We start from the raw sequence: 57671 nt of genomic DNA on the forward strand, positions 1-57671 counted from the left end.
TCGACCGACCGAAGACCGACCGACAGTTAAGGACGAACGTGCTCATTGCCGGGTTCCCCGCCGGGGCCTGGGGGACCAACTGCTACCTGGTCGCCCCTGCCGCAGGCGAGGAGTGCGTGATCATCGACCCGGGCCACCAGGCGGCCCAGGGCGTCGAGGAAGCACTGAAGAAGCATCGGCTCAAGCCCGTCGCCGTCGTCCTCACCCACGGCCACCTCGACCACGTCGCCTCGGTCGTCCCCGTGTGCGGCGCCCATGACGTCCCGGCCTGGATCCACCCCGCCGACCGCTACATGATGAGCGACCCGGAGAAGGCCCTCGGCCGCTCCATCGGGCAGCAGCTCATGGGCGAGCTGACCATCGGCGAACCGGACGACGTCAAGGAGCTGACCGACGGCAGCACGCTCGACCTCGCGGGGCTCGAGTTCACCGTCGCGCACGCGCCCGGCCATACCAAGGGGTCGGTGACCTTCCGGATGCCCGAGACCTCCGAGATCCCGTCGGTGTTCTTCTCGGGCGACCTGTTGTTCGCCGGCTCCATCGGACGCACCGACCTGCCCGGCGGTGACCACGCCGAGATGCTCCAGTCGCTGGCACGGGTGTGCCTGCCCCTGGAGGACTCCACCGTGGTGCTGTCCGGCCACGGCCACCAGACGACCATCGGCCACGAGCGCGCCACCAACCCGTACCTGCGGGAAGTGGCCGCCGGCCTTGGAGCCGGGAACCCGGCTCCGCGACGAGGAATGTGACGAGAGTTTCCGTGAGCACCTTCAAGGCCCCCCGGGGCACCTACGACCTGATCCCGCCGGTCTCGGCGGTCTACCTGGCCGTCCGCGAGGCCATCTCCGCGCCGCTCAAGCGGGCCGGCTACGGCTACGTCGAGACCCCCGGCTTCGAGCAGGTCGAGCTGTTCTCCCGCGGCGTCGGCGAGTCCACCGACATCGTGACCAAGGAGATGTACACCCTCACCCAGCGCAGCGAGGGCAGCGAGCGCCTCGCCCTGCGCCCCGAGGGCACCGCCTCCGTGCTGCGCGCCGCCCTGGAGGCCAACCTCCACAAGGCCGGCAACCTCCCCGTCAAGCTCTGGTACTCCGGCTCGTACTACCGCTACGAGCGCCCGCAGAAGGGCCGCTACCGCCACTTCTCGCAGGTCGGTGCCGAGGCCATCGGCGCCGAGGACCCGGTGCTGGACGCCGAGCTGATCATCCTGGCCGTCGACGCCTACAAGTCGCTGGGCCTGAAGAACTTCCGCCTGCTGCTGAACTCGCTGGGCGACAAGGAGTGCCGCCCCGCCTACCGGGCCGCCCTGCAGGACTTCCTGCGCGGCCTGGACCTGGACGACGACACCCGCCGGCGCGTCGAGATCAACCCCCTGCGGGTCCTCGACGACAAGCGCGCGGACGTCCAGAAGCAGCTCGTCGGCGCCCCCATGCTCCGCGACCACCTGTGCGAGGGGTGCAAGGAGTACCACGAGCAGGTGCGCGAGCTGCTGACCGCCGCCGGTGTCGCCTTCGAGGACGACGAGAAGCTCGTGCGCGGCCTGGACTACTACACCCGCACCACCTTCGAGTTCGTCCACGACGGCCTCGGCTCGCAGTCCGCGGTCGGCGGCGGCGGCCGCTACGACGGCCTGTCCGAGATGATCGGCGGCCCCGCGCTGCCGTCCGTCGGCTGGGCGCTCGGCGTGGACCGCACGGTACTGGCGCTGGAGGCGGAGGGCGTCGAGCTCGAACTGCCCGCCGCCACCCAGGTCTTCGCCGTGCCGCTCGGCGACGAGGCCCGCCGCGTGCTGTTCGGCCTGGTGACCGAGCTGCGCCGGGCGGGCGTCGCGACGGACTTCGCCTTCGGCGGAAAGGGCCTGAAGAACGCCATGAAGTCGGCCAACCGTTCCGGCGCGCGTTTCGCCCTCGTGGCGGGCGAGCGGGACCTGGCCGAGGGCGTGGTGCAGCTCAAGGACCTGGAGAGCGGCGAACAGAAGGCCGTTCCGCTCGACACCGTGGTGAGTGAAGTCCTTTCGGCCCAAGGCTGATTCACAGGCTACTGGTGCAGAATGGGCGACTACGGCCTAGTGATGGGATCGACAGCGCTATGACGACTTCGGCACTCGAACGCGACACGGATGGCGTGGAGCGGGACGGGCCCGCCCGGGGTGCGGTGGGCGGCAGCCGTGCGTTCGCCTGGCTGCTGGTGATCACCGGTGCCGCGGGGCTGCTGGCCTCGTGGGTCATCACGATCGACAAGTTCAAGATCCTCGAGGCCAAGGTCGACGGGAAGACGTTCACCCCCGGGTGCAGCCTCAACCCCATCGTCTCCTGCGGCAACATCATGGAGAGCGCCCAGGCCAAGGCCTTCGGGTTCCCCAACCCGATGCTGGGCCTGGTCGCCTACGGTGTGATCATCGCGGTCGGCATGGGCCTGCTCGCCGGTGCCCGCTACCGCCGCTGGTACTGGCTGGGCATGGAGGCCGGCTGCCTCTTCGGCGTCGGCTTCGTGACCTGGCTGCAGTACCAGTCGCTGTACGTGATCGGCTCGCTGTGCCTGTGGTGCTGCCTGGCCTGGGTCGCCACGATCGTCATGTTCTGGTACGTGACCGTGCAGAACCTCCGCCACGGCTTCATCCCCGCGCCCGAGGGTCTCAAGCGGGGCCTGCTGGAGTTCCACTGGGTGGTGCCGGTGCTGTGGATCGGCGTCATCGGCATGCTGATCCTCACCAAGTGGTGGTGGTTCTGGACCGGCGGCACGGCCTGACCGCCCGCACCGCCTGCCCGGCTTGATCAACGCCGCCGGACCTTCGGGTCCGGCGGCGTTGTCAGTGGAGTGGCATAGGGTTTCGAGCGTGGAGCCCGACCTGTTCACCGCGGCCGCAGAGGACCGCCAGGAGAAGGACCCGGCGGCCAGTCCGCTGGCCGTCCGCATGCGCCCCCGCACCCTCGACGAGGTGGTGGGGCAGGCGCATCTGCTCAAGTTGGGCAGCCCGCTGCGCCGCCTGGTGGGGGAGGGAAGCGGCGGCCCCGCCGGGCCCTCCTCGGTGATCCTGTGGGGCCCGCCCGGCATCGGCAAGACCACGCTGGCCTACGTGGTCAGCCAGGCCACCAACAAGCGCTTCGTGGAGCTGTCCGCCATCACCGCCGGGGTCAAGGAGGTGCGGGCCGTCATCGACGGCGCCCGCCGCGCCTCCGGTGGATACGGAAAGGAGACCGTCCTCTTCCTGGACGAGATCCACCGCTTCAGCAAGGCCCAGCAGGACTCCCTGCTGCCCGCCGTGGAGAACCGCTGGGTCACCCTGGTCGCGGCCACCACCGAGAACCCCTACTTCTCGATCATCTCGCCGCTGCTCTCGCGGTCCCTGCTGCTGACCCTGCAGGCCCTGACCGACGACGACCTGCGCGGCCTGATCCACCGCGCCCTCACCGACGAGCGCGGCCTCGGCGGCGCGGTGACCCTCCACGAGGACGCCGAGGCGCACCTGCTGCGCATCGCGGGAGGCGACGCGCGGCGCGCGCTGACGGCGCTGGAGGCGGGGGCGGGCTCCGCCATCGCCAAGGGCGAGGCCGAGATCACCCTGGAGACGCTGGAGGGCGCGGTCGACCGGGCGGCGGTGAAGTACGACCGCGACGGCGACCAGCACTACGACGTCGCCAGCGCGCTCATCAAGTCCATCCGCGGCTCGGACGTGGACGCGACGCTGCACTACCTGGCCCGGATGATCGAGGCGGGGGAGGACCCGCGCTTCATCGCCCGCCGGCTGATGATCTCGGCGAGCGAGGACATCGGGCTGGCGGATCCCACGGCCCTGCAGACGGCGGTGGCCGGGGCGCAGGCGGTGGCGCTGATCGGCTTCCCGGAGGCCCGGATCACGCTGAGCCAGGTGGCCGTGGCGCTCGCCCTGGCGCCGAAGTCGAACGCCGCCTACCTGGCCATCGACGCGGCGCTGGCGGACGTGCGCGCGGGCCTGGCCGGGCCCGTCCCCGCCCACCTGCGCGACAGCCACTACAAGGGCGCCCAGAAGCTGGGCCACGGCCAGGGCTACGTCTATCCCCACGACGTCCCCGGCGGCATCGCCGCGCAGCAGTACGCCCCGGACTCCGTCCACGGCAAGCGGTACTACGAACCGACCCGCTACGGCGCCGAGGCGCGCTACGCGGACGTGGTGGAGCGGGTGCGGGAGAGGCTGCGCGGCGAGCAGCCGGGCAAGGACACCGCGGGCGGCTAGTCCGCCGCCTCGAAGAGCCGGTGCATCTCCGCGCGCAGGCCCACGATGTCCCGTACCGGGCGGGGGAACTCGAACCGGGCGTCGAAGGAGCGGTCCGCGGCCGTGCCGCCGCCCAGGCGCCGGGTGAAGCGCACGCGCAGGCCGAAGCGGTCGAGCGCCAGCGGCACCGCCCGCTCGAAGGCCTCCGGGCCCTCCTCGCGGCCGCCCAGCAGCGAGGCGAGGCCGCGCACCTGGTCGCCGTGGCCGGAATGCAGGTGCTGCAGCAGCTCCGCCTCGTGGGCGACGAGGGGGTCGGCGGCGGCCCGGGCGAACTCCTCCGGCTCCACGTCCTCCGCGCCCCACAGGTCGTCGACGCCCACCTCGCCCAGCTCCAGGCGCAGCAGCATCCGTCCCGGTTCGGCGATCCCGGGGACGCAGGTGAGCCAGCCCGACAGCCGGGCGCGGCCACGGATGCGGTGGGGGACGGAGACGGGCGCCACATCGGTGAGCTCGAGCACCGCCGCCAGCTCGTCGTCCTGGGCGTGGGTGGCGGCCCGTACGGCCGGGGAATCGGCGGGCATGACGAGGAAGACCTCCCCGTCCGGGCCGACCGTGCGCACCTCGGGGATGAGATGGTCGGGGAAGGCGGTGGGAGCCCCCGGAATCAGCAGTACGGCGGAGCATGTACTCTGTACGAGAGTTCGTGTGCGCTCGGCTGCTGACGGCATCCGTGCGATTTCAAGTCCGCTGGGACGCGGCTGACCACGATCTGATCGGACCTCCGTCACGTCGACGCCCTCGAGAGCGTCGGATCCCTTTCGGGATCCTTTCGTGCTGTCCGTGATGTGACTGGTGTTCCCCGGGCGAGACATGCGATCTCCTTGAGTAAGGTAAGCCTAACCTAACTTACAACGGAGGTCTGGAGAACGTGCCTAACCAGTCGCGTCCCAAGGTCAAGAAGTCCCGTGCGCTCGGCATCGCGCTGACGCCGAAGGCCGTCAAGTACTTCGAGGCCCGCCCCTACCCGCCGGGCGAGCACGGCCGTGGCCGCAAGCAGAACTCGGACTACAAGGTCCGTCTGCTCGAGAAGCAGCGTCTGCGCGCCCAGTACGACATCAGCGAGCGCCAGATGGCCCGCGCCTACGACCGCGCCAAGAAGGCCGAGGGCAAGACGGGCGAGGCGCTGGTCGTCGAGCTCGAGCGTCGCCTCGACGCCCTGGTCCTGCGTTCGGGCATCGCCCGCACCATCTACCAGGCCCGCCAGATGGTCGTCCACGGCCACATCGAGGTCAACGGTGGCAAGGTCGACAAGCCGTCCTTCCGCGTTCGCCCGAACGACGTCGTGATGGTCCGCGAGCGCAGCCGCGCCAAGGCCCTCTTCGAGACGGCCCGCGCCGGTGGCTTCGCCGCCGAGGGCGAGACCCCGCGCTACCTCCAGGTCAACCTGGGTGCGCTGGCCTTCCGCCTGGACCGCGAGCCGAACCGCAAGGAGATCCCGGTCATCTGCGACGAGCAGCTGGTCGTCGAGTACTACGCCCGCTAAGCCGGACGTCGCACTCTCCTGCGCACAGCCCGCCGTCTCGCCTGCCCCCGTGGCCGGCGAGCCGGCGGGCTCGCGCGTTTCCGGGCCCGCGCGTCCGTACATCCGTGCCGTGCATCCGGGCCCGTACGGACCGGTAATGCGGTACGGGCGGACAGGCCCGGCGCGATAAGGTCGATACCCGACGTTCAAGCGAAACTACAGCTAGGGAGCGGTGCAGCGTGTCCGGTGGAGAGGTGGCCGGGATCCTCGTGGCCGTCTTCTGGGCGATCCTGGTGTCCTTCATCGCCCTGGTGCTGGTACGGCTCGCGCAGACCCTGAAGGCGGCCACCAAGCTGGTCGCCGAGGTCTCCGAGCAGGCCGTGCCGCTGCTGGCCGACGCCTCCGCGACCGTCCGCTCCGCGAACACCCAGCTCGCCCGCGTCGACTCGATCACCGCCGACGTCCAGGAAGTCACGGCGAACGCCTCCGCGCTCTCCTCGACCGTCTCCTCCGCCTTCGGCGGGCCCCTCGTCAAGGTCGCCGCGTTCGGCTACGGCGTGCGGCGCGCGCTGGGCCGCAAGGCGGAGCCGGTGCGCGAGAGCACCGTCTTCACGGGCCGGACCGTCGGCAAGGACCTGCCGTCCGCCCGGCTCGGCGGCCGCCGCATCCGTGGGAAGGGCTGACCCCAGAAATGTTCCGCCGCACGTTCTGGTTCACCACCGGTGTAGCAGCCGGTGTCTGGGCCACCACCAAGGTCAACCGGAAGCTCGCCAAGCTCACCCCGGAGAGCCTGGCCCTGCAGGCGGCCGACCGCGCGGTCATCGCCGGCCGCAAGGTCAAGCTCTTCGCGCTGGACGTCCGCGACGGCATGGCGCACCGGGAAGAGGCGCTCAAGGACGCGCTCGGCCTCAGTGCCGCGCCGCCCGGGCCCGAGCCCCGCGCCCTGCCCGAGCAGCGCCGCCTGGTCGCTCTCGAACAGCACCACACCCACCACCCGTTCACCCGGAAAGAGGACCACTGATGGAGTCGGCTGAAATCCGCAGGCGCTGGCTGCGCTTCTTCGAGGAGCGTGGGCACACCGTCGTGCCGTCGGCGTCGCTCATCGCGGACGACCCGACGCTGCTGCTGGTCCCCGCGGGCATGGTCCCCTTCAAGCCCTACTTCCTCGGCGAGGTCAAGCCGCCCTTCCCGCGCGCCACCAGCGTGCAGAAGTGCGTCCGCACCCCGGACATCGAGGAGGTCGGCAAGACCACCCGCCACGGCACGTTCTTCCAGATGTGCGGCAACTTCTCCTTCGGCGACTACTTCAAGGAAGGCGCCATCAAGTACGCCTGGGAGTTGCTGACGACTCCCGTGGCGGACGGCGGCTACGGCCTGGAGCCGGAGAAGCTCTGGATCACCGTCTACCTCGACGACGACGAGGCCGAGCGCATCTGGCGCGACGTGATCGGCGTGCCCGCCCAGCGCATCCAGCGCCTGGGCAAGAAGGAGAACTACTGGTCCATGGGCGTCCCCGGCCCCTGCGGACCGTGCTCCGAGATCAACTACGACCGCGGCCCCGAGTTCGGCATCGAGGGCGGCCCGGCCGTCAACGACGAGCGCTACGTGGAGATCTGGAACCTGGTCTTCATGCAGTACGAGCGCGGCGCCGGCGAGGGCAAGGAAGACTTCCCGATCCTCGGCGACCTGCCCAGCCAGAACATCGACACCGGTCTCGGCCTCGAGCGCCTGGCGATGATCCTGCAGGGCGTGCAGAACATGTACGAGACCGACACCCTGCGCGTCGTGATCGACAAGGCCACCGAGCTGACCGGCGTCCGCTACGGCGCCGCCCAGAACAGCGACGTCGCGCTGCGCGTGGTCGCCGACCACATGCGCACGTCCACCATGCTCATCGGCGACGGCGTCACCCCCGGCAACGAGGGCCGCGGCTACGTCCTGCGCCGCATCATGCGCCGTGCCATCCGCAACATGCGCCTGCTGGGCGCCACCGGCCCGGTCGTCGCCGAGCTGCTCGACGTCGTCATCCGCACGATGGGTCAGCAGTACCCCGAGCTGCTGACGGACCGTCAGCGCATCGAGACCGTGGCCCTCGCCGAGGAGGCCGCCTTCCTCAAGGCCCTCAAGGGCGGCACCAACATCCTCGACACCGCCGTCACCGAGACCAAGGCCGCCGGCGGCACGGTCCTCGCCGGCGACAAGGCGTTCCTGCTCCACGACACCTGGGGCTTCCCCATCGACCTCACCCTCGAGATGGCCGCCGAGCAGGGGCTGTCCGTGGACGAGGACGGCTTCCGCCGTCTGATGAAGGAGCAGCGCGAGCGCGCCAAGGCCGACGCCAAGGCCAAGAAGACCGGCCACGCCGACCTGTCCGCCTACCGCGAGGTCGCCGACACCTCCGGCGCCACCGACTTCACCGGCTACACCCTCACCGAGGGCGAGTCGACGGTCGTCGGCCTGCTCGTCGACGGCGTGCCGTCGCCGGCCGCCTCCGAGGGCGACGAGGTCGAGGTCGTCCTCGACCGCACCCCGTTCTACGCCGAGGGCGGCGGCCAGCTCGCCGACCAGGGCCGGATCAAGCTCGACACCGGTGCCGTCATCGAGGTCCGCGACGTGCAGAAGCCGGTCCCCGGCGTGCACGTCCACAAGGGCGTCGTGCAGGTCGGCGAGGTGACCGTGGGCGCCTCCGCCTTCGCCACGATCGACGTCCGGCGCCGCCGGGCCATCGCCCGCGCCCACAGCGCCACCCACCTCACCCACCAGGCGCTGCGCGACGCCCTGGGCCCGACGGCCGCCCAGGCCGGCTCGGAGAACTCGCCCGGCCGCTTCCGCTTCGACTTCGGCTCGCCGGCCGCCGTGCCGGGCTCGGTCCTCACCGACGTCGAGCAGCGGATCAACGAGGTCCTCTCCCACGAGCTCGAGGTCCAGGCCGAGGTCATGAGCCTGGAGGAGGCCAAGAAGGCCGGCGCCATCGCCGAGTTCGGCGAGAAGTACGGCGAGCGCGTGCGCGTCGTGACCATCGGCGACTTCTCCAAGGAGCTGTGCGGCGGCACGCACGTCGCCAACACCGCCCAGCTGGGTCTGGTGAAGCTGCTCGGCGAGTCCTCGATCGGCTCCGGCGTGCGCCGCGTCGAGGCCCTCGTCGGCGCCGACGCCTACAACTTCCTGGCCAAGGAGCACACGGTCGTCGCCCAGCTCACCGAGCTGGTCAAGGGCCGTCCGGAGGAGCTCCCGGAGAAGATCTCCGGGATGCTCGCCAAGCTCAAGGACGCCGAGAAGGAGATCGAGCGCTACCGCGCCGAGAAGGTGCTGCAGGCCGCGGCCGGCCTCGCCGAGGGCGCCAGGGACGTCCACGGCATCGCCCTGGCCATCGGCCGGGTGCCGGACGGCACCGGCGCCGACGACCTGCGCAAGCTCGTCCTGGACGTCCGCGGGCGCATCCAGGGCGGCCGTGCCGCCGTGGTCGCCCTGTTCACCGTGGTGAACGGCCGTCCGCTGACCGTCATCGCCACCAACGAGGCCGCCCGTGAGCGCGGGCTCAAGGCCGGTGACCTGGTCCGCACCGCCGCCAAGACCCTCGGCGGCGGTGGCGGCGGCAAGCCGGACGTCGCCCAGGGCGGCGGGCAGAACGCCGATGCCCTCGACGAGGCCATGGCCGCCGTCGAGCGCCTCGTGGCCGAGGCGGCCTGAGCACCGTGCGACGAGGCAGGCGTATTGCCGTGGACGTCGGGGACGCCCGGATCGGGGTCGCGTCGTGCGACCCCGACGGGATCCTCGCCACCCCGGTGGAGACCGTTCCCGGACGTGACATCCCGCAGGCCCACAAGCGGCTCGCGGCGATCGTCGCGGAGTACGAGCCGGTCGAGGTCGTCGTGGGCCTGCCCCGCTCCCTCAAGGGGGGAGAGGGGCCGGCCGCGGCCAAGGTGCGGACGTTCGCCCGGGAGATGGCCCGGCGGATCGCGCCGGTGCCGGTGCGGCTCGTCGACGAGCGCATGACGACCGTCACGGCCGCGCAGGGCCTGCGCGCCTCCGGGGTCAGCTCCAAGAAGGGCCGTTCCGTGGTCGACCAGGCGGCCGCCGTGGTCATCCTGCAGAACGCCCTGGAGATCGAGAAGGTCTCCGGGCGCCCGCCGGGCGAGGCCGTCGAAGTGGTCATCTGATCGCAATACGGTAACGTTCCGCGCGACATGGCAGCTGTTCGAATGTCTGCCGGGCAGGACCAGACGTCGGACTTTCGCGCTTCACCTGGCGCACTGGCTGCCGCTGTGCGGCTCTAGGGGATAGATGACTGAGTACGGCCGGGGTTCCGGCTCCCAACCGTGGCATCCCGAGGACCCTCTGTACGGGGACCAGGGATACGGCGGGCAGCAGTACGCGCAGCACCAGCCGCAGTCTCAGCCCTCCTACGACCAGCCCCATCCCGGTCAGCAGCAGTACGGCTGGGACCCCTCGCAGAACGCGGGGGGCCCCGGTCCGTACCCCGCCGCGGGCCCCGGCGACCCGTACGCCGGGCACGGCGGGACGTACGGGGGCGGCGGCCAGCCGGGCTACTACGAGTACGACACGGGCAACACCGCCTACCCGCACCAGCAGCAGGCCCCGTACTCCGGGGACCAGCACACGGGTCAGCACCCCGTGCAGCAGCACACGGGACAGCACCCGATCCAGCAGCAGACCGGGCAGCACCCCATCCAGCAGCACACGGGCCAGCACCCCGTCCAGCAGCACACGGGGCAGCACCCCGTCCAGCAGCACACGGGGCAGCATCCGGTCCAGCAGCACACGGGGCAGCACCCCGTGCAGCAGCACACGGGGCAGCATCCGGTCCAGGAGCACACCGGGCAGCACCCCGTGCAGCAGCAGACCGGGCAGCACCCCATCCAGCAGGCCCAGGTGCAGGCGGAGACGTCGGCGGAGGCGGTCGAGGAGAAGATCTCCCTCTTCGACGACCCGCTGCCGCCCGCCCCCGCCCGGGACGAGGACGAGGACGACGACCCCGAGCCGCGCGAGGAGTCCCGCCGCGGCCGGGGCGGCCGCGGCAAGGGCAAGGGCAAGGAGAAGAAGCCCAAGCGCCGCAGCGGCACCGCCTGCCTGCTGGTCGCCGTCGTGCTCGTCGGTGGCGTGGGCGGCGGCGGTTACCTCGCCTACGACTACTGGCAGACCCACTTCGGCTCCGCGCCCGACTACGAGGGCGAGGGCTCCGGCCAGGTGCAGGTCGAGATCCCCAAGGGCTCGTCCCTGACCCAGATGGGGCAGATCCTGGAGAAGGCCGGCGTCGTCAAGAGCGTCGGCGCGTTCACCGAGGCCGCGGCCAAGAAGTCCATCCAGCCGGGCACGTACACCCTGCGCAAGGAGATGTCGGGCGCGGCGGCCGTCGCGATGATGACCGACGCCGGCAACTTCCTCACCCTCCGCGAGGGCATCCGGGCAGCCGACGTCTACGCCGCGATCGACAAGAAGCTCGGCGTCAGCCCCGGCACCACCAAGGGCGCCGCCAAGAGCCAGGCCAAGAACCTCGGGCTGCCCGACTGGGCCACGGCCGACGCCAACGTCAAGGACCCGCTGGAGGGCTTCCTCTTCCCGTCGCAGTACACGGCGGGCAAGGGCACCAAGCCCGAGGACATCCTGCGGCAGATGGTCGCCCGGGCGAAGAAGAACTACGAGGAGCAGGACGTCGTCGGCAAGGCGCAGGCCCTGGGCCTGAAGTCCCCGCTGCAGGTCGTCACCCTCGCCAGCCTCGTGCAGGTCGAGGGCAAGTACAAGCACGACTTCGACAAGATCTCCCGGGTGGTCTACAACCGGCTCAAGCCGGACAACAAGGAGACCTACGGGCTGCTCGACTTCGACTCCACGGTCAACTACGCCAAGAGCCAGAGCACCCTGAACACCGGCGCGGTCAGCGACCTGCGCAAGTTCAAGGACCCGTACAACACGTACAACATCAAGGGCCTGCCGCCCGGCCCGATCAGCAACCCCGGCATGGAGGCCCTGAAGTCGGCCCTCGAGCCCGCGCCCGGTCCCTGGTACTACTTCGTCTCGATCAACGAGAACGAGACGCTGTTCGCCGTGACGAACGAAGAGCACAACAAGAACCGGCAGCGGTACGAGCAGGAGAACAAGAAGAAGGCCGGACAGTGACCGTACGTCACCGGGCCGCGGTGCTCGGCTCGCCGATCGCCCACTCCCTCTCGCCCGTGCTGCACCGGGCCGCCTACGCGGACCTGGGCCTGACGGAGTGGACGTACGACCGCCACGAGGTCGGCGAGGCGGCCCTGCCGGCCTTCCTCGACGGCCTCGACGCCACCTGGGCCGGTCTCTCCCTCACCATGCCGCTCAAGCGCGCGGTGATCCCGCTGCTGGACGAGGTCAGTGCCACCGCCCGCTCGGTGGAGGCCGTCAACACCGTCGTGCTGACCGAGGACGGCCGCCGCCTCGGCGACAACACCGACATCCCCGGCATCGAGGCCGCGCTGCGCGAGCGCGGCGTGGAGAAGACGGAATCCGCCGCCGTCCTCGGCGCCGGGGCCACCGCCTCCTCCGCCCTGGCCGCCCTGGCGCGCGTCTGCACCGGGGAGGTCACCGCGTACGTGCGCAGCCCCGAGAGGGCCGCCGAAATGCTCCAGTGGGGTGAGCGGCTCGGCGTGTCCGTCCGCACCGCCGACTGGTCGCGGGCCGCCGAGGCGCTCACCGCGCCCCTGGTGATCGCCACCACCCCGGCCGGTGCCACGGACGCCCTCGCCGGCGCGGTCCCGGACCACCCCGGCACGCTCTTCGACGTGCTGTACGAGCCGTGGCCGACCCCCCTGGCCGCCGCCTGGTCGGGGCGCGGCGGCACGGTCCTGGGCGGCCTGGACCTCCTGGTCCACCAGGCGGTGCTCCAGGTCGAGCGGATGACCGGCCGCACCCCCGCCCCGCTGGCCGCCATGCGCGCGGCGGGCGAGGCGGCCCTGGCCGCGCGCACGCGCTGACCGCTGCCCACTCCTCGGTCCGGCCGGTCCACAACCTGGACCGGCCGCCGGACAGGCCCCCGCGGCGTGGGAGGATCGGAGCGAGCATTTCGCAAGGCCATGGCTACTGAGGAGCACCGTTGAGCAGGTTGCGCTGGCTGACCGCGGGGGAGTCGCACGGCCCCGCACTCGTGGCGACGCTGGAGGGTCTTCCCGCCGGCGTGCCGATCACCACGGAGATGGTGGCGGACCACTTGGCCAGGCGGCGCCTCGGCTATGGGCGCGGTGCCCGCATGAAGTTCGAGCGCGACGAGGTCACCTTCCTCGGCGGCGTGCGGCACGGCCTGACGATGGGCTCCCCGGTCGCGGTCATGGTGGGCAACACCGAGTGGCCCAAGTGGGAGAAGGTCATGGCGGCCGACCCGGTCGACCCCGCCGAGCTGGCCGAGCTGGCCCGCAACGCCCCGCTCACCCGCCCCCGTCCCGGTCACGCGGACCTGGCGGGCATGCAGAAGTACGGTTTCGACGAGGCCCGCCCGGTCCTCGAGCGCGCCTCCGCCCGGGAGACCGCCGCCCGCGTCGCCCTCGGCGCCGTGGCCCGCTCCTTCGTCAAGGAGACGGCCGGCATCGAGATCGTCTCGCACGTCGTCGAGCTGGCCGCCGCCAAGGCCCCGTACGGCGTGTACCCCAAGCCCTCCGACGTCGAGCGGCTCGACGCCGACCCGGTGCGCTGCCTGGACGCGGATGCCAGCAAGGCGATGGTCGCCGAGATCGACCAGGCCCACAAGGACGGCGACACCCTCGGCGGCGTCGTCGAGGTGCTGGCGTACGGCGTGCCGGTCGGCCTGGGCTCCCACGTGCACTGGGACCGCCGCCTGGACGCCCGCCTGGCCGCCGCCCTGATGGGCATTCAGGCCATCAAGGGCGTCGAGGTCGGCGACGGCTTCGACCTCGCCCGGGTGCCCGGCTCCAAGGCGCACGACGAGATCGTGGCCACCGAGGACGGCATCCGCCGCACCTCCGGCCGCTCCGGCGGCACCGAGGGCGGCCTGACGACCGGTGAGCTGCTGCGCGTACGGGCCGCGATGAAGCCGATCGCGACCGTGCCCCGCGCGCTGGCGACGGTGGACGTCGCCACCGGCGAGGTCGCGCAGGCCCACCACCAGCGCTCCGACGTCTGCGCCGTCCCCGCGGCCGGCATCGTCGCGGAGGCGATGGTGGCGCTGGTGCTCGCCGACGCCGTGGTGGAGAAGTTCGGCGGCGACAGCGTCGCCGAGACCCGCCGCAACGTCCACAGCTACCTCGAGAACCTGGCCATCAAGTGACGTCGCCCGCCAAGCCCGCGGTCGTCCTGGTGGGGCCGCCCGGCGCGGGCAAGTCCACCGTCGGGGCCCTGCTCGCCGAGCGGCTGGGCACCGGCTACCGCGACACCGACGCCGACATCGAGCGCGTGGCCGGCAAGCCCATCCCGGAGATCTTCATCGACGAGGGCGAGCCGCACTTCCGCGCGCTGGAGCGGCGGGCCGTGGCCGCCGCCGTGGCCGAGCACCCCGGTGTGCTCGCCCTCGGCGGCGGCGCCGTCATGGACCCGGACACCCGGGCCCTGCTGGCGGGCCTGCCGGTGGTCTTCCTCGACGTCGACCTGGCCGACGCCGTCCGCCGGGTGGGCCTGGACGCCCCGCGCCCGCTGCTCGCCGTCAACCCCCGCAAGCGGTGGCGCGAGCTGATGGAGGCGCGCCGCCCGCTCTACACCGAGGTCGCCCGCGCCGTCGTCGGCACCGGCGGCCGCACCCCGGCCCAGGTAGCCGACGCCGTGATGGAGGCGCTGAGCCTGCCCCGGGCCCACACACCGGACACCACGCAGTGAGGAACGCATGACCGACGCCCCCACCCGCATCCAGGTCGCCGGCAGCGCGGGCAGCGCGCCGTACGAGGTCCTGGTCGGCCACCGGCTGCTGGGCGAGCTGCCCGGCCTCATCGGCCCCCAGGCCAAGCGGGTCGCCGTGCTGCACCCGGAGGCGCTCGCCGAGACCGGCGAGGCGATCCGCGAGGACCTGGCCGCCCAGGGCTACGAGGCCATCGCGATCCAGCTCCCGAACGCCGAGGAGTCCAAGACCGTCGAGGTCGCCGCCTACTGCTGGAAGGCCCTCGGGCAGACCAACTTCACCCGCACCGACGTGATCGTCGGCGTGGGCGGCGGGGCCACCACCGACGTGGCCGGCTTCGTGGCCGCCACCTGGCTGCGCGGGGTGCGCTGGATCGCCGTGCCCACCACCGTGCTGGGCATGGTCGACGCGGCCGTCGGCGGCAAGACCGGCATCAACACCGCCGAGGGCAAGAACCTCGTCGGCGCCTTCCACCCGCCGGCCGGCGTGCTGTGTGACCTGGCCGCGCTGGAGTCGCTGCCGGTCCACGACTACGTCAGCGGGCTCGCCGAGATCATCAAGGCCGGCTTCATCGCCGACCCGGCCATCCTCGAGCTCATCGAGGCCGACCCCGAGGCCGCCCGTACGCCCGCCGGCCCGCACACCGCCGAGCTGATCGAGCGCTCGATCCGGGTCAAGGCGGAGGTCGTCTCCTCCGACCTCAAGGAGTCCGGCCTGCGCGAGATCCTCAACTACGGGCACACCCTCGCCCACGCCATCGAGAAGAACGAGCGCTACAACTGGCGGCACGGCGCGGCCGTGGCCGTCGGCATGGTCTTCGCGGCCGAGCTCGGCCGGATCGCCGGGCGCCTGGACGACGCCACGGCCGACCGGCACCGCACGGTCCTCGAGTCCGTGGGGCTGCCCGTCACCTACCGCGGTGACCAGTGGCCGAAGCTGCTGGAGACCATGAAGGTCGACAAGAAGACCCGCGGCGACCGGCTGCGCTTCATCGTCCTGGACGGGCTGGCCAGGCCGACCGTGCTGGAGGGCCCGGACCCGGCGATGCTGCTGGCCGCACACGCCGAGATCGCGGCGTGAGCGGCGTGAGCGGCGTGGGCGCCCGCAAGGTGCTGGTGCTGAACGGCCCCAACCTGGGGCGGCTCGGCTCCCGCGAGCCCGACGTGTACGGCTCGACGTCCTACAAGGGGCTGGTGGAGGCCTGCACGACGCTGGGCGGCGAGCTCGGCCTCGACGTCGAGGTCCGCGAGACCAACGACGAGGGCGAGCTGGTCCGCTGGCTGCACGAGGCCGCCGACGGCGCGCTGCCCGTGGTCATCAACCCCGGCGCCTTCACGCACTACTCGTACGCCATGCGGGACGCGGCCGCGCAGCGCACCGCGCCGCTGATCGAGGTGCACATCTCCAACCCGTACGCCCGGGAGGAGTTCCGCCACACCTCCGTCATCGCGGCGGTCGCCAGCGGCACCGTGGCGGGCTTCGGCATCGGTTCCTACCGGCTCGCGCTGCGCGCGCTGGCGGAGGAACTGGCGGGCTGACGGCCCGTCGGGCACTTCGCGTCACCCCCGGCCGTTGAGCGGTGCGACGGCCGGGGAGGGCGGTCTCCGGTACTCTCCCGTCTGGCCCAGCGCCCTTCACCACGCGACCGCACGAGACGGAGTGCCACCGGATGCAGTACCCCGTGGGACCGCCGCTGCCCCCGGCCCACCCCCCGATGCCGGCCGTTCCCCCGCCGGGGAACGAGGCCACCGGACACGTTCCCCCGGCCCCCGCGGCGGCCGACGCCTCCACCGCCGCCGTCGCGGTGCTCCTCATCGGCCCCGCCGGCGCCGGCAAGACCACCGTGGCCCGGCACTGGGCGGACACCCGCCGGGTGCCCACGGCCCACATCAGCCTGGACGACGTGCGCGAATGGGTGCGCTCCGGCTTCGCGGACCCGCAGTCCGGCTGGAACGACCACTCCGAGGCGCAGTACCGCCTCGCCCGGCGCACCTGCGGCTTCGCCGCCCGCAACTTCCTCGCCAACGGCATCTCCTGCATCCTCGACGACGCCGTCTTCCCCGACCGGCCCGTCGTGGGCCTGGGCGGCTGGAAGCGGCACGTGGGCCCCGGCCTGCTGCCCGTGGTGCTGCTGCCGGGCCTGGAGGTGGTCCTCGAACGCAACGCCGAACGCAGCGGGAACCGCCGGCTCAGCGACGAGGAGGTCGCCCGGATCCACGGCCGGATGGCCGGCTGGTACGGCTCGGGGCTGCCCATCATCGACAACACCCACCAGGACGTCGCCACCACGGCCCGGCTCCTCGACGAGGTCGTCGCCCGCGCCCTCACCGCCTGGTAGCACCCCGCCGCCGGCAGCCCCGGTCGGAGTCCCCCGGAAGGCCGGAAAGCGCCGCCGAACGTACGCTCGGAAGCATGTCCGAGGTGTACGCGGCACGGCGCTCCAGGCTGCGCGAGCGGTGCGAGGCGGTCGGCAGCGAGGCCGCCCTGGTCTCCGGCGAGGCCAACGTGCGCTACCTGGCGGGCGGCGCCCCGGCCGGTGCCGTACTCCTCCTGGGTCCGGGCGCCGACGTGCTCGTGTGCGGTGTCGATCCCTTCGCGGACGTCACCGGCGCCGGCCGGCCCGCCGACGACCTGGGCGTCCTCGTGCTGCCGAGCCCGGAGGGGGATCCTGCCGTCGCGGCCGCGGAGCGGGCCGTCGAGGCCGGGGCGCGCTCGCTGGCCCTGGAGGAGCACCACCTGACCGTGGCCCGGCACCGGGCGGTGCGTTCGGTGGCGCCCCGCGCGCGCCTGGAGGACCTGGGCACGGCCGTCGAGCAGCAGCGGATCGTCAAGGACGACGAGGAGATCTCGCACCTGCGGATCGCCGCCGAGATCGCCGACCAGGCGCTGGGGGAGCTGCTGGAGTCGATACTCGTCGGGCGCACCGAGCGGCACCTGGCGCTGGAGCTGGAGCGCCGGCTGATCGACCACGGCGCGGACGCGGCGGCCTTTCCCACCTCGGTGGGTGCCGGGCCGAACTCGGGGCGCGCCGGTCACGTGCCGACCGACCGCCGGGTGGAGGAGGGTGATTTCCTCAGCGTCTGCCTGGGCGCGGACTATCGTGGATACCGGAGCGAAATCGCTCGTACGTTTGTGATCGGATCCTCCCCGGCGGACTGGCAGATCGAGCTGTACGAGCAGGTGTTCGCAGCCCAGCGGGCGGGCCGGGAGGCCCTGGCGCCCGGCGCGGCGTACCGTGACGTGGACCGTGCGGCACGGGTCGTGCTGGAGGCCGCGGGCCACGGCGAGCGGGTCGGACCCCGCATCGGCCACGGCGTGGGGCTCGAAAACGACGAGGACCCTCGGCTGGCACCGTCGGCAATGGGTAAACTGGACGCTTGCGTGCCGGTCACCGTAGATCCGGGAGTCCACCTCCCGGGGCGGGGCGGCGTCCGGATCGATGACACGCTCGTCGTCCGCCCCGAGGCGGACGGCGGACCCGAGCTACTCACCATTACGACCAAAGAGCTGCTCGCGCTCTAGCCGGGCGCATCGCACTTTCTGGTTCCACCAGCCCAGGAGATACCGCAACCGTGGCATCCACGAACGACCTCAAGAACGGCATGGTGCTCAAGCTCGAAGGCGGCCAGCTCTGGTCCGTCGTCGAGTTCCAGCACGTCAAGCCCGGTAAGGGCCCCGCCTTCGTCCGTACGAAGCTGAAGAACGTGCTCTCCGGCAAGGTGGTCGACAAGACCTTCAACGCCGGCGTGAAGGTCGAGACGGCCACCGTTGACAAGCGGACGATGCAGTTCTCGTACATGGACGGCGAGTACTTCGTCTTCATGGACATGGACACGTACGACCAGCTGCACGTCGACCGCAAGGCCGTCGGCGACGCCGCCAACTTCCTGCTCGAGGGCTTCGAGGCCACCGTCGCGAAGCACGGCGAAGAGGTGCTCTACGTCGAGCTGCCGGCCGCGGTCGAGCTCGTCATCGAGCACACCGACCCGGGTGTCCAGGGCGACCGCTCCACCGGCGGCACCAAGCCCGCGAAGCTCGAGACCGGCTACGAGATCCAGGTCCCGCTCTTCATCACCACGGGTGAGAAGATCAAGGTCGACACGCGCACCGGCGATTACCTCGGCCGGGTGAACAGCTAACCGTGTCCGCCCGCAGCAAGGCACGTAAGCGCGCCTTCCAGATCCTCTTCGAGGCCGACCAGCGCGGTTCCACCGTGCAGAACGTCCTCGCGGACTGGATCCGGCTTGCCCGGTCCGACGACCGTCAGCCGTCGGTCAATCCGTACACGATGCAGCTCGTCGAGGGTTACGCGCAGCACGTCGCGCGGATCGACGAGCTGATCGCCACCTACGCGGTCGACTGGGACCTGGACCGGATGCCCGCCGCGGACCGGAACATCGTCCGGCTCGGTGCGTACGAGCTGATCTGGGAGGACGAGACCCCGGACGCGGTGGCGATCGACGAGGCGGTGCAGCTCGCCAAGGAGTTCTCCACCGACGACTCGCCCGCCTTTGTCAACGGCCTGCTGGGTCGTTTCAAGGAGCTCAAGCCGAGCATTCGGCGCTCATAACGCAACAACCGCCGTGGGGCGGGAAACCCGGCCGGGTTTCCCGCCCCACGGCGGTTTGTTATCGGCAAAAGAAGGCCGCCCTGCGGCCGCTACGCGTCCTCGTGCTGCACGGCACGACGCGCGTCGGCGTCCAGGACGCCCCAGCTGATCAGCTGCTCGGTGAGCACCGAGGGCGACTGGTCGTAGATCACGGCGAGGGTGCGCAGGTCGTCCTGGCGGATCGAGAGGACCTTGCCGTTGTAGTCGCCGCGCTGGCTCTGGATGGTCGCGGCGTAGCGCTGGAGCGGGCCCGCCTTCTCGGCCGGGACGTGGGCGAGACGCTCCAGGTCCAGGACCAGCTTCGGCGGGGGCTCGGCGGCGCCGCCGGGCGTGGTGCCGGGCAGCAGCTCCTGCACGGGCACACCGTAGAAGTCGGCCAGCTCGGCAAGGCGCTGCACGGTCACGGCACGGTCGCCGCGCTCGTACGAACCCACTACGACGGCCTTCCAGCGCCCCTGGGACTTCTCCTCGACGCCATGAAGGGAGAGGCCCTGCTGGGTGCGGATGGCGCGGAGCTTGGCCCCGAGCTGTTTGGCGTATTCGCTGGACATAAAGCTCCCCGGACGCTGTATCGACGTGCGACGGCGTCTTCTGCGACTGCCGCGTGTCTGGTAACTCACTGTGAGGTTACGCAGCGTAATCTCGGTTCGTCAAGCCGAATGCCGCCCGCTCTGGGCCGTCAGGGGGTGATGGCAAGAGGCGCCCGGCGGTGCTGGTACGGTGAAACATGTAAATCCGACGTCCTTTAAAGTCCGTCCCGTGAGGCGGAGAAGGAGGTCCGTTTCGTATGGACGCAATTCCTGCTGCGCGTCCCGTGCTGGAAGCACCGGACATCGCCCGGGTCCTGACCCGGATCGCTCATGAGATCGTCGAGCGCGCCAAGGGCGCCGACGACGTCGTACTCCTCGGCATCCCCACGCGTGGCGTCTTCCTCGCCCGCCGGCTGGCGGCCAAGCTCGAGGAGATCACCGGCGGCAAGATGCCGGTCGGCTCCCTCGACATCACCATGTACCGCGACGATCTGCGGCTGCGCCCGGCCCGTGCCCTCGCGCGCACCGAGATCCCCGGCGAGGGCATCGACGGCAAGCTCGTCATCCTCGTCGACGACGTGCTCTTCTCCGGCCGCACCATCCGCGCCGCCCTCGACGCCATGAACGACCTCGGCCGGCCGCGCGCCGTCCAGCTGGCCGTCCTCGTCGACCGCGGCCACCGTGAACTTCCCATCCGTGCCGACTACGTCGGCAAGAACCTCCCCACGTCGTTGCGGGAGACGGTCAAGGTCCACCTGACCGAGGAGGACGGCCGCGACAGCGTGCTCCTCGGCGCGGGCGCGACCGCCCCGGCCGACGGGCAGTAGTCCCCCGTCACGGACCCGGTGATCCCGGGGCCGTGCCGCGGCATGCCCGTCCGTACCCCCGCATACCTCCTCAACCACGGAGCAACCGGATGCAGCGCCATCTCATCTCGGCCGCCGACCTCACCCGCGACGACGCCGTCCTGATCCTCGACACCGCCGAGGAAATGGCCCGGGTCGCCGACCGGCCCATCAAGAAGCTGCCGACCCTGCGCGGCCGCACCGTCGTCAACCTCTTCTTCGAGGACTCGACGCGGACCCGCATCTCGTTCGAGGCCGCCGCCAAGCGGCTCTCCGCCGACGTCATCAACTTCTCCGCCAAGGGCTCCTCGGTCTCCAAGGGCGAGTCGCTCAAGGACACCGCCCTGACCCTGGAGGCCATGGGCGCGGACGCGGTCGTCATCCGCCACCACGCCTCCGGCGCCCCCTACCGGCTGGCGAACTCCGGCTGGATCGACGGCGCCGTCGTCAACGCCGGCGACGGCACCCACGAGCACCCCACCCAGGCCCTGCTGGACGCCTTCACCATGCGCCGCCGCCTGGTCGGCCGGGACGCCGGGCTCGGCAAGGACCTGTCCGGGCGCCGCATCACGATCGTCGGCGACGTGCTGCACAGCCGCGTCGCCCGCTCCAACGTGCTCCTGCTGCACACCCTCGGCGCCGAGGTCACGCTGGTCGCGCCGCCCACGCTGGTGCCGGTGGGCGTCGAGAGCTGGCCCTGCGAGGTCTCCTACGACCTCGACGCGGTGCTGCCGAAGTCCGACGCCGTGATGATGCTGCGGGTGCAGCGCGAGCGGATGAACGCCGCGTTCTTCCCGACCGAGCGCGAGTACGCGCGCCGCTACGGCCTCGACGGCGACCGCATGGCGAAGATGCCGGAGCACGCCGTCGTGATGCACCCCGGCCCGATGAACCGCGGCATGGAGATCACCGCCGAGGTCGCCGACTCCGCGCGCTGCACGGCCGTCGAGCAGGTCGCCAACGGCGTCTCGACCCGCATGGCCGTCCTGTACCTGCTGCTCGGCGGCTCCGAGCCGGCCGTCACGAACAACGCCACCGCCCGCACCGAGGAGAACAAGTAACCATGACGAAGATCCTGATCCGTGGTGCGAAGGTCCTCGGCGGCGAGCCGCAGGACGTGCTCATCGACGGCGAGACCATCGCCGAGGTCGGCACCGGCCTGAGCGCCGAGGGCGCCCAGGTGATCGAGGCCGACGGCAAGATCCTGCTGCCCGGCCTGGTCGACCTCCACACCCACCTGCGCGAGCCCGGCCGCGAGGACTCCGAGACCGTCCTGACCGGCACCCGCGCCGCCGCGAGCGGCGGCTACACCGCCGTCTTCGCCATGGCCAACACCTTCCCCGTCGCCGACACCGCCGGCGTCGTCGAGCAGGTCTGGCGCCTGGGCAAGGAGTCGGGCTACTGCGACGTGCAGCCCATCGGCGCCGTCACGGTCGGACTCGAGGGCAAGCAGCTCGCCGAGCTCGGCGCCATGCACGACTCCGCCGCCGGCGTCACCGTCTTCTCCGACGACGGCAAGTGCGTCGACGACGCGGTGATCATGCGCCGTGCGCTGGAGTACGTGAAGGCCTTCGGCGGCGTCGTCGCCCAGCACGCCCAGGAGCCCCGGCTCACCGAGGGCGCCCAGATGAACGAGGGCGTCGTCTCCGCCGAGCTCGGCCTGGGCGGCTGGCCGGCCGTCGCCGAGGAGTCGGTCATCGCCCGCGACGTCCTCCTCGCCGAGCACGTCGGCTCCCGGGTGCACATCTGCCACCTGTCCACGGCCGGCTCCGTCGAGATCGTCCGCTGGGCCAAGTCGCGCGGCATCGACGTCACCGCCGAGGTCACCCCGCACCACCTGCTCCTGACCGACGAGCTCGTCCGCTCGTACAACCCGGTCTACAAGGTCAACCCGCCGCTGCGCACCGAGCGCGACGTGATGGCGCTGCGCGAGGCCCTGGCCGACGGCACGATCGACATCGTGGCCACCGACCACGCCCCGCACCCGCACGAGGACAAGGACTGCGAGTGGGCCGCGGCCGCCATGGGCATGGTGGGCCTGGAGACCGCGCTGTCGGTCGTCCAGGACACGATGGTCGAGACCGGGCTGCTGGACTGGGCCGGCGTCGCCGAGCGCATGTCGTTCAAGCCCGCCCGCATCGGCAGCCTCTCCGGTCACGGCCGCCCCATCGCCGCCGGGGAGCCCGCCAACCTCACCCTCGTCGATTCCGCTTACCGTGGTGTCGTGGACCCCGCGGGCTTCGCCTCCCGCAGCCGCAACACCCCCTACGAGGGTCGTGAGCTGCCGGGTCGCGTCACCCACACCTTCCTGCGGGGCCGGGCGACGGTCGTGGACGGGAATCTCGCGTGACATCTGCACTCATCAATCTGGCGGCCGAGCGGAAGTCCGCCGACGTCACCGACTGGGCCGCGCGCCTCGGCTGGGTCGTCGGCCTGCTGCTCTTCATCGCGCTGGTGTACTGGCTGATGCGCGAGGGCTGGAAGTGGCGCGGCACGCTCCAGGGCGGCCTGCCCGAGCTGCCCGCCGCCCCGGCCGAGCCGGGCGAGCCCACCCTCACGATGAGCGGCCGCTACCACGGCTCCACCACCGCCGGCGAGTGGCTCGACCGCATCGTCGCGCACGGCCTGGGCACCCGCAGCCGGGCCGAGCTCACCCTGACGGAGCAGGGCCTGGCCGTCACCCGGCCCGGCGCCCAGGACTTCTTCGTCCCGGCCGCCGCGCTGCGCGGCGCCCGGCTCGACAAGGGCATCGCGGGCAAGGTCCTCGCCGAGGGCGGCCTGCTCGTGATCACCTGGCAGCACGGCGACACCACGATCGACTCCGGCTTCCGCTCCGACCGGGCGGCCGAGCACACGGCGTGGGTGGAGGCCCTCCAGGCCCTCGCCCCCTCGCACAACCAGCACAGCACCGACATGGAAGGCGCACGATGACGACCTCCCCCAGGGGGACCGGCAAGCTCCCCGCCGTACTTGTCCTGGAGGACGGACGTACGTTCCGCGGCCGCGCCTACGGGGCCGTGGGGTCGACCTTCGGCGAGGCCGTGTTCTCCACCGGCATGACCGGCTACCAGGAGACCCTCACCGACCCCTCGTACCACCGCCAGGTCGTCGTCATGACGGCCCCGCACGTCGGCAACACCGGCGTCAACGACGAGGACCCCGAGTCCGGCCGCATCTGGGTCGCCGGGTACGTCGTCCGCGACCCCGCCCGCGTCCCGTCCAACTGGCGCTCGCGCCGCTCCCTGGACGACGAGCTGGCCCGCCAGGGCGTCGTCGGCATCAGCGGCATCGACACCCGCGCGCTCACCCGCCACCTGCGCGAGCGCGGCGCGATGCGCGTCGGCATCTTCTCCGGCAACGCGCTGCCCGACGAGGGTGTCATGCTCGCCGAGGTCCGCCAGGCCCCCGAGATGAAGGGCGCCGACCTCTCCGCCGAGGTCGCCACCAAGGAGACGTACGTCGTCCCCGCGATCGGCGAGAAGAAGTTCACCGTCGCCGCGGTCGACCTGGGCATCAAGGGCATGACCCCGCACCGGATGGCCGAGCGCGGCATCGAGGTGCACGTCCTGCCCGCGACCGCCACCGCCGAGGACGTCTACGCCGTGAACCCCGACGGCGTGTTCTTCTCCAACGGCCCCGGCGACCCGGCCACCGCCGACCACCCGGTCTCCGTGATGCGCGAGGTCCTCTCCCGGAAGACCCCCCTGTTCGGCATCTGCTTCGGCAACCAGATCCTCGGCCGCGCCCTCGGCTTCGGCACCTACAAGCTGAAGTACGGCCACCGGGGCATCAACCAGCCCGTGCAGGACCGTACGACCGGCAAGGTCGAGGTCACCGCCCACAACCACGGCTTCGCCGTCGACGCCCCGCTCGACAAGGCGACCGACACGCCCTACGGCCGGGTCGAGGTCTCCCACGTCTGTCTCAACGACAACGTGGTCGAAGGCCTCCAGCTGCTCGACCAGCCGGCATTCAGCGTCCAGTACCACCCCGAGGCAGCCGCAGGACCGCACGACGCCGCGTACCTGTTCGACCGCTTCGTCTCCCTGATGGAGGGCCAGCGTGCCTAAGCGCACCGACATCCAGTCCGTTCTGGTCATCGGCTCCGGCCCGATCGTCATCGGCCAGGCCGCGGAGTTCGACTACTCCGGCACCCAGGCCTGCCGGGTGCTGAAGGCCGAGGGCCTGCGGGTCATCCTCGTCAACTCCAACCCGGCCACGATCATGACCGACCCGGAGATCGCCGACGCCACGTACGTCGAGCCGATCACCCCGGAGTTCGTCGAGAAGATCATCGCCAAGGAGCGCCCCGACGCGCTCCTGCCCACCCTCGGCGGCCAGACCGCGCTCAACACCGCGATCTCGATGCACGAGAACGGCGTCCTGGAGAAGTACGGCGTCGAGCTGATCGGCGCCAACGTCGAGGCCATCCACAAGGGCGAGGACCGCGACCTGTTCAAGGGCGTCGTCGAGGCCGTCAACGCCAAGATCGGGCACGGCGAGTCCGCCCGCTCGGTCATCTGCCACACCATGGACGAGGTCCTCGCGGGCGTCGAGACGCTCGGCGGCTACCCCGTCGTCGTCCGCCCCTCCTTCACCATGGGCGGCGCCGGCTCCGGCTTCGCCCACGACGAGGAGGAGCTGCGCCGCATCGCCGGCCAGGGCCTCACGCTCTCCCCGACCACCGAGGTGCTCCTGGAGGAGTCCATCCTCGGCTGGAAGGAGTACGAGCTGGAGCTGATGCGCGACCGGAACGACAACGTCGTGGTCGTCTGCTCCATCGAGAACTTCGACCCGATGGGCGTGCACACCGGTGACTCCATCACCGTCGCCCCGGCGATGACGCTCACCGACCGCGAGTACCAGATCCTGCGCGACGTCGGCATCGCGATCATCCGCGAGGTCGGCGTCGACACCGGCGGCTGCAACATCCAGTTCGCGGTCAACCCCGAGGACGGCCGGGTCATCGTCATCGAGATGAACCCGCGCGTCTCGCGCTCCTCGGCGCTCGCGTCCAAGGCCACCGGCTTCCCGATCGCCAAGATCGCCGCCCGCCTGGCCGTCGGCTACACGCTGGACGAGATCCCCAACGACATCACCGAGAAGACCCCGGCGTCCTTCGAGCCCACGCTCGACTACGTCGTGGTCAAGGCGCCCCGCTTCGCGTTCGAGAAGTTCCCGGCCGCCGACGCCACCCTCACCACGACCATGAAGTCGGTCGGCGAGGCCATGGCCATCGGCCGCAACTTCACCGAGGCCCTGCAGAAGGCGCTGCGCTCGCTGGAGAAGAAGGGCTCGCAGTTCGACTTCGTCTCCGAGCCCGGCGACAAGGCGGAGCTGCTGGAGAAGGCGGTCCGCCCCACCGACGGCCGGATCAACACCGTCATGGCCGCCATCCGCGCCGGCGCCACCCCGGAGGAGGTCTTCGACGCGACGAAGATCGACCCCTGGTTCGTCGACCAGCTCTTCCTGATCAAGGAGATCGCCGACGAGCTGGCCGCCGCCGACAAGCTCCAGCCCGAGCTGCTGGCCGAGGCCAAGCGCCACGGCTTCTCCGACGCCCAGATCGGCGCGATCCGCGGCCTGCGCGAGGACGTCGTCCGCGAGGTCCGCCAGGCCCTCGGCGTCCGCCCGGTCTACAAGACGGTCGACACCTGCGCCGCCGAGTTCGCCGCGAAGACGCCGTACTTCTACTCCTCCTACGACGAGGAGTCCGAGGTCGCGCCGCGCGAGAAGCCCGCCGTGATCATCCTGGGCTCGGGCCCGAACCGCATCGGCCAGGGCATCGAGTTCGACTACTCCTGCGTCCACGCCTCGTTCGCGCTCAGCGACGCCGGCTACGAGACCGTGATGGTCAACTGCAACCCCGAGACCGTCTCCACCGACTACGACACCTCCGACCGGCTCTACTTCGAGCCGCTCACCCTGGAGGACGTCCTGGAGATCGTCCACGCCGAGATGCAGGCCGGCCCCGTCGCGGGCGTCATCGTCCAGCTCGGCGGCCAGACGCCGCTGGGCCTGGCCCAGGCGCTCAAGGACAACGGCGTGCCGATCGTCGGCACCTCGCCCGAGGCCATCGACCTCGCCGAGGAGCGCGGCGCCTTCGGCCGCGTGCTCACCGAGGCGGGCCTGCCCGCGCCCAAGTACGGCACGGCCTACTCCTTCGAGGAGGCCAAGGGCATCGCCGCCGGCATCGGCTACCCGGTCATGGTCCGCCCGTCCTACGTGCTCGGCGGCCGCGGCATGGAGATCGTCTACGACGAGCCCTCGCTGGCCGGCTACCTCGAGCGGCACGCGGGCCTGATCTCCGAGCACCCGGTGCTCATCGACCGCTTCCTCGACGACGCGATCGAGATCGACGTCGACGCGCTCTACGACGGTCAGGAGCTCTACCTCGGCGGCGTCATGGAGCACATCGAGGAGGCCGGCATCCACTCCGGCGACTCCGCCTGCGCGCTGCCCCCGATCACCCTCGGCGGCTTCGACATCAAGCGGCTGCGGGCCTCCACCGAGGCCATCGCCAAGGGCGTCGGCGTGCGCGGCCTGATCAACATCCAGTTCGCGATGGCCGGCGACATCCTCTACGTGCTCGAGGCCAACCCGCGCGCCTCCCGCACGGTCCCCTTCACCTCGAAGGCGACCGCCGTGCCGCTGGCGAAGGCCGCCGCCCGCATCTCCCTGGGCGCCACCATCGCCGACCTGCGCGAGGAGGGCATGCTGCCGAAGACCGGCGACGGCGGCACCCTGCCGCTGGACGCGCCGATCTCCGTCAAGGAGGCCGTCATGCCGTGGTCGCGCTTCCGCGACGCCTCCGGCCGCGGCGTGGACACCGTCCTCGGCCCGGAGATGCGCTCCACCGGCGAGGTCATGGGCATCGACAAGGTCTTCGGCACGGCCTACGCCAAGTCGCAGGCCGGCGCGTACGGCGCCCTGCCCACCAAGGGCCGCGCGTTCGTCTCCGTCGCCAACCGCGACAAGCGGTCGATGATCTTCCCGGCCCGTGAGCTGGTCGCCCACGGCTTCGAGCTGCTCGCCACCTCCGGCACCGCCGAGGTGCTGCGCCGCAACGGCATCAACGCCACCGTCGTGCGCAAGCAGAGCGAGGGCGAGGGGCCGAACGGCGAGAAGACCATCGTCCAGCTCATCCACGACGGCCAGGTCGACCTGATCGTCAACACCCCCTACGGCACCGGCGGCCGCCTCGACGGCTACGAGATCCGCACCGCCGCCGTCGCCCGGGCGGTCCCCTGCCTGACCACGGTCCAGGCGCTCGCCGCCGCCGTCCAGGGCATCGAGGCGCTGAGCCGGGGCGAGGTCGGCGTCAGCTCCCTGCAGGAGCACGCCGAACGGCTCACCGCCGCCCGGTCCTGATCCCTCCCGCCCACCCGCCCCCGGCCGTCGCCGGGGGCCGGTGGGCGGCTCTCGGAATCCCCCCTCGCCCGTGGAAGGCCCGCCACCACCATGTACTCCCTCTTCTTCCGACTGATCTTCCAGCGGATGGACCCCGAGCGGGCCCACCACCTCGCCTTCGCCTGGATCCGCGCCGCCGCCCGCGTCCCCGTCCTGCGCACGTTCGTCGCGGCGGTCCTCGCCCCCCGGCACAAGGAGCTGCGCACCGAGGCCCTGGGCCTGCGCATGCACGGCCCCTTCGGCCTCGCGGCCGGCTTCGACAAGAACGCCTCGGCCATCGACGGCATGAGCATGCTCGGGTTCGACCACGTCGAGATCGGCACCGTCACCGCGCAGCCGCAGCCCGGCAACCCCAAGAAGCGCCTCTTCCGCCTCGTCGCGGACCGCGCGCTCGTCAACCGCATGGGCTTCAACAACGACGGCTCGGCGGCCGTCGCGGAGCGCCTGGCGGCCCGCAAGGCCGCCTTCCGCACGACCGTCGGCGTCAACATCGGCAAGACCAAGATCGTGCCGGAAGAGGAGGCCGTCGCCGACTACGTCGCCTCCACCGAGCGCCTCGCCGTCCACGCCGACTACCTCGTCGTCAACGTCTCCTCGCCCAACACGCCCGGCCTGCGCAACCTGCAGGCCACCGAGGCGCTGCGCCCGCTGCTCACCGCCGTCCGCGAGGCCGCGGACCGCACGGTCACCGACCGCCGCGTGCCGCTGCTGGTGAAGATCGCCCCGGACCTGGCCGACGAGGACGTCGACGCCGTCGCCGACCTCGCCGTCGAGCTGGGCCTGGACGGCATCATCGCCACCAACACCACGATCGCCCGCGACGGACTGGGTCTGAAGACCCCGAAGCGCACCGTCGAGGCCATCGGCGCCGGCGGCCTGTCCGGCGCCCCCCTCAAGGCGCGCTCGCTGGAGGTCCTGAGCCGCCTGTACGCCCGTGTGGGCGACCGGATCACCCTGGTCGGTGTCGGGGGCGTGGAGAGCGCCGACGACGCCTGGGAGCGCATCCTGGCGGGCGCCACGCTCGTCCAGGGCTACAGCGCCTTCATCTACGAGGGCCCCTTCTGGTGCCGGAAGATCCACAACGGCCTGGCCGAGCGCCTGGCCGCCAGCCCCTACGCCACCCTCGCCGAGGCCGTCGGCGCAGAGACCCGGAAGAAGGCCGCCGCATGACGACCCCCGAACCCTTCGGCTCCCGCCTGCGCCGCGCCATGGACGAGCGCGGTCCGCTGTGCGTCGGCATCGACCCGCACGCCTCGCTGCTCGCCGACTGGGGCCTGTCCGACGACATCGCGGGCCTGGAGCGCTTCACGTACACCGTCGTGGAGGCCCTGGCCGACCGGGTGGCCGTCCTCAAGCCGCAGTCGGCCTTCTTCGAGCGCTTCGGCTCGCGCGGCGTCGCCGTCCTGGAGCGGGCCGTGGCCGACTCCCGCGCCGCCGGCGCGCTCGTGCTGATGGACGCCAAGCGCGGCGACATCGGCTCGACCATGGCCGCGTACGCCGCGACCTACCTGGACCCCGCCTCGCCGCTGTTCTCCGACGCGGTCACCGTCAGCCCGTACCTGGGCTACGGCTCGCTGCGCCCGGCGCTGGACCTGGCGCGCGAGAGCGGCACCGGCGTCTTCGTCCTCGCGCTCACCTCCAACCCGGAGGGCGCCGAGGTGCAGCACGCGGTGCGCGCGGACGGCTCGAGCGTCGCGGCCACGATGCTGGACCACCTGCGGGCCGAGAACGCGGGTGCCGAGCCCATGGGCTCGTACGGCGCGGTCGTCGGGGCGACGCTGAGTGACTCCCTGGCCGCGGCGGGTGCCGATCTGGCCATCAACGGCCCGCTGCTCGCCCCCGGCATCGGAGCACAGGGCGCCACCGCCGCCGACCTGCCCAAGGTCTTCGGCGCGGCCGTGCGGGACGTTGTCCCGAATGTGAGCCGCGGAGTGCTCCGGCACGGCCCGGATACGGCCGCTCTGCGCGAGAGTGCGGCGCGTTTCGCCGCCGAGGTGCGCGAAGCGGTGGCCGGCTAGCGCGTCCCACGCCGGAGGCAGCGGCGAGTTAACGCCAAACACCAAGGAAAATTGTCGGTCATTATGTCCGGAAAAGTCCCGGTCGATCGAGGCTGACCAGGACTTTTCGCTTGTTCTCGCTGACTGGAGCGGGATCGGCCGCTAGTCTCCGACGAGAGCGAACGTGCAAGCGCGTTGCTCGTTGCTCCGCAGGTGTGGGCCGACTAGGTTCCTCACCGGTCCGTATCCGACAGTTCGACATCCGAGGTGACGTAGGCGTGGCTCTTCCGCCCCTTACCCCTGAACAGCGCGCAGCCGCGCTCGAAAAGGCCGCCGCGGCTCGCCGGGCCCGCGCCGAGGTCAAGAATCGACTCAAGCACTCCGGCGCCTCGCTGCACGAGGTCATCAAGCAGGGCCAGGAGGACGACGTCATCGGCAAGATGAAGGTCAGCGCCCTCCTGGAGAGCCTGCCCGGCGTGGGCAAGGTCCGCGCCAAGCAGATCATGGAACGGCTCGGGATCTCCGAGAGCCGCCGTGTCCGCGGCCTCGGCTCGAACCAGATCGCCTCCCTGGAGCGCGAGTTCGGCGGCAAGGCCGCCTGACAACGACCCGACGGCCACCCCTGACGGCGGCCCGAAGGCCACCCGGCGGCGGGCCCGGCGTTCCCAGGCACTCCCGGGAACCGGGATAATCGCTGCATGAGTACTGCAGTCTCCCGGGGGACGTCCCCCGTCCCTCCGGCCGGACAACCGCGGCTGACCGTGCTCTCCGGCCCCTCCGGGGTCGGTAAGAGCACGGTCGTCGCCCACATGCGCAAGGCCCACCCCGAGGTGTGGCTCTCGGTCTCCGCCACCACTCGCAAGCCGCGACCCGGTGAGCGGGAGGGGGTCCAGTACTTCTTCGTCGACGACGAGGAGTTCGACAAGCTCGTCGCCAACGGCGAGCTGCTGGAGTGGGCCGAGTTCGCGGGCAACCGCTACGGCACCCCGCGCAAGGCCGTGCTCGACCGCCTGGAGGCGGGCGAGCCGGTCCTGCTGGAGATCGACCTCCAGGGCGCCCGGCAGGTCCGCGAGACCATGCCGGAGGCCCAGCTGGTCTTCCTCGCGCCGCCGAGCTGGGACGAGCTGGTCCGCCGGCTCACCGGCCGGGGGACCGAGTCGCCCGAGGTCATCGAGCGCCGGCTGACGGTCGCCAAGGTCGAGCTGGCGGCGGAGTCGGAGTTCGACACCACGCTGGTCAACACCTCGGTCGAGGACGTAGCACGCGAGCTGCTAGCCTTGCTGAGCTGAACATCTTTCTTCACCCCCCTTCGGAAGGCAGAGAGTGTCCTCTTCCATCACCGCGCCCGAGGGCATCATCAACCCGCCGATTGATGAGCTGCTCGAGGCGACCGACTCGAAGTACAGCCTGGTGATCTACGCCGCCAAGCGCGCGCGTCAGATCAACGCGTACTACTCGCAGCTCGGCGAGGGCCTGCTGGAGTACGTCGGCCCGCTGGTGGACACCCACGTCCACGAGAAGCCGCTCTCCATCGCGCTCCGCGAGATCAACGCGGGTCTGCTGACCTCCGAGGCCGTCGAGGCCCCGGCGCAGTAAGCGCAGTTTTTCGGCATTTCTTCGGAATGTGCGCCACCACGGGCCCGGCAGCGCCCCTGCCGGGCCTTTGGTGTGTCATAGACCCGTACACACGTACGTGTGCACGGGGATCGTGGGGAGAAGCGAGAGCGATGGACAAGCCCAAGGTCGTCCTGGGAGTCAGCGGCGGCATCGCCGCCTACAAGGCGTGCGAGCTGCTGCGCAGGCTCACCGAGTCGGGACACGACGTACGGGTCGTGCCGACCGAGTCGGCCCTGCACTTCGTCGGCGAGGCGACCTGGTCCGCGCTCTCCGGCCACCCCGCCGTCACCCAGGTGTGGGAGACCGTCCACGAGGTGCCGCACGTGCGGATCGGCCAGCAGGCCGACCTGGTCGTGGTGGCCCCCGCCACCGCCGACATGCTGGCCAAGGCCGCCCACGGCCTGGCCGACGACCTGCTCACGAACACCCTCCTGACCGCCCGCTGCCCGGTGGTCTTCGCCCCGGCCATGCACACCGAGATGTGGGAGAACGCGGCCACCCAGGAGAACGTGGCGACGCTGCGCCGCCGCGGCGCGGTCGTCCTCGAGCCCGCCGTCGGCCGGCTGACCGGCGTCGACACCGGCAAGGGCCGCTTCCCCGAGCCGGGCGAGATCTTCGAGGTCTGCCGCCGGGTGCTGGCCCGCGGCGCCCGGGAGCCCGACCTCGCGGGCCGGCACGTGGTCATCAGCGCCGGCGGCACGCGCGAGCCCCTGGACCCGGTCCGGTACCTGGGCAACCGCTCCTCGGGCAAGCAGGGGTACGCCCTGGCCCGTACCGCCGTGGCCCGCGGGGCCAGGGTGACGCTCGTCGCCGCCAACAGCGAGCTGCCCGACCCCGCCGGCGTGGACGTGGTCCACGTGGGGACGGCCGTTCAACTGCGGGAAGCCGTGATCAAGGCGGCGGCGGACGCGGACGCCGTGGTGATGGCCGCGGCCGTGGCCGACTTCCGGCCCGCCCGGTACGCCGAGGGCAAGATCAAGAAGCGGGACGGCGAGGAGCCCGAGCCGGTCGCGCTCGTGCGCAACCCGGACGTCCTCGCGGAGCTCTCCGCCGACCGCGCCCGCCCCGGCCAGATCGTCGTGGGCTTCGCCGCCGAGACCGACGACGTCCTCGCCAACGGCCGCGCCAAACTCGCCCGCAAGGGCTGTGACCTGCTGGTCGTCAATGAGGTGGGGGAGCGCAGGACGTTCGGTTCCGAGGAGAACGAGGCGGTCGTCCTGGCCCCCGACGGCACCGAGACCCCGGTCCCGCACGGCCCCAAGGAGGCCCTCGCGGACACGGTCTGGGACCTGGTCTCCCCGCGTCTGGCCTGACCCGCGAGGCGGGTGTGGTTCGCCGTGCTCTCGTGACGGGAGTCACAGGGCGTGCCCCATGTCATGTGGGGCGGGATGTTCGAAGCCCGAGAACGCCGGATAAACTGGCATCGGATCCGAGTCGAGCGCAGCTCTCGGCCGGATCCGTCAAATGATCAGCCAGCAGCCGCTGCAACCCCAGGGAGCGATGTGTCCCGCCGCCTGTTCACCTCGGAGTCCGTCACCGAGGGTCACCCCGACAAGATCGCTGACCAGATCAGCGACTCCATTCTCGACGCCCTCCTCAAGGAGGACCCGACGTCCCGCGTCGCCGTCGAGACCCTGATCACCACCGGCCTGGTGCACGTGGCCGGCGAGGTGACCACCAAGGCGTACGCGCCGATCGCCTCTCTCGTGCGCAACAAGATCCTCGAGATCGGCTACGACTCGTCGAAGAAGGGCTTCGACGGCGCTTCCTGCGGCGTCTCGGTCTCCATCGGCGCGCAGTCCCCGGACATCGCGCAGGGTGTCGACACCGCGTACGAGTCGCGCGTCGAGGGCGATGAGGACGAGCTCGACAAGCAGGGCGCGGGCGACCAGGGCCTGATGTTCGGCTACGCCTGCGACGAGACCCCGAACCTGATGCCGCTGCCGATCGAGCTCGCGCACCGGCTCTCGCGCCGCCTGTCGGAGGTCCGCAAGAACGGGACCATCCCCTACCTGCGCCCCGACGGCAAGACCCAGGTCACCATCGAGTACGACGGCAACAAGGCCGTGCGCCTGGACACCGTCGTCGTCTCCTCCCAGCACGCGTCGGACATCGACCTGGACTCGCTGCTGGCACCCGACATCCGCGAGTTCGTCGTCGAGCACGTCCTCAAGGAGCTCGTCGAGGACGGCATCAAGCTGGACACCGACGGCTACCGCCTCCTGGTGAACCCGACCGGCCGCTTCGAGATCGGCGGCCCGATGGGCGACGCCGGCCTCACCGGCCGCAAGATCATCATCGACACCTACGGCGGCATGGCCCGCCACGGCGGCGGCGCCTTCTCCGGCAAGGACCCGTCCAAGGTCGACCGCTCGGCCGCCTACGCCATGCGCTGGGTCGCCAAGAACGTCGTCGCCGCGGGCCTGGCCGCCCGCTGCGAGGTCCAGGTCGCCTACGCGATCGGCAAGGCCGAGCCGGTGGGCCTGTTCGTCGAGACCTTCGGCACCAACACGGTCGACACCGAGAAGATCGAGAACGCCATCGCCGAGGTCTTCGACCTCCGCCCGGCCGCGATCATCCGCGACCTCGACCTGCTCCGCCCGATCTACGCCCAGACCGCGGCCTACGGCCACTTCGGCCGTGAGCTCCCCGACTTCACCTGGGAGCGCACCGACCGCGTCGAGGCCCTGAAGAAGGCCGCGGGCCTGTAGGCCCGGCCGGCCCGGCCTGTCGAAGGCGCCCCCGCTTCCGAGCGGGGGCGCCTTTCGTTGTCAGTGCCCTCTGATAGGACTGGAGCCGTGAGCAGCGAGAACGGGCGGTCGGAGCGGGAGGCTCCCGAGGTGGAGCAGCTCGCGCTCATCCGGGAGAGCGTGCGCAAGGCCAAGGTGCCGCGGGCCAAGCCGAGGACGTGGCGGGGGGCCGCGCTGGCGGCCGAGCTGCCGGTGGCGCGGGTGCTGGTCGACAAGGGGCCGGTGCACCTGGACCGGCTGTGGGACTACGCCGTGCCCGCCGAGCTGGACGCCGACGCCCGGCCGGGGACGCGGGTGCGGGTGCGGTTCGGGGCCGGTGCGCGCAATGTGCGCGGGGGGCGGCGCGAGGGGGGCGGGCTGCTCGACGGGTTCATCGTGGAGCGGGTCGCCGAGTCCGACTACCAGGGGCCCCTGGCCGCCCTCGCCCAGGTGCTCTCGCCCGAGCCGGTGCTGAGCCCCGCGCTGCTGGGGCTGTGCCGGTCCGTCGCCGACCGCTACGCCGGCTCGCTCGCCGACGTGCTGCAGCTGGCGGTGCCGCCCCGGCACGCCCGGATCGAGGCCGAGCCCTCGCCCGCGCCGCTGCCGCCGCCCGCCGCGCCGGAGCCGGGCACCTGGGCGCGGTATCCGGCCGGGCCCGCCTATCTGGACGCCGTCGCCCGGGGCGACTGCCCGCGTGCGGTGTGGACCGCGCTCCCCGGGCCGCACTGGGCGGACGAGCTGGCCCGGGCGGCCGCCGCCGCGCTGGCCTCGGGGCGCGGCGCGCTCGTCGTCGTGCCGGACGGCCGGACCGCGGCCCGTGTCGACGCGGCGCTGAGTGCGCTGCTCGGTGCGGGGCGCCATGTGCTGCTGACCGCCGACACCGGCCCCGAGGAGCGGTACCGCCGCTGGCTGGCGGTCAGCCGGGGCGCCGTACGGGCGGTGGTGGGCACCCGGGCCGCGATGTTCGCGCCCGTACGGGACCTGGGGCTCGCCGCCATCTGGGACGACGGCGACTCCAGCCACAGCGAGCCGCACGCCCCGCAGCCGCACGCCCGCGAGGTGCTGCTCTCACGGGCCGCGCACGAGAAGGCGGCGTTCCTGCTGGGCGGCTTCGGCTGCACCGTGGAGGCGGCGCAGCTGGTCGACACCGGCTGGGCCCTTCCGCTGGCCGCCGACCGGGAGCGGCTGAGGGCGCTCGCGCCCCGGGTGCGCACGGTGGGGGAGGCCGACGAGGCGCGGGACGCGGCCGCGCGCGCCGCCCGGCTGCCCACGGTCGCCTGGGAGGCCGCCCGCGAGGGCCTCAAGCACGGGCCGGTGCTGGTGCAGGTCCCGCGCCGGGGCTACGTACCGCGCCTGGCCTGCGAGCGGTGCCGCGAGCCCGCGCGCTGCGTCCACTGCGCGGGGCCGCTGGAGGCGCGGGGCGAGGGCGGGGCGCTGCACTGCGGCTGGTGCGGGCAGGAGGCCCGCGACTGGCACTGCGGCGAGTGCGGAGGCTTCCGGCTGCGCGCCCAGGTGGTGGGGGCCCGGCGTACGGCCGAGGAGCTGGGGCGGGCGTTCCCGGCCGTGCCGGTACGGATCTCTGGTCGCGATCACGTCCTGGACACCGTGCCCGGCCGGCCCGCGCTGGTCGTCTCCACGCCCGGTGCCGAGCCGGTCGCCGAGGGCGGCTACGCGGCCGCCCTGCTGCTGGACGGCTGGGCCCTGCTGGGCCGCCCCGACCTGCGGGCGGGGGAGGAGGCGCTGCGCCGCTGGCTGGGGGCGGCGGCGCTGGTGCGGGGCGCGGAGGCGGGCGGCACGGTGGTGGTCGTGGCCGATCCGACGCTGCGGCCCGTTCAGGCGCTGGTCCGCTGGGATCCCGCCGGGCACGCGGTGCGCGAGCTGGCCGACCGGGCCGAGCTGGGCTTTCCGCCGGTCTCCCGGATGGCGGCCGTCGCCGGGCCGCCGTCCGCCGTCGCGGAGCTGATCGGGATGGCGGACCTGCCGGACGGGGCCGAGGTGCTCGGCCCCGTGCCCCTTCCGGAGCCCCTGCCGGGCCGGCCGCGGCGGGCGGGGGATGTGCCGTCGGGGGAGCGGTGGGAGCGTGCGCTGATCCGGGTGCGCCCGGGCCAGGGCGCGGCGCTCGCCGCCGCCCTCAAGGCCGCCCAGGCGATACGGCTCGCCCGCCGCGACGGGGAGCCGGTGCGGCTGCGGGTGGACCCGCCGGACATCGGGTGACGGGCGCCCTCGGGGTGAGCGCAGGGCCGCCGCGCCGTGGTGGTCGCCCGGTCGGCGACCCCAGGAGCGGAGGCGGAGCCGCCTCAGCCGTTGCGGGGGCCCGGGAACGCGGAGGCCGTGCGCGGCTCCTCGCGGTGGGCGCCCGGCTGGCCGGGGACCGTGCGGGCCGCCGGGACGACCGGCACCGCCGCCGGCTCGGCGGTGCGGACCGCCGACTCCGTGGCCTCGGCCGTGCCCTGCGTGCCCGCACGCCGCGCCCCGTAGCGGCGGTGCACCGCCTGCTTGGTGACGCCGAGCGCCGAACCCACCGCATCCCACGAGAAGCCCAGCGAGCGGTCGAAGTCCACCGCCGCGGTGACCAGCGTCTCGACGCTGTCCCGCAGCTCCTGCGCCAGCCGGACCGTCGGCGCGGGCGCGCGTCCGTAGACGACGAAGCCCGCCGACGGGCCGGTGCGGCGCGGGCGGTAGACATTGCCCAGCTGAGCGGTGAGGGTACGCAGTGCGTCCACCTGACGGCGGACCCTCTCGATGTCCCGGACCAGAAGATGCAGGCTGGCCCGTGCCTGGGCGTCGTGGGTTGCGTGGTCGGGCATGAACAAGCCTCTCGGACCGGCGGTGAAGGGGACGGGAAGGGACGTAAGTTGACGGGTAGTTGACAACCAACGCAAGGGAAGCGGGCCGCTGTTGCGGCCCTGTTCGGTCAATCTCTCTTGACCCAACGCGCCACGGGCCGCTGGGTCACGGTATGGGGGCGTACATCCGCCGGAATGGGGCGCGCGTCAGCCCGCACGCCCCCTGAGGGCGAGACCCCTCTAGACTTGGCCGTTGCCCCGCGAGAGAGGTTGTTCGCCACCCATGAGGCTCGTCTTCGCCGGTACCCCCGAGGTCGCCGTACCCGCCCTCGACGCCCTGATCGCCTCGGACCGCCACGAGGTCGTCGCCGTCGTCACCCGGCCCGACGCGCCCGCCGGGCGCGGCCGCCGACTGGTCGCCAGCCCCGTCGCCGAGCGCGCCGAAGAGGCGGGGATCGAGGTGCTCAAGCCCGCCAGGCCGCGCGACGAGGACTTCCTCGCCCGGCTCCGCGAGATCGCCCCCGACTGCTGCCCGGTCGTCGCCTACGGCGCCCTGCTGCCCAAGGCCGCGCTGGAGATCCCCGCCCACGGCTGGGTGAACCTGCACTTCTCGCTGCTGCCCGCCTGGCGCGGTGCCGCGCCCGTGCAGCACGCGATCCTGGCCGGTGACGAGGTCACCGGCGCCTCCACGTTCCAGATCGAGGAGGGCCTGGACTCCGGGCCCGTCTACGGCGTGCTGACCGAGCAGGTGCGCCCCACCGACACCAGCGGCGACCTGCTCACGCGGCTCGCCTTCGCCGGCTCCGGGCTGCTCGCCGCCACCATGGACGGCATCGAGGACGGCACCCTCAAGGCCGTGCCGCAGCCCGCCGAGGGCGTCTCGCTCGCCCCGAAGATCAGCGTCGAGGACGCCCGCGTCGACTGGGCCGCCCCGGCCCTGCGCGTCGACCGCGTCGTACGCGGCTGCGCCCCGGCCCCGGGCGCCTGGACCACCTTCCGCGGCGAGCGCCTCAAGCTCATGTCCCTGGCCCTGACCCCGGACCGCGGCGACCTCGCTCCCGGCGAGATCGCCGTCGCCAAGAACTCCGTGCACGTCGGCACCGGCTCGCACGCCGTTCAGTTGCACTGGGTGCAGCCGCAGGGCAAGAAGCCGATGCAGGCGGCGGACTGGGCCCGAGGCGTCCGCATTTCCGCAGGCGAGCGGCTCGGCGCGACGGAACGGGCGTAGTCTGGAGCCCTTCGCCGTCACAGCTCCGGAGCACCTTTCGTGAACGATCAGGCCCCTCGCAAGCGCCCCGCAAAGCCCTACCGCCGGCCCAAGAAGGACCCGGTACGGATGCTCGCCTTCGAGGCGCTGCGGGCCGTGGACGAGCGGGACGCCTACGCGAACCTCGTGCTGCCGCCCCTGCTGCGCAAGGCCCGTGAGAAGGAGGGGTTCGAGGCGCGTGACGCCGCGCTCGCCACGGAGCTGGTCTACGGCACGCTGCGCCGCCAGGGCACGTACGACGCGATCATCGCGTCCTGCGTCGACCGGCCGCTGCGCGAGGTCGACCCGCCGGTGCTGGACGTGCTCAGCCTGGGTGCCCACCAGTTGCTGGGCACCCGGATCCCCTCGCACGCCGCCGTCTCGGCCAGCGTCGAGCTGGCCCGGGTGGTGCTCGGCGACGGGCGGGCGAAGTTCGTCAACGCGGTGCTGCGCAAGATCGCCGCGCATGACCTGGACGGCTGGCTCGAGCGGGTCGCGCCGCCGTACGAGGACGACCCCGAGGCCCACCTCGCCGTCGTCCACTCCCACCCGCGCTGGATCGTCTCGGCGCTGTGGGACGCGCTCGGCGGCGGCCGGGCGGGCATCGAGGACCTGCTCGAGGCGGACAACGAACGCCCCGAGGTCACCCTCGTCGCACGCCCCGGACGGTCGACCCCCGAGGAACTGCTGGCGGCGGTGGGCGAGGACTCCGGCCTGCCCGGCCGCTGGTCGCCGTACGCCGTCCGGCTCGCCGAGGGCGGCGAGCCCGGCGCGCTGGACGCGGTGCGCGAGGGCCGTGCGGGCGTCCAGGACGAGGGCAGCCAGCTCGTGGCCCTCGCGCTGGCCGGCGTCCCGCTGGACGGGCCGGACGAGCGCTGGCTGGACGGCTGTGCGGGCCCCGGCGGCAAGGCCGCCCTGCTCGGCGCGCTGGCCGCGCAGCGCGGGGCGGCGCTGCTGGCGTCCGAGAAGCAGCCGCACCGCGCCCGCCTGGTCGAGCGCGCGCTGGCCGGCAACCCCGGCCCGTACCAGGTCATCGCCGCCGACGGCACGCGTCCGCCGTGGCGAGAGGGCGCCTTCGACCGGGTCCTGGTCGACGTGCCCTGCACCGGCCTGGGCGCCCTGCGCCGCCGTCCCGAGGCCCGCTGGCGCCGCCGCCCCGAGGACGTGCCCGGCTTCGCCCCCCTGCAGCGCGACCTGCTGCGCGAGGCGCTGCGCGCCGTCCGCGTCGGTGGCGTCGTCGGCTACGCCACCTGCTCGCCGCACCCGGCGGAGACCAAGGCGGTCGTCGACGACGTGCTCAAGCGCGAGGGCGTGAGCGCCGAGTGGATCGACGCCCGCCCGTACATGCAGGGCGTCCCGGTCCTGGGCGACGGCCCCGACGTCCAGCTGTGGCCCCACCTCCACGGCACGGACGCCATGTACCTGGCGCTGCTGCGGCGCACGGCGTGAGCCGTGCCGGCTGACCGGGATCCGGCGGTGGGCGGGGGCCCAGCGGCCCCTCCCGTGTCAATGCCGCGCACGCGGCATGGCAGGCTTGGGGGTATGGCCGTGCAGATCAACCCCAGCATCCTGTCCGCGGACTTCGCCCGCCTCGCCGAGGAGGCGAAGGCCGTCGGGGGCGCCGACTGGCTCCACGTCGACGTCATGGACAACCACTTCGTGCCCAACCTCACGCTCGGCATGCCCGTCGTGGAGTCGCTGCTCAAGGCCACGGACACGCCGCTGGACTGCCATCTGATGATCGAGGACCCGGACCGCTGGGCCCCGCAGTACGCCGAGGCGGGCGCGGGATCGGTCACCTTCCACGCGGAGGCGGCCGCCGCCCCCGTGCGGCTGGCCCGGGAGATCCGGCGGCAGGGGGCCCGGGCGTCGATGGCGCTCAAGCCCGCGACGCCGATCGAGCCGTTCGAGGACCTGCTGCCCGAGCTGGACATGCTGCTCATCATGACCGTCGAGCCCGGCTTCGGCGGCCAGGCGTTCCTCGACATCATGCTGCCCAAGATCCGCCGTACCCGGGAGCTGATCTCCCGGCACAACCTCCAGCTGTGGCTGCAGGTCGACGGCGGGGTGTCCGCCTCCACCATCGAGCGGTGCGCCGAGGCCGGCGCGGACGTGTTCGTGGCCGGATCCGCCGTCTACGGCATGGACGACCCGGCCGCGGCCGTACGCTCGCTGCGTGCGCAGGCGGAGAAGGCCACCGCCGGTGCGCCCTGGGCCTGCGCGCACTGACCCGTCCCCGGCCGCTCGCCCGAATTGCTGAGGGCGAAGGTCAAGGCCTGATCAAGGACCGTCGTATCTGACAGGATGACGGTCGAGTCCACAGCTCCAGAGCTCTCCCAGGGACAGCTCTTGAACACATAGTGAGGAGACCGCGGTGTCGACGGGCCGTTCAGCCACGCCTATGGGGCCCGCCGAGCTGGTGCAGGCGGCGGCGATGGCCCGCCGCTTCTACCTCGAGGGCAAGTCGAAGATCCAGATCGCCGAGGAGTTCGGCGTCAGCCGCTTCAAGGTCGCCCGGGTGCTGGAGACGGCACTGGAGCGCGACCTGGTGCGGATCGAGATCCGGGTGCCGGCGGAGCTGGACGCGGAGCGCTCCGACGCGCTGCGCGCCCGCTACGGCCTGCGGCACGCGGTCGTCGTGGAGTCCCCGGCCGACGCGGCCGACGACGCGCCCGATCCCGAGAACCTCGGCGAGGTGGCAGCTGACCTGCTCGGCGAGCTGGTCCACGAGGGCGACGTGCTCGGCCTCGCCTGGGGCCGCTCCACCATCCACATGGCCGCGGCCCTGCACCGGCTGCCGCCGTGCACGGTCGTCCAGCTCACCGGCGTCTACGACGCCGGCACGGCCGAGCGCGGTTCGGTGGAGGCCGTCCGCCGGGCGGCCCAGGTCTCGGGCGGCGAGGCGCACCCGATCTACGCGCCCATGCTGCTGCCCGACTCCGCCACCGCCGCCGCGCTGCGCGGCCAGACGGGCATCGCGCGGGCCTTCGACTACTTCGACAAGGTCACCGTCGCCGCGGTCTCCATCGGCTCGTGGGAGCCGGGCATCTCCACCGTCTACGACATGCTCACCGAGGAGGAGCGCGCCCACTACGCCTCCCTCGGCGCGGCGGCCGAGATGTCCGCGCACCTCTTCGACGCCGAGGGCCGGCGCATCGGCCGGGACCTGGGCGAGCGCTGCATCACGGTCGAGGCCGACCGGCTGCGCCGCATACCGGAGGTCGTCGCGATCGCCGGCGGGCAGCGCAAGGCCGCGGCGATCGGGGCGGTGCTGCGGTCCGGGCTGGTGACCAGCCTGGTCACGGACACGGCGGCGGCCGACTACCTGCTGCTGGAGACCGGCCCCGGCCCGCGCCCGGCGCTGGACCGCGCGGATCCGGACGGCTCGTAGCGGCTCGTCCGCTCGACGACACGAGGGCGGCTCCCCCGGAATCATTCCGGGGGAGCCGCCCTCATCTCGTAGGGGCACCGGTTGATTTGAGCCATCGCAATATTGCCAATCGTTGACACTCCATTGGCCAGAGCTTTACCGTCGGATCCCGCGGCACGGGGGCTCACCCGCCGCCGCGTTTCCCACCTTTCGGAGGTCCGTCATGGAACAGCTCATCAAGAAGATGGCCCAGGACAATGTCTGGCAGGGCTGGGTCGCCGCCAACTCGGCGAGCGCCGCCGCCAAGGACGGCTGCATCAGCGCCGCTCCCAAGGCCGGCTGCATCAGCGCGGCGCCCAAGGCCGGTTGTATTTCCTGACCCGGTGTCAGACGCCTCGGAGCGGGCGCCGCGGACCGCCTCCGCACACCGGCCGCCCGCTCCGGGCAACGCCCCGGGGCCCTCGCCCCGGGGTTTTCTCTGTCCGAGCTCACCTTGGGGGTGGCAGTGAACGGTCAGCCGGCCGCGGACGTCGTCGACCTGATCAGGGATGTGCCGATCTACCGGACCTCGATCGAGCGGGGCCACTTCCCGATCCTGGAGAAACCCGAGATAGCCCGCGGTTTCCCCGACAACTGGATGACGCCCGCCCTCGCCGCGGCGCTCGAGAAGGGCGAGGCGGAATTCGTGCTCTCCACGGGCACCAACCACGCCCGCATGCAGATCATCCGGCCCCCGTACTTCCTGCTCAACTCCTATTACCGGCTGTGGAGCGAACACCCCGACATCCGGGCCACCTGGGAGGAGGGCTGCCAACGCGTCTCCCTCACCACGGTGTTGGCCACCGAGCACGTGGCCCGCGTCAACGCGAAGAAGCGCGGGACGGACCCGTCGCCGGCGCCCGCGCCGGAGGAACGCCGGCTCGACGCCCGTACCGTCTACCTCAATCTGCGGCTGGACCCGGCGCTGTGGGAGCGCGAGGACGTCGAGCGCATGCTCGGCGAGATCCAGGCGGCCCGCGAGGCGCACCCCAAGGGCTGGTACCACCTCGACTGCTCCGGCTACCACCTGGCGCATCTGGTGCGCAAGGTCGGCGAGTGGGGCCTGTGGGACGCGTTCCCCGCGCCCGCCAGCATCATCCACGCCTACGAGTACACGCCGGTGAACGTCCGCCGCTACCTGGCACAGCACTTCGCCTGCCCCGTCGTCGACCTCTTCGGCAGCACGGAACTCGGCTACCTCTACTACAGCGACGCCCGCGGCCGGTACTGGCCCTACCTCGACAAGATGAGCGTCGAGCTGGTCCCGGTCGCCCCCGGCAGCGAGATCTACAGCCTCATCGTGACGAGCGTCCGCAATCCGCACATGCCGCTGATCCGCTACCGCTCGGGGGACTGCGCGCGCACGCTGGACGGGACGCCGGACCCGGCCCGCATCTCCCGCTTCTGCGGCCGCGAGAAGGAACTGCTGGACACGCCGCGGGGGCCCGTCGCCCAGTCCGACCTCGACGACCGCATCGCCGACGTCTCCCACCGGGTCTTCCTCCACCGCCTCCACGTGGCCGACGGCGACCGGGCCCGGCTGCTCGTCACCACCTTCGACGGCGCCCCCCTCGACGCGGCCGACACCGCGGCCCTGGCCGAGAGCGCCGGCGAACTGACCGGACGCCACTGCCGCGTCGAGCACGTCCCGCACCTTCCCATCGGGAAGTCCGGGAAGTACGCCTGGCTGGTGAAGGACCTGTGACCCCCCGGACGGAAGAAGCCATGACCCCACAGCCGCACGTCTGCTCCGACGACCTCGAGGCCCTCCTCGGCGCATCGCTCCACGAGGAGGTGGTGCGGCACTTCGAGCGGTCCACCGGGGCGGAGCGTGCGTACGTCGAGCGCCAGGTCACCGAATGCCTGCGGTACCTCTACCTCGTCTCGCGCCACCGCGATCAGCTCAGCGGTCTGTTCCTGCCCGTGGAGCAGGAGATCGACGAGATATGGCACTACCTCATCCTGCAGACGCGCGAATACCGCACGCTGTGCGAGGAGAGGCTGCCCGGCCGGTTCTTCATCGACCACCGCAGCATCGCCTACGAGGAGTACCAGGAGGAGCCGGGCCGGGAGAAATCGGTCGAGGAGGCCCTGCGCTGGATCCCGCTGTACTGCCGGGAGTTCGGTCCGTTCGACGAGGGGGCGCTGCCGCACTGGACGATCGTGCGCTTCCTGCACGAGCGGATGGAGATGTCGCTGGAGGACATCGCGGCGCTCGAACCGCTGGGTTCATGAGCGCCGGCACCTCCGAAGTCCCGGGAGCGGCGGTGGACTTCGCGCACGACGAGCCTCCGGAGCAGCGGCGGATCCTGACCGTCCTGGTGCTCGCCCAGCTGCTCAGCGGTGCGGGACTGGCGGCGGGGATCACCGTCGGCGCGCTGCTCGGCGAGGAGATGCTGGGCTCCACCGGCCTCGCCGGCGTGCCCAGCGCCCTGTTCACGGCGGGCGCCGCCGTCGGGGCGGTCGGCGTGGGCCGGCTGTGCCAGCGCCGGGGCCGCCGCCCCGGGCTCGCCGTGGGCTACGCCACCGGCGCGGTCGGCAGCCTCGGGGTCGTCGCGGCGGCCGCCCTCGACGACGTACCGCTGCTGTTCCTCTCGCTCCTGGTCTACGGGGCCGGGACCGCCACCAACCTGCTGGCCCGGTACGCGGGCGTGGACGTGGCCGCGCCCGCGCGCCGCGGCCGGGCGGCGGGCCTGGTGCTGTTCGCCACCACCCTCGGCGCGGTCATCGGCCCCACCCTGGTGACGGTCACCGGCGACGTGGCGCACGGCTGGGGCATCCCCCGCCTCGCCGGGCCCTTCCTGCTGGCCGCGGGAGCCTTCGCGGCGGCCACCGTCATCCTGGGGGTGTTCCTGCGCCCCGACCCGCTGCACCTGGCCCGCGAGCGGGCCGCCCGCGCGGCGGCGCCCCGGGCCACGGACGAGCCGGAGGCCGCCCCGGCCGGCCGGGGGCACGCGCGCGGCGTCGCCACCGGCACCGCGGTCATGATCCTCAGCCAGCTCGCGATGATCGCGATCATGACGATGACGCCCGTCCACATGCGGGCGCACGGCCACGACACGCAGGCCGCCGGGCTCGTCATCGCCCTCCACGTGGGGGCCATGTTCCTGCCCTCGCCGCTGACCGGCTACCTCGTCGACCGCCTCGGCCGGGTGCGCGTCGCCCTCGCCTCCGGCGTCACCCTGCTCGCCGCCGGGCTCCTCGCCGCCCTGGCCCCGCCGCACTCGGCGGCCGCGCTCGCGGTGGCGCTCGTGCTGCTGGGCCTCGGCTGGAACCTCGGCTTCGTCAGCGGCACCGCCATCGTCGCCGACTCCGTGCCGCTGGCCACCCGTGCCTCCACGCAGGGCCTGGTCGACGTCGGCATCTCGCTGGCCGGCGCCACCGGCGGGATGGCCTCCGGGCTGGTCGTCGCGCACGGCGGCTTCCCCGTGCTGGCGGTGGGCGGGGGAGTCCTCGCGCTGGCGATCGTGCCCGTCCTCGCCCTGACGGGCCGCCCGTCACACCCCCTTGGCGGAAGCCACAAACGCCCTCCCGGCCGCCCTGGGAGAAGTCACAGAATGTGACTCATATTGGCCAGAACGCAGGAGCATCATGGATGATGGGTCCAGGAACCTCAGCCCGATCCGGCGCTGGTTCGGTGCTGACTCCCCACCCGCTTTGTACTCAAAACCGCAGGTGAGAGAGCCAGTATGCGTTTCCTTAACGACCAGAAGCCGCCGTACGACCTGACGTACGACGACGTGTTCATGGTGCCGAGCCGCTCCGCGGTCGGTTCCCGCCAGGGTGTGGACCTCTCCGCACCGGACGGCACGGGTACGACCATCCCGCTCGTCGTCGCCAACATGACCGCGATCGCCGGCCGCCGCATGGCCGAGACGGTCGCCCGCCGCGGTGGCCTCGTCGTCATCCCCCAGGACATCCCGATCGAGGTCGTCACCGACGTCATCTCCTGGGTCAAGAGCCGCCACCTGGTGCTCGACACCCCCATCGTCCTCGCGCCGACCCAGACCGTCGCCGACGCGCTGTCCCTGCTGCCCAAGCGGGCCCACGGCGCCGGTGTGGTCGTCGACGACCAGCAGCGCCCCGTCGGCGTCGTCACCGAGCACGACCTGACCGGCGTGGACCGCTTCACCCAGCTGTCCGAGGTCATGTCCACCGAGCTGCTGCTCCTGGACGCCGACATCGACCCGCGCGAGGCCTTCAACACCCTCGACGCCGCCCACCGCAAGCTGGCGCCCGCCGTCGACAAGGACGGCAAGCTGGCCGGCATCCTCACCCGCAAGGGCGCCCTGCGCGCCACGCTCTACACCCCCGCCACCGACGCGGACGGCAAGCTGCGCATCGCCGCCGCCGTCGGCATCAACGGCGACGTGGCCGGCAAGGCCAAGGCGCTGCTGGCGGCCGGTGCGGACACCATCGTGGTGGACACCGCGCACGGTCACCAGGAGTCGATGATCGCCGCGATCAAGGCCGTCCGGGCGCTCGACCCGCAGGTCCCGATCGTCGCGGGCAACATCGTCGCCGCCGAGGGCGTGCGCGACCTCATCGAGGCCGGCGCCGACATCATCAAGGTCGGTGTGGGCCCCGGCGCCATGTGCACCACCCGCATGATGACCGGCGTGGGCCGCCCGCAGTTCTCCGCGGTGCTCGAGTGCGCCGCCGAGGCCAAGAAGTACGGCAAGCACGTGTGGGCCGACGGTGGCGTCCGTCACCCCCGCGACGTGGCCATGGCCCTCGCGGCCGGCGCCTCCAACGTCATGGTCGGCTCCTGGTTCGCGGGCACCTACGAGTCCCCGGGCGACCTCCAGCAGACCGCCGACGGCCGGCTGTACAAGGAGTCCTTCGGCATGGCCTCCGCGCGCGCGGTGCGCAACCGCACCTCCGAGGAGTCGGCGTACGACCGCGCCCGCAAGGGCCTCTTCGAGGAGGGCATCTCCACCTCCCGCATGTTCCTCGACCCGGCCCGCCCGGGCGTCGAGGACCTGATCGACTCGATCATCGCGGGCGTCCGCTCCTCCTGCACCTACGCGGGCGCGGGCTCCCTCGAGGAGTTCGCCGAGCGTGCCGTCGTCGGCGTCCAGAGCGCCGCCGGCTACGCCGAGGGCAAGCCGCTGCACGCCAGCTGGCAGTAAGCCTCACGGCTCCTCACGGCTCCCGAAAGGGGCGCGGTCCGATTCCGGACCGCGCCCCTTTTTTGCTCGCCATGTACCGATTCATAACGCGACGTGCAACGATCGCCCGTTTCGAATCCCCGGACGCAATGATCCACCGGGCATACGCAAGAATGGTGCATTACGAGCGCGGCCCCTCACCTCGTAGGGTCTGCGCAGAACGTGGAGTGGCGGGTACCGCTTGCTCGGCGGTACCCCTCGCTACGGGTTTGCTCTGCCATGCCGGCGCGCCCTGGGTACCGCCGTCGGCCGTCGCTCCCGACCGGATCCCCCCGACCGGCAGTGATGAACGGAGCGACCCCTGTGGGAGCGACCCCAGTGTTGGACAAAGGCGCAGCGCCAGCCGCCGCCACCGGCGACGACCAGCGTGCCCCGCTGCCGACCAGCGGCTTCGGCACGCGCCTGATGCGCCGCAAGCCCGTCGAGCGCCTGGTCGCCGAGGGCGGCCAGGGCGAGGGCGGCTCGCTGCGTCGCTCGCTCGGCATGTGGCAGCTGACGATGATCAGCATCGGCGCCACGCTGGGCACCGGCATCTTCGTGGTACTCGGTTCGGCGGTCCCCAGCGCCGGCCCCGCCGTGGTGATCTCGTTCGTCATCGCGGGCCTCACCGCGCTCTTCTCGGCGCTGTCCTACGCGGAGCTGGCCGGCACCATCCCGGTCTCCGGCTCCTCGTACTCCTACGCCTACGCCACCCTGGGCGAGATCGTCGCCTGGGTCTGCGGCTGGTGCCTGATCCTCGAGTACGGCGTCTCCGTCGCGGCGGTCGCCGTCGGCTGGGGCCAGTACCTCAATGAGCTCCTCGAGGGCACGATCGGCGTCACCATCCCCGACTGGATGGCCAACCCGCCCGGCGTGGACGGCGGCATCTTCAACCTGCCCGCCCTGCTCGTCGTGCTGCTGTGCATGGCGTTCCTGCTCGGCGGTGCCAAGGAGAGCGCCCGCGCCAACACCATCATGGTCGGCGTGAAGATCGTGGCCCTGCTGCTCTTCTGCGCCGTCGCCTTCACCGGCATCCGCGCGGGCAACTACGCCCCGTTCATGCCGCTGGGCCTGGGCGGCGTCAGCGCCGCCGGCGCCACGCTGTTCTTCTCCTACATCGGCTTCGACGCCGCCTCCACCGCGGGCGAGGAGGCCAAGGACCCCAAGCGGGACCTGCCCAAGGCCATCATGCTCTCGCTGCTGATCGTCACCGCGCTGTACGTGCTGGTCGCGGCGATCGCCGTCGGTGCCATGCCGTGGGACAAGTTCGAGGGCTCCGAGGCCGCGCTCGCCGGCATCATGAAGGACGTCACCGGCCAGGGCTTCTGGTCCGTCTTCCTCGCCGCCGGCGCCGTCATCGCCATCGCCAGCGTCGTGCTGACCGTGCTCTACGGCCAGACCCGCATCCTCTTCGCGATGTCCCGCGACGGTCTGGTGCCCAAGCGCTTCGCCAAGGTGAGCCCGAAGGGCGTGCCGGTCGCCAACACCGTGATCGTCTCGGTCTTCTGCGGCGTGCTCGCCGCCGCCGTACCGCTCGCCCAGCTCGCGGACGCCACCAGCATCGGCACGCTCTTCGCCTTCGCCCTGGTCAATGTCGCCGTCATCGTGCTGCGGTTCACCCGCCCCACCATGAAGCGCAGCTTCCGGGTACCGCTTTCGGGTGTGCGTGTTCCCTTCGGTGACACCACCGTGCCGCTGGCCCCGGTCTTCCCCGCGATCGGCTTCGCGCTGTGCGTCTACATGATGTTCAGCCTGGACGTCGTGACCTGGGAGGTCTTCGGCGGCTGGATGCTGCTCGGCCTGGTGATCTACTTCGCCTACGGCATGCGCAGCTCCCGCCTGGCCCGTGAGGCCGCGGGGGAGCAGGGGACGGCCGGGATCGCCCAGGAGGCGCCCGAGGCCGCCGAGCAGGCCACCGAGGCCGCCCCGAAGGCGTCCGCGGCCGCCGCGAAGGCGTCCGAGGCTCCGGCGAAGAGCCAGAAGGCCGCCGCGAGCCCCCGCAAGGCCGCCGGCAAGGCGCCCGCGAAGGCCCGGAAGACTTCTGTGAAGAAGTGATCTTCGCCCGCGGCGCCCTATGATCCCTGGCTGCCGGGTCCGCTCTTCGCGGACCCGGCGGCCATTCGGGCATTCGACGGCCCCGGCCCGGCCGCCCGGGGCACGGAAGGGATCACATCCGATGAGCAGCCCCCACCTCCTGCTGACCGGCGACCGCCTCGCCCTGGGCATGCCCCGCGACGAGATGCTCGCCGAGTACCACAAATGGGAGACCGACCCCGGCACGATCCTCGGCCGGGGCAGCCGCTTCCCCCAGGCCTGGGAGGCCCACGCCGAGGAGTGGGACCGGCAGCTCGACGACCGCGACCACGCCCGGTTCGAGGTCGTCCGCCTGAAGGACAAGCAGCCCATCGGCCTGACCGCGCTGCGCGTCGACCCCAGGGAGCGCAGGGCCGAGTTCACGATCTTCCTGGCCCCGCACCAGCGCGGCAAGCGCTTCGCCGAGGAGGCCACCCGGCTCACCCTGGACTGGGGCTTCCACCTGGCCGGGCTGCGGGCCGTCTGGCTGAAGGTCCTCGAGCCCAACCGGGCCGGGATCACCGCCTTCGAGAAGGCCGGTTTCCGGCCCACCGGCCGCTTCCGCAAGTCGGGCCACTGGCTGGGCCAGCACGTCGACGAAGTGCTGATGGACGCTCTCATCGAAGAATTCCCCGGACCCTCCGCCATGTGCACCGCACTGGGCACCTGACGTCCGGATGGGCACCCGCCGGGCGGGACCATCCCCGGGCGCGTGATCTACTGCTGGTAACGACAGCAGGTTCCCGTAGAAATGTGATCCACCCGCCGTGCGATTGAATGAGCTCGACGAACGCATCGTGCATGCCCTGGCCGAGGATGCCAGGCGCTCCTACGCCGACATCGGCGCGGAGGTCGGCCTGTCGGCCCCCGCAGTCAAACGGCGCGTGGACAGGCTGCGCGCCGAGGGGGCCATCACGGGATTCACCGTCCGGGTGGACCCGGCGGCGCTCGGCTGGGAGACCGAGGGCTTCATCGAGCTCTACTGCCGCCGCAACACCTCGCCCGAGGCGATCCACCGCGGACTCACGCGCTACCCCGAGGTGGCGTCCGCCTCCACCGTCACGGGCGAGGCCGACGCCATCGTCCAGATCTTCGCCTCCGACATGCGCCACTTCGAGCGGGTCCTCGAGCGCATCGCCGGCGAGCCCTTCGTGGAGCGCACCAAGTCGGTGCTGGTGCTCTCGCCGCTGCTGCGCCGCTTCAGCTCCGGCGCCCCCTCCTGATCCGGGCCGTCCCTTCCGCGGACATCCTCTTCCGGTGATCCGCCCGGGCCCCTGCGCAACGAATCGCCGCGCCGGGCCCGAAACGCGCAACGTTTTTGCCGTCGCCGCGCAACGTCCATGCCTTGTCCAGGTCAGAGCCGGAACCGTACCGTCGAGACGCCTACACGAATGCGTGTTTGACCCGGCCCCGCCGCATGGCCCCACCGCGAAAGAGGACGCATGACGCCGCTGCGCATCGCGCTGTACCAAGGCCCCAGCGGCGTTCCCGCGTCCACCGCCGACAGCCTGGCCGCCCTGTCCGACGCCGCCCGCCGGGCCGCGGACGCCGGCGCCCGGCTGCTGCTCACCAATGAGCTGTACCTGACCGGCTACGCCCTCGGCCCCGCCGTCCGCGACCTCGCCGAGCCCGCCGACGGCCCGGCAGCGCGGGCGGTCGCCGCGATCGCCGCGGAGCACGGCCTGGCCGTCGGTTTCGGCTATCCCGAGCGCGACGGCGAGACGGTCTTCAACTCGCTGCAGATCGTCGGCCCCGACGGAGGCCGCCTCGCGAACTACCGCAAGGCCCACCTCTTCGGCGACTACGAGACGACCTTCTTCACCCCCGGCGACCAGGCCGTGGTCCAGGCGGACCTCGACGGCGTCCGCCTCGGCCTGCTGATCTGCTACGACGTGGAATTCCCGGAGGCCGTGCGCGCCCACGCGCTGGCCGGGACCGAGCTGCTGCTCGTGCCGACCGCGCTGATGCGCCCGTACGAGATCGTTCCGCAGACGATCGTGCCGGCCCGGGCGTGGGAGAGCCAGCTCTACATCGCGTACGCCAACCGCTGCGGCGACGAGGGCGACTTCGCCTTCGCCGGCCTGTCCTGCCTGGCCGCCCCCGACGGGACCGTACGGGCCCGGGCCGGCGCCGGCGAGGACCTGATCGTCGCCGACGTGGACCCGGGGCTGCTGAAGGCCTCGCGCGCGGAGAACACCTACCTGAGCGACCGCCGCCCCGAGCTCTACGCCTCGCTCATCTAGACCACGGGCCCTGCCCGCCCCCTGCCCCACCCCCCTGCCAGTAGGAGAGTCCAGCCGATGACGTCCACGGTGCCCACCGCCGTCCACGACGAGCACGAGCAGGTCCAGCCCGTCGAGCCGCCGATCACCATGTTCGGCCCGGACTTCCCCTTCGCCTACGACGACTTCCTCGCCCACCCGGCGGGCCTCGGCCAGATCCCGGCCACCGAGCACGGCACCGAGGTCGCCGTCATCGGCGGCGGACTGTCGGGCATCGTCGCGGCGTACGAGCTGATGAAGATGGGCCTCAAGCCCGTCGTCTACGAGGCCGACCAGATCGGTGGCCGCCTGCGCACGGTGGGCTTCGAGGGCTGCGACGAAGAGCTGACGGCCGAGATGGGCGCGATGCGCTTCCCGCCGTCCTCCACCGCCTTCCAGTACTACATCGACCTGGTGGGCCTGGAGACCAAGCCGTTCCCCAACCCGCTGGCGCCCGAGACCCCCTCCACCGTCGTCGACCTCAAGGGCGAGTCCCACTACGCCGAGACGGTCGAGGACCTGCCGCAGGTCTACCGTGACGTGGCCCAGGCGTGGAACGCCTGCCTGGAGGAGGGCGCCGACTTCTCCGACATGAACCGCGCCATGCGCGAGCGCGACGTGCCGCGCATCCGGGAGATCTGGGCGAAGCTGGTCGAGAAGCTCGACAACCAGACCTTCTACGGCTTCCTCTGCGAGTCCGAGGCCTTCAAGTCCTTCCGGCACCGCGAGATCTTCGGCCAGGTCGGCTTCGGCACCGGCGGCTGGGACACCGACTTCCCCAACTCCATCCTGGAGATCCTGCGCGTCGTCTACACCGAGGCCGACGACCACCACCGCGGCATCGTCGGCGGCAGCCAGCAGCTTCCGCTGCGGCTGTGGGAGCGCGAGCCGCAGAAGCTCGTCCACTGGGCGCCGGGCACCTCGCTGTCCTCGCTGCACGGCGGCACTCCCCGCCCGGCCGTCACCCGCCTGCACCGCACGGCCGGCAACCGCATCACCGTCACCGACGCGAGCGGCGACATCCGCACCTTCAAGGCGGCCATCTTCACGGCCCAGTCCTGGATGCTGCTGTCCAAGATCGCGTGTGACGACTCGCTCTTCCCCATCGACCACTGGACGGCGATGGAGCGGACGCACTACATGGAGTCGTCCAAGCTCTTCGTGCCCGTGGACCGGCCGTTCTGGCTGGACAAGGACGAGGAGACGGGCCGGGACGTCATGTCGATGACGCTGACCGACCGCATGACGCGCGGCACCTACCTGCTGGACAACGGCCCGGACAAGCCCGCCGTCATCTGCCTCTCCTACACCTGGTGCGACGACAGCCTCAAGTGGCTGCCGCTGTCGGCGAACGAGCGCCTGGAGGTCGTGCTCAAGTCGCTCGGCGAGATCTACCCCAAGGTCGACATCCGCAAGCACATCATCGGCAACCCGGTGACGGTCTCCTGGGAGAACGAGCCCTACTTCATGGGCGCGTTCAAGGCGAACCTGCCGGGCCACTACCGCTACCAGCGACGCCTGTACACCCACTTCATGCAGGACCGCCTGCCCGAGGACAAGCGCGGCATCTTCCTCGCCGGTGACGACATCTCCTGGACGGCGGGCTGGGCCGAGGGCGCAGTCCAGACCGCGCTGAACGCGGTGTGGGGCGTCATGCACCAGTTCGGCGGCACCACGGACGCCACCAACCCCGGCCCGGGCGACGTCTTCGACGAGATCGCGCCCGTCGAGCTGCCGGAGGACTGAGGCCCGCAGGGCTGAGGCCGGAAGAACCGAGGCCGGGGGCCGGTGCGGGGAGGTGATCCCTCCGCGCACCGGCCCGGCCGCTTCCGGCCGGGCGGTCAGCCCAGGGGAGTGAGCAGGCATCGCCCCACCATCCCCACGCTCGCGTCGACGCGGTCGGTGAACTCCTCGGCCAGGTCGGGCAGCGTCCGCAGCGCCCACAGCGTGCGGAAGGAGGCCCAGGCGGCGTTCCGCGCGGCCTCGAGCGTCCAGGAGCCGACCAGGTGCGTCAGCGGGTCGGCCACGTCCAGCAGGTCCGGGCCGGGCATCAGCTCCTCCCGGATCCGCTCCTCCATCATCACGAGCAGCTCGCCGATGCGATGGAAGTCGCCCTCCAGCGCGCTCGGCTCGACGCCGAGCGCCCGGCAGGTGTCGGTCAGGGCCAGGGCCAGGTCGTGGCCGATGTGGGCGTTGATCCCCGCCAGCGCGAACTGCAGGGGCCGCACGGCCGGGTGACCCCGCAGCTGGAACAGCGGCCGCCAGCAGGCCGGCGCCGGGCGGCCCGCGGCGGCCTGGTCCACGGCGTGCAGATAGCGCCCGGCGAAGCGCACGTCGAGCTCGGCCGCGGCTCGGTGGTCGCGGAAGGCGCCCGCTCCCACCCGGCGGCCGATCTCCTCGGTGACCGCCAGATAGACGCGGTTGAAGACCGCCACCCCGTCGCCCGGCGGGAGCCCGGCCCCGAGCCCCCGCATTCTCGCCACCACCGCGTCGATGCCGACGGACACCGCCGACCGCGCCCCCACCCTCGTCATGGACACAGAGTGACAGCTGAACACGGAGCGTAGGCGACGCGGTGGCTTATTTAGCCCGAACGGGTGAACGGTTCTCTCAGGCGCCGTGCGGGGCCGGCCCCTCGCCCGCCGCGCCGCCGGCCGCCCCGTCGTCGTAGCCGCTGGTGCCCGCGTCCAGCAGCGGTTCCTGCGTCTTGAGGTGGGCCGGGGCCAGGGCGCGCAGCGCGTGATAGCCGCTGATGACCACGATCGTGCCGAGGGCGATGCCGCTCAGCTCGAAGTTCTCGCTGATCTTCAGGCTGACGCCGCCGACGCCGATGATGACGCCCGCCGCCACCGGCACCAGGTTCAGCGGATTGCGCAGGTCGACCTTGTTGTGCACCCAGATCTGCGCACCCAGCAGGCCGATCATGCCGTAGAGGATCACGGTGATGCCGCCCAGCACGCCGCCCGGGATGGCGGCGACGACCGCGCCGAACTTCGGGCAGAGGCCGAAGAGCAGGGCGAAGCCCGCCGCGGCCCAGTAGGCGGCGGTGGAGTAGACGCGGGTGGCCGCCATGACGCCGATGTTCTCGGAGTAGGTGGTGTTGGCAGGGCCGCCGACCGCCGTGGAGAGCACCGTGGCCGCGCCGTCCGCGGCGATCGCGGTGCCCAGCTGGTCGTCCAGCGGGTCTCCGGTCATCTCGCCGACGGCCTTGACGTGCCCGGCGTTCTCCGCGATCAGCGCGATGACGACCGGCAGCGCCACCAGCGCCGCCGACCAGCCGAAGCTCGGCGCGTGCAGCGAGGGCAGGCCGATCCAGTCCGCCGTGCCGACGCCGGACAGGTCCAGCCGCCAGTGGTCGACGGCCTGCGGGCCGCCGTGCACCGAATGGATCTTCCCGAAGAGCCGGTCGAGGAGCCAGGAGAGGGCGTAACCGAAGACCAGGCCGAGGAAGATCGCCACGCGGGACCAGAACCCGCGCAGGCACACCACGGCGAGCCCGGTGAAGAGCATCGTCAGCAGCGCGGTCCACTGGTCCTGCGGCCAGTACGTGGTCGCGGTCACCGGCGCCAGGTTGAAGCCGATCAGCATCACGACCGCGCCGGTGACCACCGGCGGCATCGCCGCGTGAATGATCCGGGCGCCGAACTTCCGCACCGCCAGCCCGCTGAGGAACAGCGCCACGCCGACCACGAGGATCGCGCCCGTGACCGCCGCGCTGTCCCCGCCCTGGGCCCGGATGATCGCCGCGACGCCCACGAAGGAGAGGCTGCAGCCCAGGTAGCTGGGCACCCGGCCGCGGGTCGCCAGCAGGAAGATGATCGTGGCGACGCCCGACATCATGATCGCGAGGTTCGGGTCGAGACCCATCAGGACGGGTGCCACGAACGACGCACCGAACATCGCGACCACATGCTGCGCGCCCAGGCCCGCGGTCCTCGGCCACGAGAGCCGCTCATCCGGTCTGACGACGGCTCCCGGGGCGGGGGTGCGCCCGTCTCCGTGCAGGGTCCAGCGCACGCCGAGGCCCATGGCTGCTCCATATGTCGCGTTGTGGTGATCCGGACCATGCTAAGCCGGGCCGCGCGGTGCTCCGTCTCGCCGCCGGGGCGTGCGGGCGTTGGTGCGATCGGCGCAATTAACACCCCGTAGGACTGTACGGCCGGGAGCACCGGCTGTTTATCAGTTCATGGGAGGTATGTGTCCGGTGTCCGATTTCCTGCAATTCAGGAGACACACATGCGTAACCTCGTCGGCCGCACAGCGGCCGCCGCGTTCATCGCCGGCGCAACCATCATTCCGCTCGCCGGAGTGGCCCAGGCCGCGCCGCAGATCGCGTCGGGCGCCCAGTCCGCGAGCTGGGACGACGACCACGACCGAGGCCGTGACCGCGGCCGCGACCGGGACTGCGACCGCGACCGCGACAAGGGCAACCGCCACGACCGTGACAAGGGCCGTGACAAGGACCGCGACAAGGACCGCGACAAGGGCAACCGCCACGACCGCGACAAGGGCCGTGACAAGGACCGGGACTGCGACCGCGACCGCGACCGCGGGCGCGACCGTGACCGCGACAAGGACGACTGCGACCGCGGGCGTCACCACCGCGACAACGACCGGGACGACTGCGACCGCGGGCGTCACCACCGCGACAACGACAAGGACGACTGCGACCGCGGCCACCGCCACGGCAGCTGGAGCCACGACCACAGCTGGAGCCGCCACGAGAGCTGGGGCGGCGGCTGGGGCGGTAACTGGGGCGGCATCTTCATCGGCAAGTGGAAGAACAACGGCTGGGGCCACAACGGCTGGGGCCACAACAACTGGGGTGGCCACAACAGCTGGGGCCACAACAACGGCTGGGGCCACAACAACGGCTGCGGCCACGACAAGTGGGGCGGCGGCTGGGGTCACCACGGTGACGACTGGGGCGGCCACCACAAGGGCGGCGACTGCGACGACAAGTGGGGCGGCCACCACGACAAGTGGGGCGGCCACCACGGCGGCCACGACGACTGCAACGGTCACGGCGGGCACGGCGGCCACTGGGGCGGCGGGCACGGCTGGGCCATTGTGATCTGACCTTTCCGCGCCTGACGGTCCCCCTCCACCGCGGGCCGTGGCCGACCTCCCCCGGGGTCCGGTTCACGGCCCGCGGCGGCGTGTCGCACGGGCGGGGGCGGCCGCGGGCTGCCGGGCAGCGGCCGGTGCGCGCAACACGCCCGCCCCCGCGACCAGTCCGCCCGCCAGCGCGGTCACCAGGGCGAAGGACACCACGAGCGAGGTGGCGTTCGCGATCTGGCCGATGACGGCCGGCGCCACCAGCGCCGACGAGTAGACGATGGTCGCCACGCCGGCGATGGCCTGGTCCGGACGCGGCCCGCTGTGCCCCGCGGCCGCGAAGGCCAGCGGGACCACCACGGCGATCCCCACGCCCAGCAGCGCGAAACCGGCGATCACGGGCGCCGGCCCGGCCGAGGAGACGACCAGCGCCCCGCCGAGGACCGCCACGACGCCGCTCGCCCGTACGGTCCCCACCGGCCCGAACCGCCGGACCACCGCGTCACCGGCGAAGCGGGCCAGTGCCATCGCGCAGGCGAACGCCGTGGTGCAGGCGGCGGCCGTGCCCGGATCGGAGCCGATGACGTCGCGCAGGTAGACGGCCGACCAGTCCAGGCTCGCCCCTTCGGCGAAGACCGCGCAGAACCCGACCGCCCCGATGGCCAGCGCGGCCCGCGGCGGCGGCGAGAATCGCGGCGGCGGCCGCTCGTCGTCGGCCGGGCGCAGGTCCAGCACTCCCCGGCAGGCGGCCGCGCCGAGCAGGACGAGCACACCGGCCGCCAGGGCGAAGTGGAGCCGGGCGTCCGTCTCCGTGTGCGCGGCGAGCGTGCCCGCCGCGGAACCGGTGAGTCCGCCCGCGCTCCACATTCCGTGCAGCCCCGACATGATCGAGCGGCCCAGCCGCTCCTCGGTCCGCACGCCGAGTGCGTTCATGGCGACGTCCGCCATCCCGGACGTCGCCCCGTACACCGTGAGTGCGGCGCAGAGGGTGACCATGGAGGGGGAGAGGGCGGGCGGCACCAGCGAGAGGCACCACAGGACGAGCAGCAGGCGCAGCCCGGCCCGGGTGCCGTAGCGGTGGCCGACGCGCCCCGCGAGCGGCATGGCGACCGAGGCGCCGACCGCGGGGCAGACGAGTGCGAGGCCGAGCAGGCCGGATCCGAGGCCCGCGTGTTCCTGGATCCAGGGGACGCGGGTGGCGAAGCTGCCGGTGACCGCGCCGTGGACGGCGAAGACCGCCGCGATCGCGATCCGTGCCCGGCGCAGCCGGGGGTCCCCGCCTTCCGCAGGTGTGCGCATGCCGCTCCGTCCGCCGTCCGGCCCGCTCGTGCGCTCTCAGTGCATCAGCAGGAGCCCTGGTCCTGCCAGACCCCCCATTGGCCGGTGGTGCCGGGCTCCTCGCCC

55 protein-coding genes (1 of these 55 running past the window's edge) are annotated in these 57671 nt (G+C 72.2%); 48 read left to right on the forward strand and 7 right to left on the reverse strand.

Annotated features, from left to right (window positions below; genetic code table 11):
- Positions 1 to 38: 38 nt before the first annotated feature.
- The 4 genes from IE295_RS20050 (at position 39) to IE295_RS20065 (ending at position 4213) form a co-directional block, all read left to right on the forward strand.
- Positions 39 to 749 carry an MBL fold metallo-hydrolase gene (locus IE295_RS20050; RefSeq protein ID WP_190065066.1) on the forward strand — a complete coding sequence of 237 codons (711 nt, stop codon included), beginning with the start codon at positions 39 to 41 and terminating at the stop codon, positions 747 to 749.
- 11 nt (positions 750 to 760) lie between these two features.
- A complete protein-coding gene (gene hisS, locus IE295_RS20055) occupies positions 761 to 2029 on the forward strand; it encodes a histidine--tRNA ligase (RefSeq protein ID WP_190065067.1) in 1269 nt (422 codons plus the stop codon).
- A 59-nt stretch (positions 2030 to 2088) separates the two neighbouring features.
- Positions 2089 to 2748 (forward strand): vitamin K epoxide reductase family protein, encoded by a 660-nt coding sequence (locus IE295_RS20060; protein ID WP_190065068.1) that lies wholly within the window; start codon positions 2089 to 2091, stop codon positions 2746 to 2748.
- An 88-nt stretch (positions 2749 to 2836) separates the two neighbouring features.
- Positions 2837 to 4213 (forward strand): replication-associated recombination protein A, encoded by a 1377-nt coding sequence (locus tag IE295_RS20065; protein ID WP_190065069.1) that lies wholly within the window; start codon positions 2837 to 2839, stop codon positions 4211 to 4213.
- Here the strand turns inward: IE295_RS20065 and IE295_RS20070 are convergent.
- Positions 4210 to 4920, reverse strand: coding sequence for a DUF2470 domain-containing protein (locus IE295_RS20070; protein ID WP_190065070.1), 711 nt, complete (start codon positions 4918 to 4920; stop codon positions 4210 to 4212). The genes IE295_RS20065 and IE295_RS20070 overlap by 4 nt on opposite strands.
- 200 nt (positions 4921 to 5120) lie before the next feature.
- Here IE295_RS20070 and rpsD point away from each other — a divergent pair, with 200 nt between their 5' ends.
- The 15 genes from rpsD (at position 5121) to nusB (ending at position 19117) form a co-directional block, all read left to right on the forward strand.
- Entirely contained in the window at positions 5121 to 5735 is a 615-nt protein-coding gene (gene rpsD / locus IE295_RS20075; RefSeq protein WP_086566727.1) for a 30S ribosomal protein S4, read from the forward strand.
- Positions 5736 to 5953: 218 nt separating this feature from the next.
- Positions 5954 to 6397, forward strand: coding sequence for a DUF948 domain-containing protein (locus IE295_RS20080; protein ID WP_224323179.1), 444 nt, complete (start codon positions 5954 to 5956; stop codon positions 6395 to 6397).
- Between the two features lie 8 nt (positions 6398 to 6405).
- Positions 6406 to 6735 (forward strand): hypothetical protein, encoded by a 330-nt coding sequence (locus IE295_RS20085; RefSeq protein ID WP_190065071.1) that lies wholly within the window; start codon positions 6406 to 6408, stop codon positions 6733 to 6735.
- A complete protein-coding gene (alaS, locus tag IE295_RS20090) occupies positions 6735 to 9404 on the forward strand; it encodes an alanine--tRNA ligase (protein WP_190065072.1) in 2670 nt (889 codons plus the stop codon). The genes IE295_RS20085 and alaS overlap by 1 nt, the downstream gene beginning before the upstream one ends.
- Positions 9401 to 9874 carry a Holliday junction resolvase RuvX gene (gene ruvX / locus IE295_RS20095; RefSeq protein ID WP_190065161.1) on the forward strand — a complete coding sequence of 158 codons (474 nt, stop codon included), beginning with the start codon at positions 9401 to 9403 and terminating at the stop codon, positions 9872 to 9874. The genes alaS and ruvX overlap by 4 nt, the downstream gene beginning before the upstream one ends.
- Before the next feature lie 124 nt (positions 9875 to 9998).
- On the forward strand, positions 9999 to 11852 hold the full coding sequence (mltG, locus tag IE295_RS20100) for an endolytic transglycosylase MltG (protein WP_190065073.1): 1854 nt from the start codon (positions 9999 to 10001) through the stop codon (positions 11850 to 11852).
- Entirely contained in the window at positions 11849 to 12682 is an 834-nt protein-coding gene (locus tag IE295_RS20105; RefSeq protein ID WP_190065074.1) for a shikimate dehydrogenase, read from the forward strand. The genes mltG and IE295_RS20105 overlap by 4 nt, the downstream gene beginning before the upstream one ends.
- 119 nt (positions 12683 to 12801) lie before the next feature.
- A complete protein-coding gene (gene aroC / locus IE295_RS20110; protein ID WP_190065075.1) occupies positions 12802 to 13986 on the forward strand; it encodes a chorismate synthase in 1185 nt (394 codons plus the stop codon).
- A complete protein-coding gene (locus tag IE295_RS20115; RefSeq protein ID WP_190065076.1) occupies positions 13983 to 14528 on the forward strand; it encodes a shikimate kinase in 546 nt (181 codons plus the stop codon). Before aroC ends, IE295_RS20115 begins: the two co-directional genes overlap by 4 nt.
- Positions 14529 to 14535: 7 nt before the next feature.
- Entirely contained in the window at positions 14536 to 15627 is a 1092-nt protein-coding gene (gene aroB / locus IE295_RS20120; RefSeq protein ID WP_190065077.1) for a 3-dehydroquinate synthase, read from the forward strand.
- Positions 15624 to 16085: a type II 3-dehydroquinate dehydratase gene (gene aroQ / locus IE295_RS20125; protein WP_224323178.1), complete on the forward strand. Its 462-nt coding sequence runs from the start codon at positions 15624 to 15626 to the stop codon at positions 16083 to 16085. The genes aroB and aroQ overlap by 4 nt, the downstream gene beginning before the upstream one ends.
- A gap of 131 nt (positions 16086 to 16216) precedes the next feature.
- A complete protein-coding gene (locus IE295_RS20130) occupies positions 16217 to 16885 on the forward strand; it encodes an AAA family ATPase (protein WP_190065078.1) in 669 nt (222 codons plus the stop codon).
- Positions 16886 to 16959: 74 nt separating this feature from the next.
- Positions 16960 to 18069, forward strand: coding sequence for an aminopeptidase P family protein (locus IE295_RS20135; RefSeq protein WP_190065079.1), 1110 nt, complete (start codon positions 16960 to 16962; stop codon positions 18067 to 18069).
- A gap of 50 nt (positions 18070 to 18119) precedes the next feature.
- Positions 18120 to 18686, forward strand: a complete 567-nt coding sequence (gene efp, locus IE295_RS20140) for an elongation factor P (RefSeq protein ID WP_190065080.1) — start codon at positions 18120 to 18122, stop codon at positions 18684 to 18686.
- Positions 18687 to 18688: 2 nt separating this feature from the next.
- Positions 18689 to 19117 carry a transcription antitermination factor NusB gene (gene nusB / locus IE295_RS20145; protein WP_190065081.1) on the forward strand — a complete coding sequence of 143 codons (429 nt, stop codon included), beginning with the start codon at positions 18689 to 18691 and terminating at the stop codon, positions 19115 to 19117.
- 89 nt (positions 19118 to 19206) lie between these two features.
- Here the strand turns inward: nusB and bldD are convergent, their stop codons facing one another.
- Positions 19207 to 19707, reverse strand: a complete 501-nt coding sequence (bldD, locus tag IE295_RS20150; RefSeq protein ID WP_004948690.1) for a transcriptional regulator BldD — start codon at positions 19705 to 19707, stop codon at positions 19207 to 19209.
- Positions 19708 to 19943: 236 nt separating this feature from the next.
- On the opposite strand from bldD, the gene pyrR reads away from it, so the two are divergent.
- From pyrR to IE295_RS20220, 14 genes are all read left to right on the forward strand, one after another.
- The gene (gene pyrR, locus IE295_RS20155; protein ID WP_190065082.1) at positions 19944 to 20513 is read left to right on the forward strand and encodes a bifunctional pyr operon transcriptional regulator/uracil phosphoribosyltransferase PyrR; all 570 of its coding nucleotides are present in this window, start codon (positions 19944 to 19946) and stop codon (positions 20511 to 20513) included.
- A gap of 89 nt (positions 20514 to 20602) precedes the next feature.
- Positions 20603 to 21592, forward strand: coding sequence for an aspartate carbamoyltransferase catalytic subunit (locus IE295_RS20160; RefSeq protein ID WP_190065083.1), 990 nt, complete (start codon positions 20603 to 20605; stop codon positions 21590 to 21592).
- Between the two features lie 2 nt (positions 21593 to 21594).
- Positions 21595 to 22881, forward strand: coding sequence for a dihydroorotase (locus IE295_RS20165; protein ID WP_190065084.1), 1287 nt, complete (start codon positions 21595 to 21597; stop codon positions 22879 to 22881).
- Entirely contained in the window at positions 22878 to 23462 is a 585-nt protein-coding gene (locus tag IE295_RS20170; RefSeq protein WP_190065085.1) for a PH-like domain-containing protein, read from the forward strand. Before IE295_RS20165 ends, IE295_RS20170 begins: the two co-directional genes overlap by 4 nt.
- Positions 23459 to 24601 carry a glutamine-hydrolyzing carbamoyl-phosphate synthase small subunit gene (gene carA, locus IE295_RS20175; protein ID WP_190065086.1) on the forward strand — a complete coding sequence of 381 codons (1143 nt, stop codon included), beginning with the start codon at positions 23459 to 23461 and terminating at the stop codon, positions 24599 to 24601. The genes IE295_RS20170 and carA overlap by 4 nt, the downstream gene beginning before the upstream one ends.
- Positions 24594 to 27902, forward strand: coding sequence for a carbamoyl-phosphate synthase large subunit (gene carB, locus IE295_RS20180; RefSeq protein WP_190065087.1), 3309 nt, complete (start codon positions 24594 to 24596; stop codon positions 27900 to 27902). The genes carA and carB overlap by 8 nt, the downstream gene beginning before the upstream one ends.
- Before the next feature lie 90 nt (positions 27903 to 27992).
- Complete coding sequence (locus IE295_RS20185) at positions 27993 to 29111, forward strand: quinone-dependent dihydroorotate dehydrogenase (RefSeq protein ID WP_190065088.1); 1119 nt, start codon at positions 27993 to 27995, stop codon at positions 29109 to 29111.
- Positions 29108 to 29959, forward strand: coding sequence for an orotidine-5'-phosphate decarboxylase (gene pyrF / locus IE295_RS20190; RefSeq protein WP_190065089.1), 852 nt, complete (start codon positions 29108 to 29110; stop codon positions 29957 to 29959). The genes IE295_RS20185 and pyrF overlap by 4 nt, the downstream gene beginning before the upstream one ends.
- A gap of 257 nt (positions 29960 to 30216) precedes the next feature.
- Positions 30217 to 30540 (forward strand): integration host factor, encoded by a 324-nt coding sequence (locus IE295_RS20195; RefSeq protein ID WP_190065090.1) that lies wholly within the window; start codon positions 30217 to 30219, stop codon positions 30538 to 30540.
- 96 nt (positions 30541 to 30636) lie between these two features.
- Positions 30637 to 31227, forward strand: a complete 591-nt coding sequence (gene gmk, locus IE295_RS20200; protein WP_190065091.1) for a guanylate kinase — start codon at positions 30637 to 30639, stop codon at positions 31225 to 31227.
- 34 nt (positions 31228 to 31261) lie between these two features.
- Positions 31262 to 31534 carry a DNA-directed RNA polymerase subunit omega gene (rpoZ, locus tag IE295_RS20205; RefSeq protein ID WP_030360466.1) on the forward strand — a complete coding sequence of 91 codons (273 nt, stop codon included), beginning with the start codon at positions 31262 to 31264 and terminating at the stop codon, positions 31532 to 31534.
- A 131-nt stretch (positions 31535 to 31665) separates the two neighbouring features.
- The gene (coaBC, locus tag IE295_RS20210; RefSeq protein WP_190065092.1) at positions 31666 to 32868 is read left to right on the forward strand and encodes a bifunctional phosphopantothenoylcysteine decarboxylase/phosphopantothenate--cysteine ligase CoaBC; all 1203 of its coding nucleotides are present in this window, start codon (positions 31666 to 31668) and stop codon (positions 32866 to 32868) included.
- A gap of 189 nt (positions 32869 to 33057) precedes the next feature.
- Positions 33058 to 34266, forward strand: a complete 1209-nt coding sequence (metK, locus tag IE295_RS20215) for a methionine adenosyltransferase (protein ID WP_190065093.1) — start codon at positions 33058 to 33060, stop codon at positions 34264 to 34266.
- A gap of 87 nt (positions 34267 to 34353) precedes the next feature.
- A complete protein-coding gene (locus IE295_RS20220) occupies positions 34354 to 36498 on the forward strand; it encodes a primosomal protein N' (RefSeq protein WP_190065094.1) in 2145 nt (714 codons plus the stop codon).
- An 83-nt stretch (positions 36499 to 36581) separates the two neighbouring features.
- Here IE295_RS20220 and IE295_RS20225 read toward each other — a convergent pair whose 3' ends face one another.
- A complete protein-coding gene (locus IE295_RS20225) occupies positions 36582 to 37091 on the reverse strand; it encodes a hypothetical protein (protein ID WP_190065095.1) in 510 nt (169 codons plus the stop codon).
- A gap of 262 nt (positions 37092 to 37353) precedes the next feature.
- Between IE295_RS20225 and fmt the strand changes: the two genes are divergently transcribed.
- The 14 genes from fmt (at position 37354) to IE295_RS20295 (ending at position 52955) form a co-directional block, all read left to right on the forward strand.
- Positions 37354 to 38298 carry a methionyl-tRNA formyltransferase gene (gene fmt, locus IE295_RS20230; protein ID WP_190065096.1) on the forward strand — a complete coding sequence of 315 codons (945 nt, stop codon included), beginning with the start codon at positions 37354 to 37356 and terminating at the stop codon, positions 38296 to 38298.
- Positions 38299 to 38337: 39 nt separating this feature from the next.
- The gene (locus tag IE295_RS20235) at positions 38338 to 39765 is read left to right on the forward strand and encodes an RsmB/NOP family class I SAM-dependent RNA methyltransferase (protein WP_190065097.1); all 1428 of its coding nucleotides are present in this window, start codon (positions 38338 to 38340) and stop codon (positions 39763 to 39765) included.
- Positions 39766 to 39858: 93 nt separating this feature from the next.
- The gene (gene rpe, locus IE295_RS20240) at positions 39859 to 40545 is read left to right on the forward strand and encodes a ribulose-phosphate 3-epimerase (protein ID WP_190065098.1); all 687 of its coding nucleotides are present in this window, start codon (positions 39859 to 39861) and stop codon (positions 40543 to 40545) included.
- 172 nt (positions 40546 to 40717) lie between these two features.
- Positions 40718 to 41707, forward strand: a complete 990-nt coding sequence (locus IE295_RS20245; protein ID WP_179199007.1) for a sugar-binding transcriptional regulator — start codon at positions 40718 to 40720, stop codon at positions 41705 to 41707.
- Positions 41708 to 41909: 202 nt separating this feature from the next.
- The gene (locus IE295_RS20250) at positions 41910 to 42065 is read left to right on the forward strand and encodes a hypothetical protein (protein WP_190065099.1); all 156 of its coding nucleotides are present in this window, start codon (positions 41910 to 41912) and stop codon (positions 42063 to 42065) included.
- A 126-nt stretch (positions 42066 to 42191) separates the two neighbouring features.
- On the forward strand, positions 42192 to 43430 hold the full coding sequence (locus tag IE295_RS20255) for a phenylacetate--CoA ligase family protein (RefSeq protein ID WP_190065100.1): 1239 nt from the start codon (positions 42192 to 42194) through the stop codon (positions 43428 to 43430).
- 20 nt (positions 43431 to 43450) lie between these two features.
- Positions 43451 to 43960 carry a glycine-rich domain-containing protein gene (locus IE295_RS20260; protein WP_190065101.1) on the forward strand — a complete coding sequence of 170 codons (510 nt, stop codon included), beginning with the start codon at positions 43451 to 43453 and terminating at the stop codon, positions 43958 to 43960.
- Positions 43957 to 45288, forward strand: coding sequence for an MFS transporter (locus IE295_RS20265; RefSeq protein ID WP_190065102.1), 1332 nt, complete (start codon positions 43957 to 43959; stop codon positions 45286 to 45288). Before IE295_RS20260 ends, IE295_RS20265 begins: the two co-directional genes overlap by 4 nt.
- Positions 45289 to 45414: 126 nt before the next feature.
- Positions 45415 to 46857, forward strand: coding sequence for a GuaB1 family IMP dehydrogenase-related protein (locus IE295_RS20270; protein WP_190065103.1), 1443 nt, complete (start codon positions 45415 to 45417; stop codon positions 46855 to 46857).
- Between the two features lie 357 nt (positions 46858 to 47214).
- Positions 47215 to 48930: an amino acid permease gene (locus tag IE295_RS20275; protein WP_224323177.1), complete on the forward strand. Its 1716-nt coding sequence runs from the start codon at positions 47215 to 47217 to the stop codon at positions 48928 to 48930.
- Positions 48931 to 49051: 121 nt separating this feature from the next.
- Positions 49052 to 49618: a GNAT family N-acetyltransferase gene (locus tag IE295_RS20280; protein WP_190065104.1), complete on the forward strand. Its 567-nt coding sequence runs from the start codon at positions 49052 to 49054 to the stop codon at positions 49616 to 49618.
- 97 nt (positions 49619 to 49715) lie between these two features.
- The gene (locus tag IE295_RS20285) at positions 49716 to 50171 is read left to right on the forward strand and encodes an Lrp/AsnC family transcriptional regulator (protein WP_190065105.1); all 456 of its coding nucleotides are present in this window, start codon (positions 49716 to 49718) and stop codon (positions 50169 to 50171) included.
- Between the two features lie 219 nt (positions 50172 to 50390).
- Positions 50391 to 51191: a carbon-nitrogen hydrolase family protein gene (locus IE295_RS20290; RefSeq protein WP_190065106.1), complete on the forward strand. Its 801-nt coding sequence runs from the start codon at positions 50391 to 50393 to the stop codon at positions 51189 to 51191.
- A 57-nt stretch (positions 51192 to 51248) separates the two neighbouring features.
- A complete protein-coding gene (locus tag IE295_RS20295; RefSeq protein ID WP_190065107.1) occupies positions 51249 to 52955 on the forward strand; it encodes a flavin monoamine oxidase family protein in 1707 nt (568 codons plus the stop codon).
- 95 nt (positions 52956 to 53050) lie between these two features.
- Here IE295_RS20295 and IE295_RS20300 read toward each other — a convergent pair whose 3' ends face one another.
- A complete protein-coding gene (locus IE295_RS20300; protein ID WP_190065108.1) occupies positions 53051 to 53743 on the reverse strand; it encodes a DUF5995 family protein in 693 nt (230 codons plus the stop codon).
- A 76-nt stretch (positions 53744 to 53819) separates the two neighbouring features.
- On the reverse strand, positions 53820 to 55238 hold the full coding sequence (locus tag IE295_RS20305; RefSeq protein WP_190065109.1) for a uracil-xanthine permease family protein: 1419 nt from the start codon (positions 55236 to 55238) through the stop codon (positions 53820 to 53822).
- Between the two features lie 207 nt (positions 55239 to 55445).
- Between IE295_RS20305 and IE295_RS20310 the strand changes: the two genes are divergently transcribed.
- On the forward strand, positions 55446 to 56288 hold the full coding sequence (locus IE295_RS20310) for a hypothetical protein (protein WP_190065110.1): 843 nt from the start codon (positions 55446 to 55448) through the stop codon (positions 56286 to 56288).
- A 63-nt stretch (positions 56289 to 56351) separates the two neighbouring features.
- Here the strand turns inward: IE295_RS20310 and IE295_RS20315 are convergent, their stop codons facing one another.
- Both IE295_RS20315 and IE295_RS20320 read right to left on the reverse strand, forming a co-directional pair.
- Entirely contained in the window at positions 56352 to 57566 is a 1215-nt protein-coding gene (locus IE295_RS20315) for an MFS transporter (RefSeq protein ID WP_190065111.1), read from the reverse strand.
- A gap of 44 nt (positions 57567 to 57610) precedes the next feature.
- Positions 57611 to 57671, reverse strand: the 3' end of a protein-coding gene (locus IE295_RS20320; RefSeq protein WP_190065112.1) for a chitinase C-terminal domain-containing protein. It continues 2363 nt past the right edge of the window; only the last 61 of its 2424 coding nucleotides appear in the window; the start codon falls outside the window, past its right edge; the stop codon is at positions 57611 to 57613.

The organism is Streptomyces griseocarneus (assembly GCF_014655595.1).
Lineage (GTDB): Bacteria > Actinomycetota > Actinomycetes > Streptomycetales > Streptomycetaceae > Streptomyces > Streptomyces griseocarneus.

What these genes read in the sequence shown, in the direction of transcription:
- IE295_RS20060 (WP_190065068.1), top strand. Translation starts at nt 2,089, where the DNA reads ATGACGACTTCGGCACTCGAACGCGACACGGATGGCGTGGAGCGGGAC.
- IE295_RS20070 (WP_190065070.1), bottom strand. Translation starts at nt 4,920, where the DNA reads ATGCCGTCAGCAGCCGAGCGCACACGAACTCTCGTACAGAGTACATGC.
- IE295_RS20085 (WP_190065071.1), top strand. Translation starts at nt 6,406, where the DNA reads ATGTTCCGCCGCACGTTCTGGTTCACCACCGGTGTAGCAGCCGGTGTC.
- alaS (WP_190065072.1), top strand. Translation starts at nt 6,735, where the DNA reads ATGGAGTCGGCTGAAATCCGCAGGCGCTGGCTGCGCTTCTTCGAGGAG.
- mltG (WP_190065073.1), top strand. Translation starts at nt 9,999, where the DNA reads ATGACTGAGTACGGCCGGGGTTCCGGCTCCCAACCGTGGCATCCCGAG.
- aroB (WP_190065077.1), top strand. Translation starts at nt 14,536, where the DNA reads ATGACCGACGCCCCCACCCGCATCCAGGTCGCCGGCAGCGCGGGCAGC.
- IE295_RS20130 (WP_190065078.1), top strand. Translation starts at nt 16,217, where the DNA reads ATGCAGTACCCCGTGGGACCGCCGCTGCCCCCGGCCCACCCCCCGATG.
- IE295_RS20135 (WP_190065079.1), top strand. Translation starts at nt 16,960, where the DNA reads ATGTCCGAGGTGTACGCGGCACGGCGCTCCAGGCTGCGCGAGCGGTGC.
- bldD (WP_004948690.1), bottom strand. Translation starts at nt 19,707, where the DNA reads ATGTCCAGCGAATACGCCAAACAGCTCGGGGCCAAGCTCCGCGCCATC.
- pyrR (WP_190065082.1), top strand. Translation starts at nt 19,944, where the DNA reads ATGGACGCAATTCCTGCTGCGCGTCCCGTGCTGGAAGCACCGGACATC.
- IE295_RS20160 (WP_190065083.1), top strand. Translation starts at nt 20,603, where the DNA reads ATGCAGCGCCATCTCATCTCGGCCGCCGACCTCACCCGCGACGACGCC.
- IE295_RS20165 (WP_190065084.1), top strand. Translation starts at nt 21,595, where the DNA reads ATGACGAAGATCCTGATCCGTGGTGCGAAGGTCCTCGGCGGCGAGCCG.
- carA (WP_190065086.1), top strand. Translation starts at nt 23,459, where the DNA reads ATGACGACCTCCCCCAGGGGGACCGGCAAGCTCCCCGCCGTACTTGTC.
- IE295_RS20185 (WP_190065088.1), top strand. Translation starts at nt 27,993, where the DNA reads ATGTACTCCCTCTTCTTCCGACTGATCTTCCAGCGGATGGACCCCGAG.
- pyrF (WP_190065089.1), top strand. Translation starts at nt 29,108, where the DNA reads ATGACGACCCCCGAACCCTTCGGCTCCCGCCTGCGCCGCGCCATGGAC.
- gmk (WP_190065091.1), top strand. Translation starts at nt 30,637, where the DNA reads ATGAGTACTGCAGTCTCCCGGGGGACGTCCCCCGTCCCTCCGGCCGGA.
- coaBC (WP_190065092.1), top strand. Translation starts at nt 31,666, where the DNA reads ATGGACAAGCCCAAGGTCGTCCTGGGAGTCAGCGGCGGCATCGCCGCC.
- IE295_RS20225 (WP_190065095.1), bottom strand. Translation starts at nt 37,091, where the DNA reads ATGCCCGACCACGCAACCCACGACGCCCAGGCACGGGCCAGCCTGCAT.
- fmt (WP_190065096.1), top strand. Translation starts at nt 37,354, where the DNA reads ATGAGGCTCGTCTTCGCCGGTACCCCCGAGGTCGCCGTACCCGCCCTC.
- rpe (WP_190065098.1), top strand. Translation starts at nt 39,859, where the DNA reads ATGGCCGTGCAGATCAACCCCAGCATCCTGTCCGCGGACTTCGCCCGC.
- IE295_RS20245 (WP_179199007.1), top strand. Translation starts at nt 40,718, where the DNA reads ATGGGGCCCGCCGAGCTGGTGCAGGCGGCGGCGATGGCCCGCCGCTTC.
- IE295_RS20250 (WP_190065099.1), top strand. Translation starts at nt 41,910, where the DNA reads ATGGAACAGCTCATCAAGAAGATGGCCCAGGACAATGTCTGGCAGGGC.
- IE295_RS20260 (WP_190065101.1), top strand. Translation starts at nt 43,451, where the DNA reads ATGACCCCACAGCCGCACGTCTGCTCCGACGACCTCGAGGCCCTCCTC.
- IE295_RS20265 (WP_190065102.1), top strand. Translation starts at nt 43,957, where the DNA reads ATGAGCGCCGGCACCTCCGAAGTCCCGGGAGCGGCGGTGGACTTCGCG.
- IE295_RS20270 (WP_190065103.1), top strand. Translation starts at nt 45,415, where the DNA reads ATGCGTTTCCTTAACGACCAGAAGCCGCCGTACGACCTGACGTACGAC.
- IE295_RS20280 (WP_190065104.1), top strand. Translation starts at nt 49,052, where the DNA reads ATGAGCAGCCCCCACCTCCTGCTGACCGGCGACCGCCTCGCCCTGGGC.
- IE295_RS20290 (WP_190065106.1), top strand. Translation starts at nt 50,391, where the DNA reads ATGACGCCGCTGCGCATCGCGCTGTACCAAGGCCCCAGCGGCGTTCCC.
- IE295_RS20295 (WP_190065107.1), top strand. Translation starts at nt 51,249, where the DNA reads ATGACGTCCACGGTGCCCACCGCCGTCCACGACGAGCACGAGCAGGTC.
- IE295_RS20300 (WP_190065108.1), bottom strand. Translation starts at nt 53,743, where the DNA reads ATGACGAGGGTGGGGGCGCGGTCGGCGGTGTCCGTCGGCATCGACGCG.
- IE295_RS20305 (WP_190065109.1), bottom strand. Translation starts at nt 55,238, where the DNA reads ATGGGCCTCGGCGTGCGCTGGACCCTGCACGGAGACGGGCGCACCCCC.
- IE295_RS20310 (WP_190065110.1), top strand. Translation starts at nt 55,446, where the DNA reads ATGCGTAACCTCGTCGGCCGCACAGCGGCCGCCGCGTTCATCGCCGGC.
- IE295_RS20315 (WP_190065111.1), bottom strand. Translation starts at nt 57,566, where the DNA reads ATGCGCACACCTGCGGAAGGCGGGGACCCCCGGCTGCGCCGGGCACGG.